We start from the raw sequence: 57,671 nt of genomic DNA on the forward strand, positions 1-57,671 counted from the left end.
TTCTTATTATTGCCCGTGCGTGGATCGGGTATCCATCTGAAATGATCGTGAAGGGATGTGGGCATATTCTTTTTTACAAAGAAAAAAACTTGAAAGCCTTTTTGACAACCGCAACCCTTAAACTTATCACCTCTTTATCAACATTTTGTTGGCAACACCTCCCGTTTTTAACGTTTCTTATGCGTCAGCCCTGGGCGTTGGACGAACTATTTTGCCATATTTTCAGAAAACTCTATATTTGCACATCCGTTCACGAATATTACTCCAATGAGAATCACAAAGTAAAACCGATGGTCATGTGCCATCATACAATCCGCAGCCCGCGGTAGTTTTTGGTCACCGATTTTTCAATGCTTTTACTTTGCTATCATGAGTATCCTCATCCGTTCACTCGCATATATCCATCCCGACAGGGAAACCCTTTTCGAAAATATAAACCTTGCCATAGCTAAGGGCGAAAAAGCCGCGCTTGTAGGTTTTAACGGCGCCGGGAAATCAACGCTATTACAATTGCTTGCCGGACAATTGCTTGCCACGGGCGGAATGCTTTCACTTTCCGAACCTTTTTGGTATGTTCCGCAGCAAATGGGTAATACCGGGCAAACCATTGCCGAAGCTTTACAGGTTGGCAAAAAGCTCACCGCCTTTCGGGCCATCCTGAACGGCGATGCCCACCAGAATCATTTCATTGATTTGCAGGACGATTGGGAAATTGAAGAAAACGTACTGGCAAGCCTGGCGCACTGGCAACTGCACTATCTTGACCCGCAGCACCGCATGAGCACACTTAGCGGCGGGGAAAAGGCCAAAGTGATGTTGGCAGGTATTACATTGCATCAGCCGGGCATTATTTTGTTGGACGAGCCCAGCAATCATCTTGATACACAAAGCAGGGAGCAACTTTACCATCTAATACAAACCAGTAAGGCCACTATCCTTGCAATAAGCCATGACCGCACCTTGCTAAATTTATTGCCCGAGATTATTGAATTAAGTGCCGTTGGCCTGGAGCGCTTTGGCGGTAACTATGATTTTTATGAAAGCCAAAAACGGCAGGACATTGATGCCCTGCAGGCCCGCGTTCATGAACAAACTAAAATCCTTAAACAGGCCAAAGCAAAAGCCCGGGAACTAACAGAACAACGGCAGCAACAGGAAACCCGCGGCAAAGCACAGGGCAATAGCGGCTCGTTGCCCCGAATCCTGGCCGGTCGGCGCAAAGCCCAGGCGCAACAAAGCAGTGCCCGGATAAGCAGTGTTCAGGATGAAAAGATAAGCCAGGTTGCTGCAAAGCTCAGCGAACAAAGATCCAGCCTGCAAACATATCAGCCTCCTTCTATCATGCTCAAAAGCTCTGGCCTGCACACCGGCAAAATACTGATTGATGCCCGGGAAATCAGTTTCGGGTACGGCGAAATCCCCTTGTGGCGGCCCTTAACATTCCAGGTCCGCTCGGGCGACCGCGTGCAGGTTACCGGGGCCAATGGTTCCGGAAAAACCACCCTGCTCAAAATGTTAATGGGGCAATTACAACCAACCGCAGGACAAATTAGCTGCGCCGCTTTTAGCTACTCATATCTTGACCAGGAGTATACCCTGATTGATGAAAAATTAAATGTTTTTGAACAGGCGCAACAATGCAATAGCCGCTTGTTACCTGAGCACGAACTGCGGTCGTTGTTAGTTTACGCCCGGTTTCCTGCCGAAAGCTGGAACCTGAAATGTGCAGCCTTAAGCGGCGGCGAGAAACTGAAACTGGCGCTTTGTTGCCTGTCACTCCGCCATACTGCCCCCGATATACTCATCCTGGATGAACCCACCAATAACCTCGACCTGCAAAGCCTGGAAATGTTGACCAGAACGGTAAAAGATTTTGGTGGGACGCTGATCCTGATATCGCACGATGCCAGGTTTGCCGAAGAAACAGGCTACAACTGTATTATTCGGCTGACCTGATCTTCTCGCGGTGTTGTTTACCCCACTTGATCATCTCGAGGATAATGTCGCCAAAGCTCCGGCAATAGTCCGTCACGGTATATTCCACCAGTACGGGGGTATTTGGCGTTACCGTACGTTTAAGCAACTGGTTAGCCTCCATTTCTTTAAGTTCGCGGGATAACATCCGCGTTGTAATACCTGGTATACTCCGCTCAATATCGCGGAAACGCTTATTGCCGTTGCAAAGCGAATTAATGATGGGCAGCTTCCATTTGCCGCCAATTACATAAATTGTGTCCTGTAAAGCCCTTACTTCCTCTTGTTGGTTACGCGGTGTGGATAAAACTTCAGCCGCTTTTTCTGCTACTCCCATACTGGTATACTCTGTGATACTGGTAACAAAGTTATACCATTTTCGACATAAATTTGTATCATGAAAACTTTAAAAGAAAAAATAGCCGTTATAACCGGCGGTAACAGCGGTATAGGCTATGCCACCGCTAAGGAAATGAAAGCGCAGGGTGCCACAGTAATCATATCAGGACGAAGGCAGGAAGCCGTAAATCAGGCTGCAAACGAACTCGGCGTAACGGGTTTTATCGCTGATCAATCAAGTATAATACAGACTGAAGACCTGGCAAAAAAGATCGAAACACAATTTGGCAAAATCGATATCCTGTTCATCAACGCCGGCATTGCAGGTACCGCGTCCATCGAAAAAGCCACCGAAACACTTTTTGACAGCATTATCAATATTAATTTCAAAGGCGCGTATTTTACGCTCAGCAAATTTATACCGTTGTTAAACGATGGTGCATCGGTGGTGTTCCTTTCCTCCAATACGGCCAGCATGAATGGGGTGCATTCATCTATTTATTCTTCGGGCAAAGCCGCGCTCAATTCGGTCATGCGCATTGCCGCACTTGAACTGGCTCCCCGCGGCATCCGCGTAAACTCCGTTAGCCCGGGCCCTACTCAAACCGAGATACTCAACAAAATTGGACTGGATGAAACCATGCGGAAAAACCTGGATAACTGGATGATTGAACGCATTCCATTAAAGAAAATGGGCCAGCCCGAGGATGTGGCCAAAATGGTCGCCTATTTCTCGGGCGACGCAGCAAAGTTCATCACCGGGGCCGAGGTTGTTATGGATGGTGGCATGAGCCTGGCATGAGGCAACTATAATAACTGGCGGCCGGCTAAATTTAAAGCATCCGACAGTTTACCTTTATAACCAACAAACATAGCCCCAACAACGGGGCGCAACAAAAAAACGGTGCTTAAAAGCCTTTAAATAAAGCCACGCTCTTAGGCGTCACTTTGCCTATCCTTTTGTCTTTGCGCGATACCAATTCACAAAGCTGTATGGCGGCACTTTCAAAATCATCGTGGCTGTTACTGAGCAGCAACCAGGCTGTGTCAAATGACTCGCCCTCATCAAAAGAAAAATTGGTGATCGCCGGAATTTCCGCCTTCAAACTGGCGTGATCATCCCGTTTTGTGCATACCCAGATGCCGTTATGCTGCGGATTTTTTTCGGTCTCCCGGAAGATCAGTACGATCTTTCCGTCGAAATAGAGATAAAACATCCCCACAGCAGGCTTAACAATCACACCAGCGGGCAGATAATCCAGCAGGAAGTCAAAAGGCATCGTTTTCTTCATTGGGCAGTATTTTGTCCATTAAATATAATCAATTGGTTTTGCTTATCTTAGTGTATGAGCATTATGAAATTTATCAGCGATGCACCCGCAGAAAGGCAGGCCTTTTTGACCACACTGCATGAGGCAATCATAGCTAACGACCCAACAATTACCCCTGTCATCAAGCTGATGATGGGCAAAGAAATGATTTTATACGAGGAACGCGGCGTTATGAAATACGGGCTGGCCAGTGCAAAGGCTTACATGTCGTTACACTGCCTGCCCATGTACATGAACCCCGCGCTGTACCAGCAATTTGAAAAGCTGCTGCCGGATGCTAAATTCCAGAAGGGTTGCATCAATTTTAAAGATGAATCCGAAATGCCTGCCGCAGCCCTGGCCACACTGATCGCTGCATGTTCGGGTATAAGTATAGCAGATATGCTGGAAAAACGGAAAAGAAAATAGCCGGCCAATGAACTGTACTCGTCCCAAATTTGGGGGCTTGTTCGGGGCAGTTGCTTACGTTTTATCTGCCGCACCCATAAATGATTATAAACATGATCAATTAAAAGTGGGATTATTTCTCCAAAGAGACCTGATCAAAGCTAATGGTAGTAGGCGTTGCCATTGAGCCGGAAGAAACAGCCAGGCCTGCTAATAACGATTTTTTTATTTGGCCAGTTACTGAACCTATTTTTATCCAGTTTTTTCCATCAACTGAAGAGTAACCTGAGAATACATCGCCCTTTCGCTGTAAACGGAGCCAATAATATCCCGTGAGGCGACTGAAAGTAACTACAGGCTCCGCAAGCGATTGGCTTGATGTAACCGTTTTTGTTCCATTTCTTGCTAACTCCCGGAAAAGGAGACTGGTGTGCCAGCTTGGCGCCTCCGCCTGACCCGATGGCTCAGGTTTTACCACTAAAGCTATCTGCGGCGCATTAACCGTTAATCCTTCGCGGATAACCAGGCCAAAATTGGTAAACTGTGAACTAACCTGGGGAACGTACCGGCATGTGATGGCCCCATCGCCGTTTAAGGCCGTATAAATAAATTTAAACTGATTATTTAAGCTGTCAATACCCATTCCGCCTGCTGTTATGGTAAATTGCCGTCCATCAAAAACCGCGGCGCTTTTTTGTTCTCTGTTATCTCCAACATCTGCCTGTTCCCAATTTGCACGGAAACCCGTTGTAATGCTAACCGGATAAGCATCTGCGCCCCCGCCCCATTTATTAGCCGCAGAAACTATATAGTAATAGGTTTTCCCTTTTAATACTTTATTATCCTGGTATAACGGATTAGTGATATGGCTGGCTATAACAAAATAAGGTCCATTTCTGTTCCCTGCTCTTTTAACAGTATAATAATCCGCACCTACAGAAGCTACCCAGCTTACAGTATTGCCGTTTAACGAGGTTTTAGCTAACAGACCCGCCGGCGCTGCCGGAATGGTATTGACATCATATTTCCCGTTTACCGATGCCGTTCTGGAATAAAGCAGCGTTCCAAAACCCACATGGTCGGCACCTGGTAGCCCCTGCTGTTCCGGCCTCATCTTTTCGGCCGCCTGCCGGGTATAGGGCGCTGCTAAACCCATCCGGTTTACGTAATGATTATAGATCTGTTCGTACACCGCCCGCAGCTTCCCCCTGCCTTCTGATGATAGCTGCTGATGCAAGTATTTACCTGTTCTGTCCATTGCGGGTACGTAAGGCACATCCTGCCCAAGGTTATATCTGGCGGTATATTCAAATCCCTTTAGTAAACGGTTATCTGCATAAGCATATAAATTTAATCCCTGGTGCCACGCCATTTCCGCACAATCGCCTAAATGGGCTATGCCCAGTTGTGTATGACTTTGATCCCGGCCGCTTTCCTGGCATTGACCCGCGTCGTTAATAATATAATTAACCAGGCTTCCATCGCCTGGGCCGTCAATATAATAGTGTAAAACCCGTTCAAATATGGGGCGGTCATTGCAAAAAACACCTATTGCCATCATTGTTTTCATGGCTGCGGCATCCCAATTACCGTTGGCAAACGGAGCAAAATCTTTGATAGCCGGGTATATCACTTCATGAAAATGATTCTCTGTTTTTTCGATATCCGCTGCAGACCAACCCGAATGGGTATAGCGGAGTATCTCGGCAGCATTCACCATTTTAAATGGGCCAAGCCCGGCCATTAATACAGCATCGCGCCCGGTAATTGATTTTAATGTTGATGACCAGGAATTAACAATTGCTATAGCTTTATCGGCATAAGGTTGTTGACCGGTAAGCGCCCACATCAATGCATTTTGATAAGCAGCATTAGCATCTGCATCATAAACACCCTGCCCAATAGTCGGATTCCGGCCTACCATTTCCATAGGCCCCTGCATACGATAGGTATTTTGTGATTGCGGATAAGCCTGAAGAACCAGGAACCCGCTGTATATCGGTTCCTGCTTTTCTTTTATTGCTGTTTTCATCCGCTCTATATCCTGCGTGTTCTGCAATAATCCGGGATGTGTAAACGACTGCGCTTTTGCAAAATTAGCCAGGCACAATAATAAAAAGCAGCACAGGAGTAAACATATTCCTTTTATATAATTCATGATTTATTTATGGTATTGTAATTTATAAGATGTTCATTTTACATGACTGTAATAGCTAAAAACTTTTTGCCTTGTGCTTCGCGATATACCAATAAGGTTCATCGCCTGGTTACATAAAAAGTTTGTTCAACCGGTTCCGCAGATTGATACAAAGGTTCTGTTACGCTCCCCCATTGATAAGCTACTACTTTAATCTTTACGGGGTACTTACTTTTAATAGGGATAGGTGTAAATTTAATGGCGCTATTTTCCACATATGCCGGTCCCGAAATAATATAATAATCCACAGGTAATACCGAATCTGACATGGCATGTAAAGCAAGTTCTTTGGTACCATATTTAACATCTTGTATTTTTTGAAATGTTATTTTCTGGGGTTTACCAGTTGTTAATTTAGCGGGGATGGTCATCTTGCCAGGTTGTACCGCATGCCGATATTCGTCATCGCCTGCATTTTCTTCCTGTATCCAAAGATCACCTCCCATACCCGACCGGTCAAATTGTAATCTGAATGAAGAGGGGCCTGTTTGTATTACCGGACCAGTGATTACCCTAAAGCTAATGGGGCCTGCCGCATGCCCCAATTTTTGGCCACCACCAATAAGCTCCGGGGGCATTTTTGATAAAAAACCACCTTTTAGCTGGAATGAAACACCGCCTTGTTCTGGTTCAAACTTCAAGGCCGCAAAACCCAATTTAGCAACCGGCAATAACTGACCATCCTGTATAAAAGTAAGCATTTGCCTTTTGCGCCTTACACGGTCGCCTTCAAACCTCATGGCCGCTGTCGCCGTTTCCTGATCAAAAAACCAATATACATTAGCGCTATTACCCTCAAATGATTTATAAGGGGCAGGTAAAAACTCATCCTTTTCCATCCCGCCTGTACCTGTTAACCATCCGGATGATCTTTCAATCGGTTTTAAGGCCGACTGTCTTTGTTCGGGCAAACGGTACAGGCATGCTTTACGGATATACAATGCGATAAATCTTGCCAGGTGTGCTGACCAATCGAAATGCCCTCCGCCGGGATCTACAATTACACTAATCAGGTTACTGGCATCACGGGCACGCAAAGCTAATGCGGTTTGTTTTACCACCGGCCAGTAAAAGTCACGGTCACCAGGTTGGGTGGCTGGGTCGGGCACACGGTATTGCGGCCACTCGGTAGTTTCGCCCACGATGTAACAAAGCGGAATGTTTTTAAAATTCAGGGAATCAGGTAATGGAATAGTTTTTACGGGGATGCATGCTATAGTTCGTTCGGGCAAGGCATTTGCAAAGGTCCAGGCAAAATGCCCGTTAGCCGAGTGGCCCATGGGGATAACCGGGGCCGTTTTTAATTCCTGATAACCCGATTCCAGTGCCAGATCACCCATCATTTGCTGAAATACTTTTTCCATTCCGGGTTTCATATCAGCAGTTAAAGATTGATCTCCCCTTTGTGCAGGCCCAATCCAAATGATACCCAAACCTATCTCAGCAGCCGTGCGCCGGACGAACGGATCCTCCAGCCAGTTACGTTCCAGCAAATTAGCCAGGGATACAATTACACCTTTAACATGTTTACAATTTGGTGGTATCCATAAATAAGCTTTCCAGGTGCTAACCTTTACACTATACTGATATACGTGATCTTCGGGTTTATCCTGAGCTTTACAATTACTAACCAGAACCAGAACAGTCAGCAACAAAACAATGATCTTACGAGCCATAGAGTTTAATACTTTAAAATATTGATTTATAAACTCATTACTGATTGTATTATGGTGTCACCCTGAACCAATCAAAATCGGCATAACCTCCCATGCGTACATCAGGCTTGCTGATACAGAATAAGCCCATCTTGGCTCCTATCCATTTATCGGGTTGCGCATAAAACGGCTGTCCAATATCCTTAAAATTGATCCCATCCTCACTATAACTAAAACTACACCGGGCATCGGGCGAACTCACATGCACCCGTAAGTAAACTGCAGATTGGTTGATCCTTTCCTCAGCCAAAACCTCCTCCAAATTGCCATTTAATGCTCCCCTACAGATAACCCGGTTTACTTTAAATCCTTTTTCATCTTTAGAGACAGACAGGTACGAATAGTCATTTCCCATAATGAGCAAGCCTGCCTTCTTACCTTGCCATATCCCCCATTCCACTTTATAGTCTACTTTGGTGGTTGCAGTAAAATCAGGAGCCGGGAACTTTTGTAGCAGCAGGTTGGGAACAGGCCAAAGGTTAACCGCGTCCTGGTCTGTTGGATAAGCAAACAACCGTAAATAACCCGAGCCGGGAATCAGTGCGCTCCATTGAATTTTTGGGTTGGCATGCCATTGCCATTGTAAACCGGGCTTATCAGCGTTAAACTCGTCATTTCCAGCAGGTGTTGCTATCGGATAACGTTTACCCACATCGGGCTTTTTGAATACCGGTACCGGTTCTCCTTTTCCATCACCATCATCATCTTTTCCAATCACTGGCCAGTTGTTTACCCATTTAACAGGCTCCAGATGCAAAACTCTGCCATAAGGCCCTTTATCCTGAAAGTGAATAAACCAGGGCTCACCGGTTTGTGTCTCAACCAGCGCACCCTGGTGTGGGCCATTTACCGTGGTTCCACCCTGGTTCATCACTACCTTAGCTTCATAGGGACCATATATATTTTTCGATCGCAAGGCAAGCTGCCAGCCGGTAGCTACGCCGCCGGCCGGCGCCATTATGTAATAATACCCGTTGCGCTTATAAAATTTAGGACCCTCTATAGTATGGTTATCACCGTGGCCATCATAAACATGCTTACCGTCATCGGTAACGCCCGTCCCTGCCGCATTTAACTGAAAAACGGTCAGCAAACTATTAACCCCTGCACGGCTGCCCGCCCAGGCCACTGCGAGATAGCCTTTGCCATCATCATCCCAAAAAGGACAAGGGTCAATAACGCCCTTGCCCGGCAAAATCAACAAAGGTTTACTCCAGGCGCCCGCCGGATTTTTGGCTTTAATCATATAAATACCATAGTCCGGGTCGGGATAATAAATGTAAAACTCGCCCTTATGAAAACGGATACTGGGCGCCCAAACGCCTTTGCCATGCTGGGGTTTATCATAAACAATTTCAGGGATTTGTTTTTTTAGTGCGTAATTGATCAGCCTCCAGTTAACCATGTCTTTGGAACGCAAAATGGGCAAACCGGGCATACAATTAAAACTGGATGCTACCAGGTAATAATCGTTCCTAACACGTATTACATCGGGATCTGAATAATCTGCATAAAGAACGGGGTTCTTATACGTACCGTTTCCCTGATCTGATACCCATGTTTTTGAAAAGGGATCTATTTGTGCTATCGCATTATGGGTAACCGATATAACGCTCAATAGGGCAACAAAAAAAACCACTATCTTATTGTTCATAGCTTTATAACAAATTAGCCAAATATAGTTCAAAAGTAGGGCAAAGGAAAGATTCGCAAGGGAGGGGAATAGATCAAATAAGGGGGAGAAGAAACGAGCTTGGCTTAGAAACTGAGCAATTTTTTTTGATAATGCACCAAATCCTAAACCCGTAGGCTGATGGAGCTTATATCTTTTTCTTCAAGACGAATATCCACAGCCGCCTATGCCTGATAACATCGATTGATTCAAAGTATATTCTATATACCTTCTGATAATAAAGTGGACAAGCGCTTTGTAAGTGAATGACAAAATGCCTTCAGTAAATGCATGTTGCGTTTATTATAACAAATCGTATTCGTATAAAACAGTAAAAGCATCCTTCCACATAGAAAGATGCTTTTACTGTTTATAATGGTAATTACTTTAAAAAGAAATCCAATAAATCTTTTTGAACCTGCGGGGTATTTTCCTGCACTACCCAATGGCCTGAATCTTTAATTACCGACTCGTGTACATTTTCAGCTACCAATTTGGTATGCGTTGCCAGGAAGGGCGCCGCGAAATGGTCAGAGCCCATGGCCAGCACCGGCATAGTCAGCTTTGTTTTAGCAAACTCAATGTTATCCTTAGCATCCTGGTTAAAATAGCCAAACCAGTGGAAAGCACCTGTAGTTGCTCCGGGAACCGAATAAGCCCTGATAAACTCTGCTTTCTCGGCTTTTGTAAAGGCATCCTTTTGAAAACCCACAACCGGCCAAAAATCTGTAAAGAATAAACCAACTTTGCCCGAAACCAATTCGCCGGCGTGTGGCTGTGCAAAAAAGCCAAACCACCAGGCCTGCGCTTTTACCTGGCTCCATACCGGTTCAATGCCTGGCAATAAAGCATCCATTAAGGCCAGCTTTTTAACATCGGCAGGAAATTGCGCTGCATAAGCATAAGCTACCATCAAACCTATATCATGCCCGGCCAGGTTGATATGTTGGTAACCTAATTTTTTCATCAGTTCGTGCATATCAACTGCCATGTTCTTTTTGTCGTACCCGCCGGCTGTTTTGCCTGATTCGCCAACGCCGCGCATATCTGGTGCTATAACGGTGAAGTGTTTGGATAGCTCGGGCAGTAACCTGTTCCACATGTACCAGTTTTGACCAAAGCCGTGCACCAATAATAAAGGTTCACCCTTGCCGCCTATTACATAGTGTATTTTAACGCCGTTAACCGTAGCATACTGGTGTTTAAAATTAGACGGCGGGTTGGCCGGTGTAATGGCCGCTGATACGCTGCAGGCTACCGCTGTAAATACCAGAACCAGCACCAAGTGCTTAATTGTTGTTATTGCTTTCATGATTTCTATCGTTTTTAGTTGTTATGTATATTTATTTTTTTTTGTTATCGCGGATGTCTTTATAAGCATTGGGCAGGTTAAAATTGTAGTGGAGCCAATTAAACAGCACGTAGCCTTTATCGTATTCCTCCATTTTTACAGCATCTTTGGTTTGTTCAAGGGTAAGGCCTTTATCAACAGCGGCTTCTACCTCTTTCTTCAATTCTTCCACATAATCAATAGTGTATTTGACGCCGGCTTTATTGGTAATGCGGCCATGCCCCGGTATTACAATGGCATCGTCGGGTAAAAAATCATACACCTTTTTCAGGTTGGCTGCAGGCTCTAAAAAGAAGCCGTCAAACAGCCAGGGAATTGCGGGGCTTTCGGCAATGAATGGGTTACCCGCCCAAAATACCTTCTGATTAGGCATCCACACAAACAAATCGGCGGGCGATTGGGCGGTGCCTACATTTAGCAGTTCGACTATTTTACCCTTGCCCATATCCACCTTAAGGTTGCTGTTTTTAGGTATCACAATATCAGCCGGGCGAAACACGGTGTTTTCAATACCCCTATCTGCACCAAATAAGGTCACCATAAATTGCTTTATGCCATTGTAGTTTTTTGCCAGGTTTTCTTTCGCATATTCGTTTTGGATGATAAGAGTTGATGCCGGCAGCAGGTAGTTGCCAAAACAATGATCGCCATGATCGCTGGTATTAACCGCTAAAATAACAGGCTTATCGGTTACAGACCGGATCAGCTTCATTTCCTGGTCATACAAACGTTTGGTAAGCATTACTTCTATCAGCAATACTCCTTTTTCGCCCACAATAAAACCGCCCGTAGTGGCTTGGGGTATGCCTTTTGTGGTTTCTGTTTCGGCTGTGGTTGGGATAATGGCATAGATGTCGTCGTTAATTTTATGCAGCCCAAGGGTTACTTTATTGGCATCCCAAATAGGTATTGTTGGCGGCATTTGAGCGAATGCACCACCATGCAGGCAGGTTAGCGTTAGGCAAATGGCCAATAATTTTAAGATAAGTGTTTTCATTTTATTGTTTTTTTTAAGGATGTATGCAGGATTATTGATGTTTTATTTTTGATAACCGCCAAAGTATTTTACCGGCGACCAGGCGGGGATTACTTCTGGAATGGCTGGGTTTTGAGCCGCGTATTTACCGGCTGCATAAACAACTTTTCCGTTCACCACGGTCATTAAGGCGGTGATGTTTTTAACTTTTTCTGCGGATGCAGCAAAATAATCGTCGGATAGGATAACCATATCAGCATACATGCCTTTAACCAGTTTGCCCTTCACATTTTGCTCGCCCGAGCACCAGGCGCTGCCCGATGTATATAATTGTAGCGCGGTGAATTTATCCAGCACCTGGTCTTGTGGCCAAAACTGCATACCGCCGATGGTTTTACCGGTTAGCAGCCAATGTAGGGCCATCCAGGGGTTATAGGTAGATATCCGCGGCGCATCGGTGCCCATACCTACCGGGATGCCCATTGCCAACATCTTTTTTATGGGAGGCAATTGTGTTTTGGGCTGCCCGTACATTTTGGTATAAAGTTCGCCCTGGAAATACATCCGGAATTGAACTGCCACCCCGCCACCAAGGGCTTTTACACGGGCCAATTCAGGGTCGGTAATAGTTTCGGCATGGTCAAAAAACCAGCGGAGGCCGTTAAAAGGGGTATCTTTATTTACCTTTTCAAACACGTTAAGCATCCGGTCTATCGATTCGCCATAAGTAGCATGCAGACGGAAGGGCCAGCGATTTTTAACCAGCAGGCGTATAACAGGCTCCAGGTCGGTTTCCATATCCGGCGATAGTACAATACGCGGCTCCAGGAAATTCTCAAAATCGGCTCCCGTAGCTATCAGGTTTTCGCCGGCGCCTTCCATTGCGTAACCATTTGCCATCAGGATATGGTCATTTTTATTAGGGTGAGTCTGGGCTATCCATTTTTCATAATCGGCAAACTCTTTTCCCTTTTGCTGGGCAAATAAGTAATACGAGGTACGTACCGTTAACTTCCCGGCTTTGGCCAGCGCGAGCGAAGCCTGGTAGTCGGCATCATAATTTTGGGAGCCGCCTGCAGCGTCAACCACGCTGGTGATACCAAAACTGTTTATCTCGCGATAAAAGTGTTCCGAACTATTGATCCTTTCTTCAGGTGTTAAAGTACCTGTTAGGGCAAGCGTGCGGTATATGGCCATAGGCGTTTCTTTGGCATACAAAAGGCCGGTAGGTTTACCATCTTTGTCCAACTCTACCACGCTACCGGGGTAGCTGGTATTTTTATCATAACCAAGCACCTCTATACCTTTTTTATTCAGGAAAGCCTTACCGTACAGGTAGGTTATAAATACGGGCTTATCGGGCACGGCGGCGTTAATCTCATCAATAGTAGGTTGTCGTTTTTCGGCGAACTGAAATTCATTCCAGCCACCTACTACTTTTACCCATGCTCCCGGCGGGGTCCTGGCGGCTTGTTCTTTTAACATTTCCATGGCCCGTTTCAGGGTTTTTACACCATCCCAGCGTAATTCCATGTTAAAGTTAAGTCCTTCCCTAATGGCATGCATATGGCTATCGTTTAAGCCGGGAATAACCGTTTTGCCGCCCGCATTAACCAATTGGGTGTTGGCACCTTTGTAGGATTTAAAAATGGCTTGCGTGCTCCCTGTGGCCATAATAAGGCCGTTTTGCATGGCAATAGCCTGCTTAAATTCGCCGGGGGCGGCCATGGTGGCAACCTTGCCGTTGTAGATGATCAGATCGGCTTTTTGCTGTTGAGCTGATGCCGCGCTAACGGTTACTATCAGCAGCAGCGGAAACAGCCTTGTTAAAATTGAATTTAAATTTTTCATAGGTATGTAGGGTTAGATGTTTTGTAGCCATTTTAAAATAAAATCGGCATGCTGCTGCCAGCCCGGTTGGCCAAGTACAAAGTGATTACGGCCAGGAAATTCTTTGTAAGCCGTAACCGATGCGCTATCACTGTATTTTTTGTAATTGCTGTAGTTAAGCGATGCAGGGATAAAGTGGTCCGAACTACCGGATAGAAATAACAAAGGGGCATGCGGACGGGCAAAATCAACCTTAGCTGCGCTTGTGGTAGCATCACGCACCACCAGTTTCGATTCTGGCACCAGTAGTTTGTAGTAAGCTTCTTTTTGCTCTTCGTAGGGCATGCCGTTAGTAAAAGCATACTGCCATTCCGGAAACGACATGAGGTAGGTTTTAGCGGCATCGGTAAAGAAACCCAATGCCCCCCAGCCCGCTTTGTAAAAGGAAAGCTTAAAGGTAAAGACGCCCTGCGGCTGTAATGAATGGATGGCAATGCCCGCCACAGCCAGGTCTTTTTGCAACAATAACTGGGTTATCAGGCCGCCCATAGAGTGGCCTATCAGTATCGGTTTTTCTGGAAGGGATTGAACGATGCCTGCGTAGTAATCGGTTAACCCGGCCAAACGCAGACCAGCTACTTCGGCATCCGGATGCCTTTGACGCAAGGTACAGGCAGGTGCATCCTTATGTGGCCAGGCCGGTGCTAAGGTATTGTATCCCTGTTGCTCAAAATAGGTTTTCCACTCGTTCCAGCAATCGCTGCTTACAAACGCGCCGGTAATAAAAACAATGGTTTTAGGATTTGTCGTTTTCATATTGTGTAGTGTTCATATTCTTTTATGTCGATATGAACCACAATTGACAACTGGCACGCCATCAATACAAACACCTAAAAATCAGTTAGTTAAAATTTTATCAAAATAAATAATTGCTTTATATCGTAATCCGGTGACGTTTAGCAACGACATAAGGTAAGCCGGACGGTATTTTTTAGCACAACGATATGTCGTTGCCACCATATTGGGCAACGATATGTAAAGGCTCTGCATCGCTACAAGAGGTTGTTTTTATAGCTAAATGAACGTAAAACGGCCTATTATCATTAAAACCCGCCCCATAACATGCCTTGGCGTGCTTTATGTAATGGCGTTCCCTGCATGAGGACAACTTTAGCTACACTCCTATTCTTTATTTTGCACACAGCAACTTACGGGCAAACCAGTAACACGGCAGCCGATTCTATCCGCCTGGATATATTACTAAAAACCAGTCGTGCCGATTCCATTCGTAAGGATTATCTTTCTGCGTTAAAGCATTTAAACCAATATCTAAGCCTCAAAGATTCGGTGCTTGAAGTTACCAAACAGCGCCAGGTAGCCCAGCTTCAGCAACAATATCAAACGAAAAAAAAAGACCACGAGATAAAGCTGAAGGAAAACAACATCAGCCTGCTCACCAGCCAAAACCGGTTGATGACCAACAACCTGCGGCAGGCTAAATCTATCCGTAATATTATCATCGCAGTAGCTATGGTAGCGGCGCTGTTACTCACGCTCACCTATTTTCAATACCGGGTAAAAATGCGGACAAACCTGCGGCTGCAACTTCAGCAAAAAGCCATTAGCCAAAAAAATGAACTGCTGCAACAAACCGCGGGGCAAAAAGATACTTTGCTTGATGAAAAGGAACTACTGATAAAAGAAATTCATCACCGGGTGAAAAACAACCTGCAGGTGGTGATCAGCCTGCTAAACACCCAATCTGCTTATTTGAATGATCCACAGGCGTCGGCCGCCATCCGCCAAAGCCAGCACCGCATGCAATCCATATCACTCATCCATCAAAAACTGTATCAATCTGAAAGCCGCGCACTCATCAACATACAGGATTACACCCGCGAACTGGTGCAATATCTACAACAAAATTTCGAGACCGGTAGCCGCATCATTTTTAAACAACATATAGCCGATATTGAACTGGATGTGCTGCGGGCCGTACCTGTTGGACTGATATTGAACGAGGCGATAACCAACGCTATAAAATACGCCTTCCCTGCCGATAAGCATGGCTGTATAACCATTGAATTGAGTGGCGATGATAACGGCGACCTAAAACTTACAGTAACGGACGATGGAATAGGCCTGCCGCCCGAATTTGACATCGACCTGTGCAAATCATTAGGCATTAATTTAATAAAGGGTATGTGTAAGCAAATAAGCGGGCAACTGGCCATCCAGGGCAAAAAAGGACTCATGATAGCTATCGGATTCCCGATGGAACCTGTTTTCAGTGCCGGTGCGCCAAATGACGAAATATCGCCATTTGACACGTCAACACAAATCACAAATCGCGATCAAATCAACACAAATAACTAATAATCAGTATTATAAAATACAGGTACGTCAATTGCAGTTTAAAACCCGCGTAAGAAAAGAATATGATTTGTTGCAGAAGAATGTATGTGTATGTTAGGGTTTTAGCATTAGCCTTTTTTTTTATGACCTGCGGTTTTGGTGTTATCGCACAACCGCAAAACTTAACATCGTTAAAAAGCAGCCTGCAAAAAAGCAAGGCAGATACCGGCAGGGTAACCGTTTTGCTGCAAATTTGTGCTTACTATAATGGTATAGCCAAGCCCCTGCCGGCAGACCTTAATAGCGCCCTTGCTCATGGCGGCGCTGCCGAAAAGTTAAGCACCTCTCTTAATTACCCCAAAGGCCTTGGGAATACCTATATGGCTTTTGCTAAAACCTACCAGTTAAAAAAAGATAGCGCGGCATGCAACGGCTATGTTCGTAAAGCTATCGCGATATTTTTAAAAAACAACCTGTATCGTGAAGCGGCCGAAGCATACTTAAAAATGGAGGAATATTACCAGGCCTTTGGCGGTACAGATTTAAATGTACGTATAGCTTATTATGAACAGGCACTACCCTTTTTCCAACAATCGCCTGCAAAGGACAGGCAGGAAGCTACACTAAAGGTTTTGGGCGATTTTTACCAGGTACAAGGGAATTTTTCAAAAGCACTACAGTATTTGCTACAGGCGCTTAAGCTTATCCGGTATACAAATACCATAGACAAAGAAAGTTTATATGATTTACTGGGCAGTGTTTACTCCATGACCGGAAACCTAAATAATGCCCTGACCTATGGCTTATTAGCGATTAAAATGACAGAGCAAGGCAAGGACACCACTATGCAGGCTTGCGCGGTGTATAACCGGGTAGGGATCACCTATTACCATATGTTACAATTTGAACGTGCTAAACTATATTTTGAACAATCGCTCGCAATTGCTGTAAAAAACCGCGATGTATCAACCCAGCTAAACCAATATGTGAACATTGCCCAGGTGCTCACTTCGCAATACCGATTCAACGATTGCATAACACTGTTGCAAAAAGTAATCAGCAAATATCCCGCCGATGAGATATCCCGTCATATTGGTATAGATCTTATCCTGTTAAGGTGCTTTACAAAACTGAAAATGTTTAAAGAAGCTTTGGCRTATAGCCTGCGGGTGGAGGCGGCCAGCAAAAATATGGGTCAATATGACGGCTATCAGCTCACGGTTCAAATTGTTTTAACCGCTTATTACACAACAACTATGCAAATAGTACCGGCACGTAAACATTTAAACATTTTTAAAAAATCAGCAACCAAACAGCACAATCCTATAGCGATGTCTGTGGCTTACGATCATGAGGCCCGGCTCGATTCGGTCGAAAATAATTTTGCCGCCGCATATAAAAACTATAGGATAGCCGGCAAAATAAAGGATTCGGTGTGGAACGAAAATCAAAGCCGGCAAACAGCCCAGCTCCAAATCCAGTTTGAAACCGAAAAAAAAGACCAGGAACTAACAGCCAGGGAGGCACGCATCAGGCTGTTGAATAACCAGGCCAGGCTGCAAAAAATAAATCTTGACCAGGAAAAAACCACGCAAAAACTCATCATTGGCGGGGCCGTGTTATTAGCAATATTATTGGCGATAAGTTACTCGGGGTATCGCTCAAAACAACGGGTGAACCAGCAGTTACAAACACAGCGGCTGGAGATAGAACAAAAGAACGCTTCATTGCAGCTTCTGATCAGCGAAAAAGATAACCTGTTGCAGGAAAAGGAGTGGCTGATGAAAGAGATCCATCACCGGGTGAAGAACAACCTGCAGATAGTAATCAGCCTGTTAAGCACCCAATCCAGCTACCTGCAAAACGATATCGCCTATAATGCTATCCGCGAAAGCCAGCACCGGATGCAATCCATCTCATTGATACACCAGAAACTTTACCAATCAGATAACCTGGCGCTGGTAGATGTACATGCCTACATCAGCGATTTGGTTGACTACCTGCGCGACAGCTTTGATACCGGTACACGCATTGAATTTGAAATGGATATTGCATCGGCCGAATTGGATGTAACCCGTGCGGTACCCCTTGGGCTGATACTGAACGAGGCCATTACCAATGCCATTAAATACGCCTTTCCTAATAACCGTAGCGGTAAAATCACCATCAGTTTAGCTGTGGAGAACCAAAATTGCTTTGCGCTTAAAATCCACGATGACGGTGTGGGCTTCCCGGTTACCGTAGACATATCCAAAAGTAAATCATTGGGCATGAGCTTAATGCGGGGGCTTAGCAAACAATTAGGTGGCAGCCTTAAGGTTGAGAACGGGCAGGGAATAACTATTGAAGTTGATTTTGTTAACGAAACACTTTTAAAAGTGGTTTAACCAATTTGTTATGAGTAAAAAAATACTGATTGTAGAAGACGAGTTTATTGTAGCCAATGACCTTTCCATTATACTGGAAAACGCCGGTTACGATGTTTGCGGTATTGCCGATTCTGTAGAAGAAGCAAGAGCGATGGTGGCCAAATATCAGCCACAGCTGGTTTTACTTGATATTCATTTAAAAGGGCGGCTAACCGGGATAGACCTTGCCCTTGAATTAAGCGAAGAAAACATTGCCTTTGTTTACCTATCGGCAAACTCCAACCAGAAAATATTGGAAGAGGCCAAAGCCACCAACCCTTACGGCTTTATGGTGAAGCCCTTTAGGGAAAAGGATGTACTGGTGAGCCTGGAAATAGCCCAATACCTGCATGAGCAAAATATGGCGGCACGTAAAAATAACGAGATGCTGCTACAGGGAACATTGATGGATATTATTGGCGATACCTTAGCCTGGGACCAAAAGCTTTTTAAAATAGCTAAACAGTTGCAGCCGCATATCCCCTTTGATTACCTGGCCATAGGCCTCAAAAACCTGGATAGCCTGCCTTACAACGGGCGCGCTTTTTTGCGCCTTGGCTTCAACGAATACCAGGTTATAGGCTTTGATGAGCTGCTTACCATGACTGGCCTAAAAAAACAGGAACTGTTACGTATGCAGGAGCCAACTGCAGACGACTATCAATCGGCCATTTATAACGAGGCCGATTTTATAGCTATCTGCCGTCAAAACACTGAAAAGAACATGGCCGCACGCGCCTTTAAAATGACCGCCAACTTATCCGTATTTATCCCTGTGGCCGGGCATACCGGGTATACTATTTCCTTTTACAGCCATAAAGCCGATGCTTACCATAGTCGGCACCTGGCTTTAACTAAAAGGCTTCAAAAAGTTCTGGCACTTGCCATTGAGGGCATTTTAAATACCGCGTCGCCATCTGCAGCAATAGCGAAAGAACAGCCTGTTAGCTTACCGGGCAAACAATCAAAGCAGTCCGAAAAGCCGGGTTTTGATGGTATTATTGGCAGCAGCCATTTGTTGCTTACCGCTTTAGACCACCTAACCCTGGTAGCACCGATGGAAACATCGGTGCTAATATTAGGCGAAAGTGGTACGGGTAAGGAGCGTTTTGCCAAATCTATTCATGGTTTGTCGGCCCGTAAAAACAAGCCGATGGTGGTGGTTAATTGCGCGGCGTTGCCCACCCACCTCATCGAATCGGAATTATTCGGACACGAAAAAGGCGCGTTTACAGGTGCCACCGATAGAAGGATAGGCAAATTTGAACAGGCAAACGGAGGCACCATTTTCCTGGACGAGATTGGCGAATTGCCTCTTGAATCTCAATCGAAACTATTGAGGGTTTTGCAGGAAAAGGAAGTTGAGCGCCTGGGTGGCCGCGAAACTTTAAAGGTTGATGTAAGGGTTATTGCCGCCACCAACTGCAACCTGGAAAAAGAAGTTGCCGCAGGAAAGTTTAGGTTAGACCTGTACTACAGGCTGAACATCTTCCCAATTCTTTTACCATCACTGCGCGAGCGGAAGGAAGACCTGCCCGAACTGGCCGCCTTTTTTGTAAAAAAATATGGCGAGCGTGCCGGTAAACCGGGGATGTCGTTATCAGCCCAGGCATTGAATGATCTTGCTGCCTACCATTGGCCTGGCAACGTGCGCGAACTGGAGCACCTGATAGAGCGAAGCGTATTGCTTAACCGCGGCATGGTGATTGAACGAATTTCCATTGCAAACAAAGTTGGCGTTACCGAAAATGTTGCCGAACCAGCCAGGGTAAAATCAATCGATGATAATGAACGGGACTATATTTTATCGGTACTCAAAAAATGCCATGGTCGCATCTCGGGGCCAGGTGGCGCTGCTGAATTGCTTGATGTGCCATCAACCACACTCAATTCAAAAATGAAGCGTTTAGGTATCACCCGCAAACATGTATCCGACCTTTAATCGGGCCATTGCATGGCTTTGGCCAGGATGCCCGCCAATTCATGTATAAAAACAGTGCAGAACGTTAACGTTTGGCCGCCGGCAGCGCCGGCCGGTAATGTCGCGTACAGGCATTGGAATTTAGCCAACACAGCATGCCTGTCTGTAGCCTGCATGCCCAGCCAAATGGCATAAGCCAGCTTAATTTGCGGCAAGTTTGTTGCTTGGTTAACATTAACGGATAACAACGAAAAATCTGACCGGATGCTATATGCCACCAGGTATTCGTTTATTATTTCCCCTGTAAATATGCCCACCAAACATGCCTCCAGGTGGCACCGTAACACTGCCGACTCTTGTTTTTTAAATGATGGATTGTTTTTCATCGTGTTTAATTTATGCTTTTACAGGTTAGCGGTAATATGCCGTTGGTGATAAGCAGTCCCCGGCAACCTACTTGGGTATCAATGGTATGGATGTATTGATAGGTGCGCGTAAGCAAATCGTAACCGCAATCGATCAGGCTTATTCTTAAGTCCTGTACTGCAAAACTTTCGCCGTTTTGGATGCACTGGATCTTTTCTTTATTGACGGCCAGGAAATCATCGGTATAACCTTTTTGGTGAAGACTGATAACCCATTTGGTGAGGGTTCGGTTTAGTTTCTTTAGGGGCTGTTGTTTCATAACGAGGTTGGTTTTAAGGTAATGATATATAAATGACTCTACCCCGTTTTCAAACTTCGTTCCAATTGATTAAATACTTGATAACAAGCTACTTAAAAACATAAAACTATTAATAACTAACGCTATTTCGCAAATTTATTGAGCGGCAACGACATTTGGTGATTAGGCTTCTTACACGCCATAACAAGTTGATAGTATCAAGGCATAAAAACTTCGATTTCTGTCGTCGGTGAGCCTTTCTCTTTTTAACATGATAACAACGTTATATCGTAAAATGGCCGACCAATTTTCGAAATACAGCTAAGCGCATAAGGCAATTCAAATATCAAATTAATGATAATCAAATAGTTACACCAAAGGCATTGCTATTGATTAGTATTTGTTAAAATATTTAACACGCCCTACAATACCACACCTATGAAGAAGCTTGCTACCCTACTTGTCTTGTTTACCTCCTGCGCATGTTTGGCGCAGGAGGCCCCGTTTAAATCGCTTAGGTACGATGAAAATTATACCCCGTTGGCAAAAGATACATCCGGCAATTGGTACCATCAACTTAAGTTTAACCCCGTAACTAAAGATAAAGCCACTTATTTTAGTTTTGGCGGCGAGGTGCGTTACCAGTATTTCCGTTTTAAAAACCAGAACTGGGGCGAAGCACCTGCTGACAACAATGGTTTTATCCTTACCCGTTACCTTGGGCACGTTGATTTTCATGCAGGCAAGCACTTTAGGGCATTTGTGCAATTGCAAAGCAGCATGGCCAATGGCGAAGTGGAAACACCATCGCCGGTTGATCAAAACCTGCTTGACCTGCACCAGGCTTTTGTTGATTATGCCAACATCTTAAAAGGCGGCCAAAGCCTTACATTAAGGTTGGGCAGGCAGGAATTATCCTACGGCTCGCAACGTTTGGTTGCCGTGCGCGAAGCGCCTAACAACAGGCAGGCTTTTGATGCGGCAAAGCTGATGTATGGCAGTAAAAACCTGAAGCTTGACGTTTTTTATTCGAATTATGTACAGGCACGGCCAGATATTTTTGACGATGCCTTTAACAGCAACACGCGGTTTTGGGGAACCTATGCGGCCATTACCAAAGTACCTGTAATCCAAAACTTTGACCTTTATTATTTTGGCATACTTAAAAAAACAGCGGTATTTGATGATGGTAAAGGCCGCGAAAGCAGGCATTCTGTGGGCGCCCGGATATGGGCGAACACCCCCACCTGGCAATATGATATGGAGGGGCTTTACCAGTTTGGCAAATTTGCCGGCAGCGACATTTACGCCTGGACATTATCATCTAACATATCATATACCTTTAACAAGGTAAAGTTTGAGCCGCAAATAGGCTTAAAAGCCGAAGCCATTAGCGGCGATAAAAACTACGGCGATGGCAGGCTGAATACATTTAACCCTTTGTTTCCCAAAGGTGCTTATTTTGGATTAGCCGCCCTGATAGGGCCATATAACTTGCTGGACGCTCACCCTTACATTTCCCTTGCGCTTACCAAAAAGCTAACCCTATCCGAAGATTACGATATGTTTTGGCGATTGAACCGCAACGATGGTTTGTATGCTGTAAACGGCAAGCTCATTTATTCGGGCAAAGCAGGTACATCCAAACAAATAGGCCACCAATTGGGCACCGAACTTGCCTATACACCCAATAAATACCTTTACTTTAGGGAAGAAGTTACCTGGTTTAGCGCCGGCGATTACTTAAAGCAAGCCGGACCGGGCAAAAATATCCTGATGTTTGGCAGCACTGTTACCTTAAAATTTTAAACAAAAGGCATTTAATTTCTATGGACACCGAAAAGCTAATAAGAAATACCACCCTGCTGCTGTGCTTTATAGCCGGCTTTTGCGATACGCTTACTTTTGTTGCCGCGGGCGAATTGTTTTCGGCACATGTTACCGGCAATTTTATAGTTTTTGCTTATGACATTATCAAACACGCTAATGCGTATGGCTGGCAAAAACTGCTTACCTTCCCGGTATTTGTATTGGCGGTTATGCTGGGCGGCTGGCTGGCAAAACGGTGGGCAAACATGTACTTGCTGTTAATTATGGAAGGTATTTTATTATTTGTGAGCGGCCTGCTTGCGATAGGACTTACAGGTGGGCAGGAAACCGGCTGGCAGGCGCAGCTGATAGCCCTTATTATTGTGGTGGCCATGGCATTCCAGAATACCTTTGGCAAACTGTACAACAAAGCCACTTACGGCTTAACTACAGTTATGACGGGCAATGTAACCCAGGCTTCGCTCGACTTTATTAAATATTTTACCAGCCCGGCAGATGCCGCTACGTGGATAAGTTTTAAAAAACAAGCCACGTTAATAACCGGCTTTTTGCTGGGATGCCTGGCCGGCGCGTTGATGGCTAAACATTTTGGTTTAATTGCGGTATTGTTGCCTGCCGCATTAATGCTGGTATGGCTGGCCGCAAATAAAATGTTTGGGAAAAATATTGCATTGGGCGCCTAAGCACCAAAATCCTTACGGATACCCAGCTTTTTCATTTTGGAGTTGAGCGTAGTGGGCGGAATATTTAACAGGCTGGCGGCACCGCCTTCGCCCCATATTTTGCCATTGCACTTTTTAAGTGCGGCCAAAATATGGGCACGCTCGCCCTCGCTCATGGTAGTCACGATGGTTTCGGGAAGTGGGGCTGCCAGCGGTTGCTCCAATTGGGTGGGCAACGCCATATTGCTGATCATGTCATCGCGGGTGAGCAATACGTTACGCTCTACCAGGTTCTCCAACTCGCGGATGTTGCCGGGCCAATGGTAATGCTTCATGTTCTCCAGTACCTGCGGAGAGATGCCTCTGACTATTTTACCTGTTTTGCGGGCGTAAATATTTAAAAAGTGGTTGGCAAGATCGGCAATATCCTCCTTACGTTCTCTGAGGGGCGGCATCACTATCGGGAATACGTTGATGCGGTAAAACAGATCGAGCCGGAAACGGCCCTCGGCAACCTCCTTATCCAGGTTGCGGTTAGTTGCCGCAATAATACGTACGTCTGTTTTGATGGTTACCCGCCCTCCTATCCGCTCTATTTCCCGCTCCTGCAGCACGCGCAATAGCTTCGATTGCGACTCGATGGGAAGCTCGCCTATCTCATCTAAAAAGATGGTACCGGTGTGGGCTTGTTCAAACCTGCCAATTTTTCTTTCATACGCCCCTGTAAAAGCGCCTTTCTCATGACCAAAAAGTTCCGAGTCGATGAGCGAAATTGGCAATGCCGCGCAATTAATGCGTACAAAGGGCTTGTCTTTACGTAATGATAGCGAATGGATACGCTCGGCTATCTTTTCCTTTCCGGTACCACTTTCCCCCAAGATAAGTACGGAAGAATCGGAGCGGGAAACCTGCACCACATGATCAAAAACGGTTAACAATAAATGACTATTGCCGATAATTCCCTTAAACGGATTAGGCTCACCAATATCGGTAAACGATTGCTTCACCGTGTAGTTTGGTAAACTATGGGCCAGCGGGCTATTTGCGGCGCGTAGCATTTTTTCCATAAAGCTGGTTAGCAAGTGCAGCAAGCGGTTGCAGTGCGCTAAATGGTCGGCCTGGTAAGCGTCGGGCCGGCGGCTGTAAAAATTAAAGCAGCATATTTTTCCATCGGCCAAAGTAACAGGTAATGACAAGTGCGACCGCAGGCTATAGGTATCGGCAAATAATTTTTTTAAGGATGGCTTACCCAGCAGCGCGTTCAACTCATTTTCATCATACCATGTAGCCATCTGGTCAACGGTATCATTGGCTTTTAGCCTGGCTAATTCATGTAGTTTACGGTTCGTAATCACCATCAGCTCAGGGCAGCCTATCAGTTGATATTCATCAAACCCGATTCTTGAAAAGCCTATTTCATAAAAGTTATCCTCTGCATCCTGCTTCATCCCAACAGATAAAAATTCAAACGGGATATATGGCTGTAGCGTTTTACCCATTTGCAACACCTTATGCTCCCAGCTTACTGTTGAGGCCAAAATCTCCGCGGCCTTTTTTTGCAGTACGGCGTTTTGCCGTAAACCGTCCTCCAACTGATTTTCATGACGGTAAACAGCAATATCCAAAGCTATCAATACATCCTTTTCCCGAAAGGGTTTTATCACGAAGCCATAGGGGTTAGTTACTTTAGCAGCCTCTAATACCTTTTGGTTTGAATTGGCAGAAATGTAGATAAAAGGGATATTCTTTTCGGCGAGGTGATGTGCAAGGTCTATCCCCGTTTGTTTTCCCTTTAGATAAATATCCAGGAGCACAAATTCGGGGTGATGTCCGTTAATCATTTCCAGCGCTTCGGCTGCACTATCGGCAATGCCGCAAACCGCATAACCGGCCGTTATAAGGATGTTGCTGAGTACATCGGCAATAATAAATTCGTCCTCAACAATAAGTATTCTTTTATTCATGCTGTGATATGAAACCGGTAGTTGTTGCTATAGCGCGGATGATAAGTCCGTTTGGGTATAAAGATATAAATACCCGTTCTGTAACATAAACAATTTTTAATCCTTTTTCCCCCTTGAGCAAAGTAAAGGGGCATCTAAAGTATGCATAGACTTAAGCAGCCTGCCCAATCAATCAAATAAAGTATAAAATTAATTGCGCACTGGGGTTAGTAAACCACCCCGGGCACTATTGCATCCGCAGCAACAACGACATTTAGTTGTTTGACAACGACATGTCGTTGTCAAACCGATCGGATATGCTGGTCGGGACAAAAATTAATTGTGACGGTAACCCCTGTACCTGTTTGTAGTTCAAACTTACCGCCCACCTGTTTGCTCAAGCCCTTCATCAGGTTGTAACCCATCGAATTCATTTTCTTTACGTCGAACCCGGCGGGGAGGCCGTGCCCGTTATCTGACACCCGGAGTATATAACAATTATCGGCAGTTTGTTTAAGCGCTATCCGGATGATGCCGTTTTGACTGGGTGGAAACGCGTATTTAATGGCATTGGTTATCGCTTCATTAAGTATTAAGCCCAGTGGTACGGCTACATTTATTTCCAATTCTATATCTTCAATTTCCTTTTCGAATTGAATTCCTGTGCCTAAGTCGAAGCTTTCGCGCAAATAGCCTATCATTTCGCCTATGTACTCACCCATATTTACCAATGTAAGGTTATCTGATTGATAAAGTTTTTGATGAATAAGGGCGATAGAGTGCATCCTGTGTTCGCTGTTACGAATGGCCATTAAGGCCTCCTTGTTATTAACAAATGCTGATTGACGTTGCAGCAGCCCCATTACTATCTGCAGGTTATTTTTTACCCGGTGATGAATCTCCTTCATCAACCATTCCTTTTCTTCCAGTAAGCCGTCTTTTTCGGAAAGCAACTGGTTTAGTGAAGCATTTTTCTGTGCTATCTCTTCTGATCGTTTTTGATTGCTGAGCCTGCTTTTGTATAAAAGGGCCAAAACGGCCAAAAGCAATACTATGCCCACAAAAGTTAAATTCACCATATTATTGGCCTGCTTTACCCTGTCAAACTGTAGTTGCCTATCTTTTTTTAGCAACGCAATTGCTTTTTCCTTTTGGCCGGTTTCATATTTGATCTGTAATTCTTCAATCTGTTTACTTTTTGATTCGCTAAACAGCGAATCCTTTGCACGCTGGTAATTGCCATAATGATTTAAAGCTGATTGATATTTGCCGGTAGCCGAGTCTATTTTAAAGCGCAAAAATTCGGCGTTTTTGTAATTATCTAATGCTGCTATTGAGCCCATGAGCTGTACATACACCCGTGCTTTATCATACTGTTTCTGCCCCAGGTAAAAGTAGCCAATATCGTATAAGGCCATGTTAATTACTTCATCGTTGCGGCGTGTAAGGTCAAGCCCCATTGGTATTTCCAGGAAATATTTTTCGGCTTTATCATACACCTTTAAAGCCTGGTAACAATAGGCTTTGTTTTGGGCCATGAAAGCCTTACCTACCGGCGTTTGCGGTGGATGGCGTGCTTCAAAAGATAAAGCCTCATTAAGCGCTTCATTAAATTTCCCAAGTTTTATTAGTCCCTTTACTATAAAACCACAGGTACGATAAATGTATTCTTCGGGTATAGCCTCGTTCTCGCGGACCGCAAGTGTTTTTTTATAGTATATAATGCTTTTTGCCGTCTGGCCTAAAGCATCATAGGTTAATGCAAGTTCGCCGTAATAGTTATCGGCGTCAAGCGTATCCTTATAAGATTCCATGTTGTTTACACCTGCCAGACTATAGCTCAGGGCTTTATTTAAATCGCCCTTGTACCTGTAAATATTAGCCATAAGCAAGTATATCTTATCAAGATTTTCCTTCCTGTTTTTAAAATCGGCAATTGTAGACAAACAAAATTTTATAGCCTCGTCATCATTGTCTGTAGCAGACATTACAGCCGCCATTTTGCTCCTGATGTAAAGTTCATCGTCATGCAAGTTATACTTACGCTCGGCCGCCAAAGCCTGGCGGTAACACTGCATGGCCAGGGGATATAACACAACCCGGGTGGCCGCGTAGCCATATTTCGTCCAGCCAAGTACTACCTTTTTAAACTGGCGCACCTGGGTATAATACTGTAAAGCCTGCGCAACGTAAAAATGTGCGTTAACGGTATCTTTCAGAAACATGTAGGCGCGAGCTACACTCTCGATATTTTCATATTTGCGATCATATTGACGAGCAGCCTCACTCAGGTCAACAGCCCGCATCAACACTTTTATGGCGCTGTCTATATCCTCTTTTTTTTGAATTACCATATATTTGTCGATATAGTACATACCCAACTTTTGCAGCAAGGTTATCCGGGCTGTGTCTGCGGTTTCTTTTTCAATTGCATGCTTAAGTTCACGCCCGTATGCCGAGTTTGTTGATTGGGCATATCCGCCGAAACCTGATAACGCGATAAGAAAAACAATTAGTAAATATTTTTTCATAAATAACCGGGACATCACAAGGTTGGCAAGACAGCTAATTTTGCTCACCCATGCAAAAGGTACACCAAGATAACCTAAATCGTGCGGTTTTTCTCTGCAAATTAACTTCGTGAAATTTGACGGGTACATGATGTGTGTGTGCTGCTGCCCAAACTCTCACCACCGAAATTCCTGGCCTCGTTCAATTGAACTTTATTTATTAAGGGAACCCAGGAACCTTTCCGGGTAACGCGTACCCGACGCGCTACCGACAGGCATTACCGCATCGATCTCCGCCAGGTCTTCGTTGCTCAATTGGACTTTTTCGGCCGCGATATTTTCTTCCAGGTATTTGGTCCGCTTGGTGCCAGGGATGGTAATGATATCCTGTCCCTGCGCCAGTACCCAGGCTAGCGCCAATTGGGTGGCCGTGCAGCCTTTTTCGGCTGCCAGTTTTTTGATTTGTTCAACCAGCTCTAAATTTTTATAGAAATTCTCACCCTGGTAACGCGGCATATTGGTGCGACTGTCTTTGATATCTTCGGGCTTTTGGAACTCCCCGCTTAAAAACCCACGGCTCAGCGGTGCATAAGCAACCAGGCCGATCCCTAATTCGCGGACAGTTGGCAGCACTTCCGCTTCAATATCACGGCTCTAGAGCGAATATTCGATCTGTAAGGCAGTAATGGGATGAACAGCGGCAGCTTTCCTTATACTTTCAGCCGATGCCTCCGACAGGCCAATATAGCGGATCAGGCCCTTTTGCACCAGTTCGGCCAATGCGCCGATGGTTTCTTCGATGGGTATCCTGGGGTCAACCCGCGCCGGGGTATACAGGTCGATGTAATCGGTTTGTAGGCGGCGCAGGCTGTAAAAGACGGCATTTTTTAAAAAGTCCGGGTGCCCGCTCACGGGTCCCGGCCCCATGGCTCCGGTTGGGCCGGGTGCTACCAGTTGGCCGGTCTTCACCGACAGGAATGCATGGCCGCGCTTGCCTTTAATAGCCTTGCCGATGAGTTCTTCATTATGGCCGACCGCATAATAGTCAGCGGTATCCAAAAAGTTATGGCCCAGTTCGAGTGCCCTTTCGATGGTGGCAATCGAGGTGGTATCATTGCTTTGGCCGTAGGCGCCCGACATGCCCATACAGCCCAAGCTGACTGCGGAAACCATCGGTCCGTTTTTTCCAAGTGTTCTGTTCATGGTTCGATATTTTATTTAGAACAAAGTTATGCAGTGCCGGAACGACGGTACTGGACAAAACCAATTCATTCCCTGACAAATCCTGAACCGGTTTTAATTGCCCTTTCCTTTTTAAGAAGGCGAAAGGCGGCGAGCAGGTAATAAAAGGCACCGAAAGCGGCATAACCGGCCAGGCTGGCGATTCCCTTGGTAGGGTCATGGGCCAGGAGGATAAAGGAGGTACCACCAATCATGGACTGGGCGCCGCTGATGATCATCGGCCATTGACCGCCTAAAAGCTTCCGCCTGCGTAAGCCTAATATCAACTGGATTAACCCTGTCCCGATAGCCCAGGCGCCAAAAACGATCAGGGCTTCGGGGACGCCTTTTTGCAAAGCAAAACCAACCGCTACTGTAGTGAGGCCGCTGATTACCGTGTTGGTATATTGTGGCATTTTAGAGTTGCTGCCTTTGTTGGCGCGGATATCCAGTAAGGTACCAACCACATCCCAGGCCGGGTAAATGATCAGCAAAATCATTGCGGCCATCGTTGGTGTTTTGGCAAAAAGAACAACGAGGATTACCCAGGCCACCGAAAACCCGGCGCGGATAAAATAAAGCTGGCGCAAGGCGCCGGCTAGTTTGGTTTCAGGATTTGTAGTCATGGTTTAATTTTTGTTTTTGTTGGCCCAAAGTTCTGCGGCTGCCGTCGCAGAACTTTTCACTTAAGTGAAAATACCGGCAGAAATTGACCGTACCATTACAATGTGCAATTTTCACTTAAGTTAAATTATTGGCGGTTTATTCAAGTTATATTTGAAACATCAAACCGGTTCCGATGAAACACAAGATGCCTGGATGGTATACGCCATTGAAGAAAAAATACCCAAGAGTGACCGAGGCTGAATGGCAATTGCTGTGTCAGCTGGCTTCTGTTAAGCCCATCCGAAAAGGGGATGCTTTTCTAAGGTCGGGTAAGGTGGCCCGCTATGCGGCCTTCGTCATCTCTGGCACGTTCAAGTTTTCTATCCAGGATGAAGATGGAAACGAAAAGATTATCAAGTTCGGCTTTCCTGACGACTTCCTGGCCAATTGTGAAAGCTATAACAAGCGTGCGCCGTCGGCTGTGAGTATCACCGCGCTGGAAGATGCCATGGTGCTTAAAATAAATATCAAAAAATTACAGCCGCTGTATGACCTGCACCTTAACCTGCTGCATGTGAACCTGGAATTATACCGGGAAATATCCGAACAACAATCTGAACACCAGTACATATTATCCTTAAAAAGCCCGCTGAGACGTTACCGTTATCTACTGGAACGGAGGCCGTTGATCATTCAAAAGATAACCCTGACCAATATTGCCCGTTACCTGTATATCAGCAGGGAAGCACTAAGCCGGGCCAGGCTATCGTTATCCAAATAGGGACCGATTTTTGTGACTGAGATCACCAACTGTTTTTTTGTTCCCGGTTAATTTTGGGCATGAAGCAAAGTATGATCTTATTGCACGGCCTGTTCGGCGGCTTGAGTAACTGGACGGAAGTGGTGCGGAATTTTGAAGACCGGTTCGACGTACATGTACCGGAACTGCCACTGTACGAAAAACATAAAGGCGATACGGTGGAATACCTGGTGGATTTCTTGGCAGAGGTGGTCAACTCAAATCAACTGGAAAAGGTGACCCTCGTCGGAAATTCGCTTGGCGGTCATATCGCCATCCACTATACACACCGGCATCCTGAAAAGGTGTCAAAATTGATATTGACCGGCAGCTCCGGGCTTTATGAGAACACACAAGTGGGCAGTTATTTAAAACGGGGCGATGCCATCTATATCCGGAAGCGGGTGGCCGCGACATTTTACGATCCGATGATGGCTACAGATGCATTGGTGGCTGAGGTGATGCGGGTCACGACGGATGCCTATAAATGTTTATGCACGATCAAAGCCGCTAAATCTACCCAACGAAATCAAGTACTCGACAGCCTTCCGCAGATCCAAATCCCTGTATTGCTAATTTGGGGCACGGATGACCACATCACCCCTCCGGCTGTCGCCTATCAATTCCGGGATAACCTCTCCCAGGCCAAGCTAATCATGCTGACTGCTTGCGGACACGCACCGATGATGGAAAGGCCTGCGGAATTTAATGGTGCATTGGCAGAATTTCTTAATTTGCAAGCGATTTAGATGATGGATAAAAAAGAACTCTTAGCGGAACACCTGCGGAATTTTGCCCAATTGAGCGATAAAGATATCAGCGACAGCCAGCCATACTGGAAAGCGCGGAAGATCAAAAAGGGGGATTTCTTTAATATGCAAAATATGGTTTGCAACGACCTGGGACTGGTCGTCAACGGTATTTTCCGGATCTATTATCGCGATCCGGAAACTAAAGGAGATCAAAACATCTTTTTTTTCTCAGAAAAACAGTTCGTTGTTTCCTTTAGGAGCTTTGTCTCGCGTAATCCTTGTTGGTATTTTATTGAGGCGATGGAGGACTCGGAAATTTTCTTTATCGCATACCAGGACCTGAACAGCCTTTATGAAAGCCATCCAAACTGGGGGAAATTCGGCAGGCTGCTGGCCGAATCGTTCTTTAATATTGCGCAAACACGGACCGAAGAACTTTTGTTTTTTTCGCCCGAGCAGCGATATACCCGGCTACTTGAAGCCCACCCGGCTATTGCCAGGCGCATACAGGCTTATCATATCTCATCTTACCTGGGTATCACCAACCCTTCGCTTAGCCGGATCAGGAAACGCATCGAAAGCAAAAGGGCCGAATAAAAGGTTTACCGCAACTCCTGAAGGAACTGTGCGACAGATCCGCCGGTCTCTTTTTTAAAAAGGCGGGAAAAGTAGTCCGGATCGTTAAAACCCAGGGCAAAAGCCAGGGTCTTGACAGAGGTGTGCTCCCCGTAATACAGGCGCCGCTTGGCTTCGAGGATCAGTCGGTGGGTGATAAAGGTTTTGGGTGAAAGGCCGGAATAATGTTTGACCAACTGGTAAAGTCCGTTGGTATTAACGGCGAGTGCTTCAGCGATGGTTTCGATGCTGGGCTGCTCGGTCAGTTGTTTTTCTATAAATAGCTTAAAATCGATGTATTTGGAAAGCTTGCCATCGGCCGGATTCTTGTCGGCTGCGAAGTAAGCCAGGTTGATCTCTGTCAGCAGACTGTTGAGGTGCGCCAGGATGAGCTCCGGCTCGGTATCCATCTCGCTTAAGAGGCTTCGCAGGACTGCGACGGTTGATCTTAGCCGGTTTACAGCCGCCGCGCTGAAGGCGATCTTTTGCCGGTTAAAGGGATTAATGAGGAATGGAAAGGTTCTGGGTAAAAGGTAGAGGCAATGCTCATCAAAGCCTATTTTATAATAGTCGCCGCCATGGCCTTCGCCCGGGAGCTGATGCATCTGGTGCGGCAGGATGAACAATAGCTCATCGCTTTGAATTTCGTAACGCTGCAGGTCGACGTTGTGCTGGGCGGAGCCTTCCAGCATCAACAGGAAAAAGTAGTGGGTCCTGCGCTGGGTAAAATTGTAACCTGCCGCGATAGCCGGGTCGAGGTGCCCAAAGTCCGGTGCGACCAGGCGAATAGAAAGCTTGCCGTTTTGTTTATAGGGATCAAGAAAAAACTCACCTTTCATCGTTTAAAAATAATAAAAATAAGGGGTTCCGCCCGGAGCCCCTTATTTTTATTAAACCTGTACAGTACTGCCGCCGTCAACGGAGATAGAGGTGCCGGTAATGAAACTGGAATCGTCCGAAGCCAGGAACAAGGCTGTTTTAGCGATCTCGTCCGGGCGTCCGGCCCTGCCCAGCGGCACGCCTTTGATATAACCGGCCTTTTGTTCATCGGACATGGATTGAAAAAATGGGGTATCGATAGGGCCGGGATGGATGACATTGACCCGTATCCCCCGACCTTTCAGGTCGGTCACCCAGCCTTTAGCAAATGCATCCAGTGTGGCTTTGCTGGCGGCATAAACACTCAGGTAGGGCAAGCCCATGTGGGCGGCAACGGTGCCGGTCATGATAATAGAACTATGGTCTTTCAATAATGGCAGCGCCTTTTGAACTGTAAAAAGCGTTCCTTTGGCATTCACATCGAATTGTTTGTCAAAATGTTCTTCGCTGATCTGCCCGATCGGGGCACCGTCTACCGCGCCGGCGCTGGCGTATAGCACATCGATCTGTCCTTTCTTGTTTTTAACCGTTTCAAACAGGCGATCCAGGTCAGAAAGATTCGCTGAATCGGCCAGTACGCCGGTCACGTTGCTGCCGATGGTTTTCACGGCCTCATCCAGTTCGGCCTGCCGGCGCCCGGTGATAAATACATAGGCGCCTTCTTCCACAAATAACCGGGCAGTAGCCAGGCCCATCCCTGAGGTTGCGCCGGTTATCACGGCTACTTTATCTTTTAACTTTTGCATGGTGTTTTCCTTAAAATGTTTTTGTCAAAATTGACTATACAAAGTTGCAGAGAAGAGCGCGGCTTAAAGATGAAGTAGCTTAGGAAATAAGGTTGAACCAGTTCAAGATTTCTTCCTGACTTTTTGATTGCGGATTTTGGAAAAAAACTCGGTGGTCATGTTTAAATAGGAGGCGATGACGTATTGGGGAAAGCGGTTGATCATCTGGGGGTATAGCTCCAGGAACTGTGCGTAACGCTCTTCGGCCGTGCCAATTATGGCAGAGATAAACTTTCGCTGCATAAACGCCACGCCTCTTTCGGCCATCATCCGGAAAAAGGTCTCAAACTTAGGTTGCGCCGCTTTCAGGCGATTTTCATCTTCATAGCTGATCTTGAGTACCTGGCAGTCTTCCATAGCCACGACGAACATACTGGCGGGTTGCTGGAACAGGTAGCTGTTATAATCAGAGATCCACCATTCATCGATGGCAAGCTGAACGGTGTGTTCTACGCCCTTCTCATCAACTACATAAGCACGGATGGCGCCTTCGATCACAAAATATTTATGCCGGTCAACGAAATTGGGCTGAATAATGAACTGTCTTTTTTTTAGTCTTTCGAATCGAAAAGCCGCGCGGCACATTTCTGTCTCCGCCTCCGTGAGCTGAACAAATTTATTAATGTACTTAATGATGGGGTCCTGGTCTGTCATGTCATTTTTCCTTTAACAAGCTACGGTCGGTTTTGTTGGCCCCGGGCGGTGTCCGTTCCGCCATCGTTAAAATGGATCCTTATTCCGCTATTCTGCATACGTCCGTTGGCCGGTACCGGGTTAAATTTGTCTCATTAAAACAACAATAGCAAATCAAAAAACATGTCAAAGATAATTTCTATAACAGGTGCGTCGCGCGGCTTCGGAAAAATATGGGCAGAAGCCTTTTTGAATCGGGTGACCAGGTAATCGTTACCTCAAGGAGCTTAAACGGATTAAATGAACTCAGGGAAAAATATGACAGCGCGGCACTGCCGTTGAAACAGGACATTACTGACCGGGCGGCCTGTTTCAACGCCGCCGCCAAAGCAAAAGCGCATTTCGGGCGGATCGATTTGGTCATCAACAACGCTGGACCTATGTATTCCGCACGGCGGAAGAATTAGCTGAACAGGATGCATGCGGTATTATGGGTTCCCGGTATCCTGTTCAAGCATTGATTATAGACAACATGCTGCAAGTTGAGCTATAAAAACAGCGTATCATTCATTTGTTAATTGTTTTTTACCCCAGTTGTGTAAATGAGTGATAAACGGCATCAATTCCCGGCCGGTATCGCTCAATGAATATTCTACCTTAGGCGGCACCTCGTGATACATTTTCCGGATGATCAGGTTATCTTCTTCCAGTTCTCTTAAAGTCTGGGTGAGCATCTTGGTAGTGATATCAGGCAATGTGCGACTCAGTTCTCCATAACGCAATACGGATTGTAAGCCCAGATGCCAAAGGATCCGGCCTTTATATTTTCCACCTATGCGCTTAAATGCATATTCAACGCCGCACCTTTGAATACATTCGGGAATTTCCGCCTTTTTCTTCACTTTAATTTTTATATAAATATCTGATAATCAACAATAGAAACTTTTTGGTATGTAGCATACAAATAAGTACATACTTGCCAAAAGTATATAAACTATTTAATATTGCATCATCAAATTGACAAAAATGGAAGCAGCACCAATGGATAAAGTAATGGTAATGAAGGCAGTAAGGCAGCACGAGTTTGGCTGCCCTGAAGTACTGCGTTATGAAGAGGCACCAATTCCGGAGATCAGGCCAGGTGAAGTTCGTATTCGCGTTCATGCGGCAGGGCTCAACCCGCCCGACTGGTATTTGCGCGATGGATTTAAACTTCTGCCGCCCGAGTGGCAGCCGAAGCTGCCTTTCCCTATCATCCTGGGTACAGACGTTTCAGGAGTTATAGAGGCGGTTGCTAATGACGTTACCGATTTCTCCGTAGGAGACGAAGTTTACTGCATGGTTCGTTTTCCGGGTGAGGTTTTGGGTAATAGCAAGGCTTATGCCGAGTATGTGACCGCCCCCGCATCGGAAGTTGCACTTAAGCCAGCAGGTATTGATCATGTGCATGCCGCCGCGGCCCCCATGTCATTACTAACCGCATGGCAGTTTATGATAGCACAAGGGCACGAGATCCCGAACCCGCTTCAGTCCAATCAGCACGAGCCTGTTCCGCTGGAAGGTAAAAGGGTACTTGTTAATGGCGCTGCGGGCGGCGTAGGTCACTTTGCCGTACAGCTGGCCAAATGGAAAGGGGCGTACGTCATCGCGGTAGCATCGGGTAAACATGAAACCTTCCTCCTTGATTTAGGCGCGGACGAATTTATCGACTATACAAAAGTCATTCCTGAGGAAGTGGTTCGTGAGGTTGATCTTGTCGTTGACTCGATTGGAGGGCCGCCAACCGGCCGTTTTTTACGCACCCTGAAACGCGGCGGCGCATTGTTTCCGATCTTTGGGCTTGGCGCATCGGGCCGCGAGGATGCAGAAAAGCTTGGTATCATATTTTCCACAACACAGGTCCGCTCGAGCGGTGCCCAGTTGGCAGAGGTTGGAAAGCTACTTGATAATGGAACGATACGCGTGGCAATAGATAGTACTTTTGCGCTTACCAATGCTCGAAAGGCCCATGAACGCGCCGAACAAGGGAGTATACAGGGTAAGATCGTGCTTATTGTGGACTGAAGACGAAGCTGTCTGAATATAATTGATGCAAGATCCACGTCCTTTATAACAAAAGAGTCTATCTCAATTTAAGGCTTGCCCAAATCACTCATACCGCTATAATTTATAATAAAGTGGGAATCATGAATAATAAAGAATTAGACGACAGAATAGCCCTCAAAGAACTTGTTGACAGCGTATCAATTCTGGGCGACAAAAAAGATTTTAGTGCGCAGGCGGCGCTATTTTCGGAAGATGCTGTTTCAGAAACTTTTGCGGCAGGTACATCGATCCTGAAATTACGGGGGCGAAAAGAAATGGCAGAAGCGTTTAGCAATTTTCTTAAAGACTTTCAAACTGTTTACCATTTTAACGGGCAGCAGGTAGTGACCATAGACGGTGATAAGGCTACCGGAACATGTTATTGCCTGATTATATTAATCGGCAGCGATAACGGCAAAAAAATAAAGACCACCATCGGTGCTGTTTACCTGGACAATTACGTACGCCTGGAAAATCGCTGGCTTATCGCCAAGCGGACAGGGAATTTTGATTGGCAGGACAACCATGAGAATCAGCTAAGTCTTTACAAACGCTAATGCCCAAGTGTTTTAATATTTAAAACAGCCTCTGATAGATCGGGCGAAGTAACCGTCAATTTAATATCGCCTGAATTATGAGTGCTTTTAATTATAATTAATGCGCGCCCATGCCAGGCTCTATGTGTATTTCCAACATAGGAGTCTGTGTCTTTCATATCGGCATTGGCTACACCGGCAATTATTCCGGGGCCGTCAATTTTGAAAAGCAGACGGTTTACAGCATTTGGCTGAAGTACGCCGTCCTTGTCGGTTATCTGTATGGCAACATATGACAAGTCCTGTCCATTGGCGATTATCTCTTTCCGATCAGCAATTAGTTTGATTTTGGCAGCGTCACCGGAAGTTTGCAAAACGGTTGATTCAACTTCTTTATCGTTCTCCACGCCTACTGCTTTAAGCCGGCCAGCAGCATAAGGCACCGTAAATTCAGCTTTATTTTCCTGTTCTTCAGTCGTTGGTTTTTCTCCAATGGGTTTGTCGTTGAGGTACAGGCGTACCTTGGGGTACTTTGAATAAATCTCTACCTTAATGGACTTTCCAACATACTCCGGCCAGGTCCAGCTTTCCCAGGTTGGCCATACAGACCACCAGGTTGTTTTAATCTCCAGGGGACCGGGTTCGGGCTCATGAACAGCCATGTAGAGCTTTTCGGTATTATTATATAACAGGCTACGATAGTGCGAGATCGGCTTTCTCCACCCAATCAAATCAATATCGCCACAATAAGCACCGTGCCAGGGGAAAAAATCATGTTCCCAATGTTCACCGGGCACGTCACCAGAATAATACCAACGGCCTATTCCCGATTCTCCAAGATAGTCCATCGCTGTCCAAACAAAATCTCCAAGAACATAATTGTTGTTTTCTACCAGCTTCCAATTGGTAAAGGCATCCTTGGGGTACGATTCTGTTTGAACGATCATCCGTGAAGGCACGCGTTTATGATCGGCAGGAGCGTTCCACAAATGATAATTATACCCGGCGATATCATGGGCCGCCATAAGGGAATCAAGCGTTGCCCACTCTTTACCATTTTCTACTATGGCCGATGTAACCGGGCGAACGGTATCTATTTTTTTTATGGCGGCAGCAAGCATTTTGGCCGTCTCTACTGATCCCGGGCTACCCCTCTCCACTATTTCGTTACCGATGCTCCACATAACAATTGAAGGGTGATTACGATCCCGCAAAACCATGGCATCTAAGTCGCGTTTCCACCACTGGGTGAAATATTGCGCATAGTCCTGTTTATTTTTGCCTGTTTTCCAGCAGTCAAACGATTCATCAACAACCAATAGGCCTAACCTGTCGCAGGCATTTAAAAAAGCTTCGGAAGGTGGATTATGTGAAGTTCTTACCGCGTTAAATCCGGCTGCTTTTAGCAACTCAACCTTGCGCTCCTCTGCACGGTCAAAAGCGGCAGCGCCCAGGCAGCCATTATCATGGTGCACACATCCGCCATTGAGTTTTACTGTTTTGCCATTAAGCTGAAACCCATTGTCGGGCGTAAATTTTATGGAACGTATGCCAAAACTTGTTTCCGTTTTGTCAACTAATTTCTTAATCCGTATGATACTTATTTGAGCGTTGTATAAACGTGGTGTTTCAGGCGTCCATTGCATGGGAACTGCTACAGTGATCCTTTGGGTAACTTCTTTCTCACTATTGGCAGCCAGTTCAACCTTTATTTGATTATTTCCTACATTTTTAGCATTTGCATCCGTTAACCAGGTGCTCAAAATAATACTTTGAGGCAAATCAATTTCGTTTTTTACCAATGTTTTAATTTGAACAGTTGCTTTTTTGGAAGACACATCGGGGGTTGTAATTGCAACTCCCCACTCTGCTATATGCACAGCGTCGGTAACATTCAACCAAACATGGCGATAAATGCCCGAACCACTGTACCATCTACTGTTTACTTGCTGCGAATTGTCTACCCGCACTGCTATTACATTTTCTTTATTAAAATCCAAATAAGGCGAAAGGTCATAACTAAAGGATGAATACCCATAAGGGTAAATGCCAAGCGATTTTCCATTAATAAAAACTTCAGAATTCATATAAACTCCTTCAAAGTAAATAGATACTTTTTTGCCTTTCCATTCAACGGGAGCTTTGAAGGCTTTACGGTACCAGCCAATCCCTGCCGGAAAATATCCACCGGCTCCCCCGGTTGGGTTTTTAGGACTTATTTTACCTTCAATACTCCAATCGTGCGGTAAATCAAGGCTCCGCCAACTCATATCATTAAAATCCCTTGATTTTGCCGATGCTGTATCGCCTTGGAAAAACTTCCAATTATAGTCAAATAGTTGTTTTCGTTCGGTTTTCTCGGAATTTTGAGCCTGGCACGCGATGCTGCCTGCCAAAAACAGAAAGGCCATAACTATTGCTTTAACATGATGTGAATACAACTTCATACTAATCTTTATTTTTTTTGATGAAATACTATTTAACCTTATTGGACTTTAATAACAACTTCAGCTCCTTTAAGGGTTTCAGAAGAAGCTTTTAGCCGGATCTCCCCGGTCTGTTTATTTGATTGAACCAGCACCAAACAATATCCATTGAACGCCATCCGCTGGCTGGCTTTATCCGGTTCATGGCTGCTGGGGTTACCGTTGCCTGTGCCAATGATTCGTCCCGGGCCTTCAATTGAAAACTTTACCAGGTTAGCCGCTGTAGGTACCACCCTTCCTTTGGCGTCCTTAAGTACCACCTGGACAACAGCGACGTCGGTACCGTCGGCTTTAAGTGTGCTGCAATCGCTCTTCAGGGCCAACTGTGCCGGGGCAGTTGTTGTTTCAACAATGTCACTGGTTACCAACTTTCCGCCTTTATATCCCCTGGCTTCAAGTTTACCGGGTTTATATATAAGATTCCATATCAGTTTGGTATAAGGAGTTGTTTTTTGCCTACCTATGCTTTTGCCGTTGAGCAACAGCTCAACTTCGTCGCAGTTGGTGTAACAATGCACTTTTATGCTGTCTCCATCTTTGCCGGGCCAGTTCCAATGGGGAAAAATATGAACTATGGGTTCATTTGTCCAGGCCGCTTTGTACGCGTAGTACCCATCTTTGGGGAAGCCGCATATATCCATAAATCCGAAATGTGATGTAACGCATGGCCATTGGTATGGCGTAGGTTCACCGCGGTAGTCAAAACCTGTCCACACAAACAAGCCTCCCAGATAGGGATATTTAACAATGTCCGCCCAGTCTTCACCAGGCAGCGGCCCCCAGTTGGGCTGCCATAACCCAAGGTTGGAGACAAAACCTTTTCCCCAATCGTTCTGATACTCGCCACGGGTTGAAATGAAACTTGTGGACTCTGTACAAAACTCAACCCGGTTGGGATATTTTTCATGGTCTTTTACATACGCCAGTCCCTTGTCGCCATAGTTATATCCCACAACATCCAGCACATCGGCATACCCCCCTTCGTTCCGCCCATGATTCATGGCTGCAGTCACCGGACGGGTAGGGTCAATTTTATGAGTAATGTCAACCAGTGTTCTTAGTATCCTAGCCCCGGTTACTGTACCTTGAATCCATTCCTCATTTTCCATACTCCACATAAATATCGACGGGTGGTTTCGATCCCTATATAACATGGATTTCAAATCCGCTATCCCTTCTTCAGAGCTGGACAACATGCGGTTTTCGTCCAACACAAGTAACCCCATCCTGTCGCACATATCAAGCAGTTCCGGCGTGGGCGGATGATGGGAACAACGATAAGCATTGCTGCCCATTTCTTTGAGCAACTTTAATTTGTATTCGTTTATTTTATCAGGAAGTGCCACCCCAATCCCGGCAAAATCCTGGTGGTTGCAAGTGCCCTTCACCGGGTAAAGCTTCCCGTTTAAAAACACCCCTTTCCGGTTTATTTCGATTGTCCTTACCCCAAAAGTGGTTTCGTAATTGTCGATGACAATCCCGTTTTCAGAAACTTCGGTCAGCATCTTGTAAAGGCTTGGTGTTTCGGGCGACCAAAGCAAGGGCTTTTGAATAACTCCTTTTTGTGAAAGTTCAGCTGTGCTAAACGGCTCAATTATCTGCGATGAAGTTTTTGTATCAAGCACCACTCCTTTATTATCTACAATTTTAGAGACGAGCGTAATCTTTTTAACTACGCCATATTCGTTTTTAATATTGGTTTTTACGTTTACATCAGCTTCATCGGGCCAGGCTAAAGATGTAGTAACATAGGTGCCAAACCGGTCAACATGGAGCTTGTCGGTTTTATTGAGCCAAACATGCCGGTAAATTCCACACCCTTCGTACCACCACCCTTCATATTCGGTAGCGTCAACCTTTACAAGAATAACATTCTTACCTTCGTTACCGTAACGCAAAACATCCGTCAAATCATAGTTGGAAGGTGTGTAACCGCTTTGGTGGTTGCCTATGAGCTGACCATTGACCCAAACGGTACTGTTCCTGAAAACCCCGTCAAATTCTATAGATATTTTTTTTTCTTTATCGGCTTCAGGTATTTCAAATTCCTTTCTATAAAAACCTATCCCACCGGGCAAATATCCGCTGACAGCGGGCGAACTCCCGATTGATTTATCATTAACAAAAGTTCCCTCCACACACCAATCGTGCGGAAGGTTTACTTCTTTCCAGTCTTCGGGTTTAAATGTGGCTGCTTTGTCAACATCAGTATAAGCAACAATGGCTTCTTTATTTGTTTCAACTTTTACATTGATATCTGTTAAACCACCATACCCGGCAGCTTTAACCGCCCTTTTGATAGCGATATCGCCTTTGTGAAACTGCCAGTTGAAGTCAAAATTATCCCTTGTCCTTTCAGACCCGGCATTTGACCTGTCCTGCGCTGTTACATTTAAAGCTAATAAAGCTGCAAACAAGAGCGCTATTCCCCGCAGTAGCATATTAAACAGCTGATTATTAATTTGATTAGGTGTATTCATCATTTAAATGGATAACCGGCTCCTCAAATGCCGGATAATAACATTAGGGCTGGCTTGTAATCACATCAACTTCGGCATATCCTGTATTATCGTTGCCTTCTGTATTTTTCAAGGCCCTCAATTTAATATAGCGTGCTTTTACAGCCGCAAAGTTTTTAATTTGTATCAGCGGGTTGTTTTTGATATTGGGGAACTCTCCTTCATCAACCAGTTTCCATTCTTTATTGTCGGCCGAAACATAAAATTGATAGGTGGTTATTATACCGGGGCTCCACAAACCAGGATCGGGCAAATACCTGAATCCAGACAGGGTTTCTTCTTTCCCCAGGTCGATCACCAAATCAACCGGCATTTTTACATCCTTACCCTGGTGCCACACGGTAGCAGGATCTCCATCTAAAATTGCGTTAGCCTTTTCGTCGCTTACTCCTAAAACTTTCCAATCCGTACGGGGCAGGTCAAAGTTCTCCTCCACTTCGGGGCTGCTTTTGCCCGTGGTTGGGTCGCCGGCAATTGCCTTTACGTCCAATTTTCCATCTGTTTGAAATGGCCCGGTATATTTTTTTGAACCTGTGGTGGGCGCACTTCCATCCAATGTGTAGTAAACTACCGATTCTTTGTCTGCCGGGATTATAATGATTTTACCGGATTGGTCCCTGATTATAGCAGGTGCAGTCAAAATCTGCGGCGCATCATAAACACCTATATTGGAAATAACAATACAACTTTTTGAGGCCGTAATATTTAACCGAACCTTTGTTGCCTTCACGCTCGGGAAAGTAAGGATACGCTTGTACCCAATGGTTGTTGCGTTGGCTACTTCTTTCCAGTTACCATTAACAAAGGCTTCAACAGTGAATGCCTTCACCCTTTGGCCCAACCGGATATACTCGTGCACCAAAAAACGATTGAATGTAGTTGGCTTGCCCAAATCGATAGTGAGCGATGCTGTTTTTATATTATCATCCGTGGCCCAATAAGTGTCGTTATCACTATCAACAGCTTTGCCTGCACCAAAAGCTTTATCGTTGCCACGAACATTGGAAGCAGTTGTTTTCTTTATTTTAGCCAGGTCTACCGCAAAGGCTTCCTTAACCGCTTTGCCAAATTCCGAGGCTGCTTTTTCATCTCTTTCATTGATCAAGCCATTGGGCATGATAGGGAAATTAAGCAGGAAAGTAGCATTACGGCCAATGGAGTGGTAGTAAGTATCCATCAGCTGGGGCAGCGTTTTTACCTTAGTATCTTCACCTGGGTGATAAAACCACTCTGGCCGGATGGATGTATTTACTTCGGCCGCCACCCACCTATTACCGTTCTCCAAACCGTAATGCAGCATATTATAGGGCACATCACCGGTCGCATTAAGCAGGCTCCAATTGGTTTCGCCTACATAACCTGATTCCGTTCCCACCCAACGAAGATCACCTCTTTCCCCGCCATCGTTCCAGATTACGCAATTTGGCTGTAGTTTATGGATAAGGGCATAGGTTTTCTTCCAGTCATAGTAGGTTTTACGGTCAATGGTACGGGTTTCATTAGCACCACCGTAATAACCAGAGCCTCCGTTAGCGCCATCAAACCACACTTCGAAAATAGGCCCATAATTAGTCAGCAGTTCAGTGAGCTGGTTCCTGAAATAGGTAATATATTCCGGCTTGCCATAATCTGGATTGTTTCTGTCCCAGGGCGACAAATAAATGCCCAGTTTCAAACCATATTCTTTACAGGCCGCGGCCATTTCCTTCACTACATCGCCTTTGCCATTTTTCCATGGCGAATTTTTAACTGAATACGCTGTATATTTTGATGGCCAAAGGCAAAAACCGCAGTGATGCTTTGCGGTAATGATGATTCCTTTCATACCCGCTTCCTTGCAGGTACGTGCCCACTGGCGGCAATCCAGTTCCTTTGGATTAAACAAATTCACATCTTCGTTACCAAATCCCCAGGATTGATCTGTATAGGTGTTCAATGAAAAGTGCACAAATGCATAAGATTCCATTTGTTGCACACGCAGTTGGTTACTGGTTGGTACCGGGCCAAATGGTTTGGGGGCGCTGATTTGAGCACTGCAAAATACTGCTGAGCATAAAGAAAAAACGACTCCCAGGAAAAAATATCTGTTCATAAGTTCATATTTATTACATGTTTACTTCAATCTTTTGCTTCAACTGGTGTTGGTTGCGAAAGATCACTATTTCGGTATTTTTCCCGGTAACCGTGCCCCGGGCTTCCAGCAGATCTTTAAGGTTGTTAACCTGCCTGCGATTAAAAGTCAGTATGACGTCATTCGCCTGAAGAAATGCCGATGCAGCCGATCCATGGGCAACAGAGAGCACCAACACACCTCTGATCTGATCCATGCCGGTGGCAGATTGCTCGCCGGCTGTACCCAGGTTTTTGACCCTGGCACCCATGAAATCTATGACATCATCTTTGCTTATACTATTAGTGGTTACAACTGCCGGGAAGACTGGCTTTTTGGCAATGGCCTTCAGCCGCGCGGAAACCACACCGAAATTATCCATCGCGAAATTTTTGAAACCTGCTGATAACGCGGCTGCGCTGTTGTTCAGGTGAAAATCACCTTTTTCGGGATTGGTAAAAACCGGATGGCTATATACAGAATGGCCATCCGTGCCGCGGGATCTGGCTTCTTTCAGCGACACGGAATCGGGAAAAATGTTATAATCAACTTCCTTCCCCCAGGCGGAAATACCGATAGGCAAGTATCCTGTTCCGACGATATTATGACGAAACACATCGCCGCTGTTTTTAAACCATACATGAGGATGAAAAGTATTATTGACCATGATATTGTTTTCAATAACACGGCTTACGCCTTCCCGCAATTTAATTCCCCCATTTAAGCACAGATTATTGTAGATAAGGTAGTTGCTGGATCCGTCATCCAGGTCAATATCCCAACCATGGTCACAGCGGAACCTGTTGTTACGAAGGATGATCGGTTTCACCACATCAAGGAGTGCTATGCCGGGGTTTTCGGCAACAATCGAATCAAGTTTTTTCTTATCGGCTTGCCAGTAACGGTCGCGTCCCCAGGAATTAAATGATCCATGGTCTCCGGTTTCCTTTACGGTATTGAACACGTCATTATACTCAATGATATGCCCTCCCCAGGTTCCTTCACTTACATTGATTCCTGCGCGGGGCACATCGTAAATGGTATTGTGGCTTACCGTGATGTCCTGGCACATAGATAGCTCTACCCCTGTTGATTGTTTTTCTCCGTAACCGAGGTTAAACATCAGGTTATCATAAACTTTACAGTCTTTTGGGTAATTGTTTGTTTTGGGTCCTGGTGTACGGTCTATTTCTGTCGGTGGTATGTACTCATTATATTCAAAACTGGGCGAACGCACCGCACCCGGGTCGCCGACAAAACAAATACCGCTTGCCCCGATTTCGGAAATCTGGCACCCCGACACTTCGCAGCCACGGTTGAATTTGCTAAAGAAGACCGCATTGCCGCCCAAATCATGCAGCACACAATTTTCGAGACGGCAACGTGCCGCACCTTCGTAAAACACTGCCGCACCCCGGTAAATCGTCCAGTCGCTGCGCAGCAACGGCTCCTTGTTTTGCATAAAAGTACGTGCTGTTTCTGTCAACGTCAGTCCGGAGATCGTAATATTTCTGACCGGCTTTTCTTCCGTCCCTCTGAATTCAAATAAATGGGCAACCTGGGGCGTTTCAAACTTTGCAGTTTTTAAATCAAGGCCTTTAGCTGGGAAATAATATAAGACTTTCGCTTTCTTGTTATAATACCATTCGTTGACCGTATCAAGCTCTTCAAAAACATTCTCTGTATACCGATATTTTTCATGCATACCCGAACGCCGGTTATTTTGCCAGCCCCCTTCCAATATAGGGTTACCACTGGTGTCCTTTCCCGTAATCATATAATGAAAATCGCCCCATTTGGCGCTGTGCAGGGCATGCACGTATCCACCCAAGGGCGACTTCCACCTTGCAGCCCGTTCTTTGCTGACGGCATCAACTGCAGTACCACCGAGAAACTGGGCCGAAGGATCATAGTTTGGGTAACGGGCCATATGTTGTAATTTACCGTTCACAAACAATTCATCAAAAACAAGATCATGATCAATCTTAGCCTGCCAGATACCGTTTTTGTATGGCGTCCAGTTTAAGCCACTTAACTTAGCACCACCGCTTATGATAACCTTCTGGCGGTCAACAGTCGTCAACACCAGGGGTTCGTTATTCTTCCTTGAGTCGGCAGAGCTGAATACCACAGGTTTACTCAAATAATAGGTACCCTCATAAAGTTTGATAAAAACAGTTCCTGAAATTTTCCGCGCCGTGATCATTGCACGGTTTATAGAAGCAAATGGCTTGCTTTTAGTACCCGGATTGCTGTCATTTCCGCTGAGGGAGACATATAAATTTGTTTGCGCGTTGCTGCCGGCCGGCCATAAAAACCCAGCAAATAAAACCGCTGTTATAATTAAATTCTTCACTTTTTGCATTTAACGCTATTTAATAGTTACCCGTTTGGTGACGTTGCCCAATCATAACCTCAATCGATTGCAGGATATATTCAATTATCATTTTTGGTTATTCAATATACCAGGAACAAAATCTATTTTATTTCTATAAACTCAGGCTCGTACGGGGCAATAGTAAAATTGCCGGTATAACTTTTATTAAAAAGAATACTCTGCGATTTCCCATTCATTGGTATTTCTTTTGGTTCTCCCGTCACGTTCAGGTACAAAAAATGGTTCTTATCAATTTGCCTTGCCATAACGCCCGCGGGTACTTGTGGCCCCTTTTTAATACCCAGTTCATCTATCAGTTTATCAAGCAATGGGCCTAATACCTCGCCGCCTGCGGGCAAGCCTACATAAATTGCCCTGCCTTTGCCGTATTTGTTAGCAGTAATAATCGGGTAATCTTTATCCAGGCTGGTTATACTTCCGAGGATTTCGGCACCTTTGGATTCAATAACATCATATCGGCTTGATTCTGTTCCGATAGTTTTCCCTATGTAATTTAGTTCAATTTTTTTGCCTCTCAACGATGTGCGCGATACTTCGTTCATCGGCTCTGTTTCTTCATAACCGGCTACCCGTATTCCAAACACATCGCTTAAACGGCCCGGATGGGTGGATGCAAATACTTTCCCGGTTTCGTCAACCACGGCAGAATTACTTGTCATCACAACAGTGCCGCCATTTTTTACAAAATCCTTTATTTTATTGGCAGTGGTTTCATCCATCACAGTTACACCGGGCACAAAAAGTAATTTATACTTTAATGAACTCTTGCTGATCTCCAAAATGTGGGAATCCATATTGCGGTAATGAAACAAATTCCAGCAGCTCTGTAACTGTTGGTCCTGCACCTCGGGAAACGAGCTGCTGGCTATCTGACTTGGAAAGGAGAATGCCAAGCCAACTTCCGGGTTGAGCTTGTAGGGAAAGTATTTTTCGATCTTTTTAAACTCGGTGGCTATCTTTTTGTATTCATCATATTTACGATTGGGCACGCCATCCCAATCAAGCATCCCTTCCAAATATTGCTCTTCGCCCGACCACATACTTTGCCAGGTCCATCCGCAAACCACTTGATTGCCGTACATCAACGTGGCATAGGCAGATTTCCTGATCGAATTGGGAACGGCTGTCATTGTAGTAAATTCACTGCACCAGAAGGGGTTTGTACTTTCAAACTGAATACGGGAAATTCCGAACAAGGCATTCATCACCCCCCAATTGGTAGTTAAAGAATTCCCCGGATAAAAGCCAGCGCCTCCCCTGGACATCTTGCCTGAATAAGCAATCTGCGAATAGTCAAAATACTTCAACGCACTGTAATACCAGGCATTGGTATTAGTTAGCGCATTGGGTGCATTGGCATTAACCTTGTCGAGTACCTTGAATAAAATCTGGTTAACTTCGTCTGATATAAAACGTCTGAAATCCAATATTTTCTCCGGGGAGCCATTTTTTTCACCGGTTACGGGTAGCCCTACTTCATCAAAATCGTTAATCTTTCTTGACCAGCGTTGGGTAGCCCATGCTTTGTTAAAATTATCTATGGTAGCATACTTCTTCGTTAGCCAAACCACAAACCTTTTTCTTACTGTTTCTGAGTATGAAATAGGGCCATCACCAGATTCATTATCAACGCCAAAAGCTAATAGGGCCGGATGTTTAGCATAGTGTTTTGTAAGTGTATCTGCATAACGCACAGCGTATTTTTGATACATCGGATCGCCTACATCATCCATGTAGCGATGGTTGGGATATTGCGCATTGCCCGCTGGACTGGTAACATCAATTGAGCGGTACTTATGGTGCAACCAAACAGGCGCCGGACGAATAGCGATATCAAGAATCACCTTAATCCCGGCTTTATTCATCATGTCCATCACAAAATCAAACCATTTAAAATCAAACTTACCTTCAGAAGGTTCATAACTGTCCCAGGCCAGGTGCCCCATCCTAACTGCCTTGAATCCGGCGGCCTTCATCAACTCAATATCTTTTTTTATTTTTTCCTGGTCTTTATCATCATGTGGATGATAATTGGTGCCCACGTATAATTCCTGAGCTTTAACCGACAAGGTAGCAAGCAACAGCGTCGAAATTACCAAAAGCTGTTTGATTTGTATCTTCATTTATTTAACTGATATTTTTACTGTTTTTTGAAATATTACGTGATGAATTACCTAACTGCTGAATAAATCCCGTTGTTATTTATTTGGCAGGGCTTAGCAAATCCAGACAGGAAGAAGCATGGCAGTTAGTAATTGGTTCTCCACTTAATTCATTATAAGGAATTGATAATTGGTGGGTCAAATTTAGCTTAAAGGATGCCCCTAATGTTTGATTTAAAGGGACTTTCTTTTATACAAAACCGACATTTGTTTATTAATTGAAAGTTGTTTCTGAGTTATGACGGTAGCCAGATTGATGTTTATTTAACGGATATTTTTACTGTTTTTAAAACATTGCGTGATGAATTACCTAATTGAAGAACAAATTCGCCGGCTTCAACTTTCCATGCTTTTTTTGTTTCGTCATAAAAGGCCAAATCGCTAACCTTTACATCAAGCTCAACTGCTTTCATTTCGCCTGGCTGCAGAAAAACTTTTTCGAAAGCCTTTAATTCTTTTTCGGGACGCAAAACAGAACTGGCAGGATCGCTTACATACAATTGCACAACCTCGGCACCGTAACGGCTACCTGTGTTTTTAACCGCTAATTTTGCATGGATGATATCATTCTTTTCATAGATCTTCTTGTCCGTCGAAAAATTACTGAGTGCAAAACCGGTATAAGAAAGCCCGTATCCAAAAGGAAACTGGGGCTGGATTTTCTTGGTATCAAACCAGCGATATCCCACCAAAATATCCTCCTCGTAATTTACCTTCAAATCTTTTCCGGGAAAATTGCCCAATGCATGGGCCGGCGACTGATCAAGTGTTACCGGTAATGTAAAAGGTAATTTGCCGGATGGATTCACCTTGCCGCTTAATATATCTGTCACCGCATTGCCTCCCTCCATACCACCATACCACGACCATAAAATAGCAGGTACCCGGTTAACAATGCCCGCTAACTTTACTGGCGAACCGGCGATTATTACCATGGTTGTATTAGGATTTGCTTTTGCCACTTCCTGCATCAAAACTTCCTGCCCATAAGGCAAATCCATATTTTGTTTGTCAAAAGATTCCGTATCAAAATCATGGTTTAACCCTCCAAAAATGATAACCACGTCCGATTCCCTGGCAACCTTTACAGCCTCCTGAATCAATTTCCAATCAACATGATCTGAATTTCCCTGGCCCCTGTTGCTGCCTTCCTTGAAAGTAGATTGTTTTTCATATCCCTGGGCAAAATTTATTTTTACGCGGGTACCGAACTTTTGCTTGATTGCCTCTAAAGGAGTTATTTCGTATAACGCTTTTATTTCTGAGCTAAGCCCTGCCCCGCAATGTTTCCGGGTAGCATTATCACCAATTATAGCAATCGATTGTATTTTATTGAAATTGACAGGGAGAATATTGCCCTTGTTTTGAAGTAACACCGCGGCTTCCGCAGCAGAATTGTAGGTCGCCTTTTGATGCTCTGGTGTATTCATTTTTCCCTTTTCGCGGTTAGCTTCATCAAACATCCTGGTTTTGAACATTACACGCAGCACATTTGCTACTTTTTCATCCACTACCGATACCGGTACTTTTCCTTCTTCTATAGCTTTTATTAACGGATTAGCAAAATACCATTCGTTATAATCTTTTATATCGGTGCCCATTTCCAGGTCGAGCCCGCTTAAGGCGGCCTTTACCGTGCTATGTGCCGCGGCCCAATCGGTCATTAAAATACCTTTAAACCCAAATTCTTTTCGAAGGACCTGCCTGTTGAGATATTCGTTTTCCGAACACCAGTCGCCCCTGAATTTATTGTAAGCTGCCATGACAGTGTAAGCACCGCCCTCAGTGACTGCCGCTTTAAAACCCGGCAAATAAATTTCACGAAAAGCCCTTTCGCTTACTTGTACATCAACAGAATCGCGATGCGTTTCCTGGTTGTTGGCTACCCAGTGTTTTACGCTCACCGCAACATCCTTTGACTGCAGGGCTTTGATATAGGCAACAGCCATTCTCGAAATAAGAAAAGGATCTTCACTCATGTATTCGAAGTTACGGCCACCAAGTGGCGAACGGATAATGTTGATACCAGGGCCCAACAGCACATCTTTTTTTCGGAAACGGGCTTCCTCGCCCAATACCAGCCCCTGTTTTGCGGCCAGTTTAGGGTTCCAGGTTGCAGCAAGCGCTGTTCCCGGAGGAAAGCAGGTTGCCGAATCAGTCGTCCACCCCGAATAAGCCCAGTCGTCCCTGTTAATTTCGGCGCGTACGCCATGCGGTCCATCGCTCAGGGCCAGTTCGGGGATACCTAACCTCTTTATTCCTGATACATAAAACTTGGAATTGGCATGCAACAGGCTCACTTTTTCCTGCAAAGTCATCTGGCTGATGAGCGAACGGATTTTTTCTTCCTGCTTGCTATTATTCAGACTTTGCTGTGCATTTGCCGCTCCTGCTGCCAGCAGTATAAAAAAAAGCACACAGCATGTCCTTACAGCTATTTTTGGTTTCAATATCTTCATCGGTTAGCGTTTAATCAGGTTTACCAGGATAACATCATTTTCCCGGATATCAAATTCGCGGGAATACACGGCATTGGGTTTTATTACGATTTCCTGTTTTGTTACAGGAGAGCCATTTTCTACTTTTAACTTTTCAACCTGCTGCCTGTTTAACTGTCCGGGCCTGCCCATATCCAGATAGCTGGTATATGCATCGTTCACCCTATAACCTATTTTATAAACTTCCATCGTATATTTTCCGGCAGGCACATGCGATAGATTTATTTTTACTTTGCCTTTAGGTTTGGCTGGCAAATCCTTTATATAATACGCCTGGTTATTGACAGAATCCGGCAAAGTATAGCTATAATCCCACAATAAAACCTGAATATCTCCTTTGTCGTTTTTGCAAACCCATGAACGTTTGTCGGTATTGGCTAACTCGGTGCCTCCAAGTTTATTCATAAACTTATAGGAATAAAAGGCTGGCTTGTTTACGCCTTGAATGTTAAGTAGCCCAAAACCTCCATGAAAAGGTGTATACCGCGGGCCGGGTTCTTCAAACACATCGGTAAAAACCCAGTACGACATGGAGTTGGCCGCGTTGCCGACTTGTTTTAATTTTTCCAAAATATAAGCGGCTTCCTGATAACTATCGTGCACTGGGTCGGCCGGAGTATAGGATGAACTCCATTCTGTATAATGCAGTTCCAGGCCGGGTTTAGCTGATTGAGCAATTTGTTTACGGGAATTCAAAACGTCGCCGCTTACCGCCAGCGAATCTTTACTTAATACCGTGCCCGAATTGCCATATTCATCCAGAAAGCCTTGTTTTACACCATATGAATGGGTACTGACGAAGTCAATCGGCACGTTATTTTTGCTGCAATGATTTATCATTTCGGGAACCCAGGCTGCGCCTGCAGTACCTGGGCCACCTACTTTATATTCGGGGTTTACGCTTTTAACCGCCTTTGCAGAATAATCGTACAATTTAAAATAATCGTCTTGTGTCCCCGTCCAGAATCCGGGAGATAAGTTAGGCTCATTCCATACTTCAAAATACCAGGATTTTACTTCCTCAGCGCCATACCTTTCTGTAAAATGCTGAACAAGGTTGGTAATGAGTGCCTGCCATTTGTTATAATCTTTTGGCGGGGTAACATTGCCGCGCCACCAAAAAATTGTCTGGTTTCCGCTTGCCAGGGCATTAGGCATAAAACCCAGTTCCACAAAAGGCTTCATCCCAATTTTATGCAGAAAATCAAACAGCGCATCAACATACATATAATTATACTGAGGTTTTCCTTTTGAGTCTTCGGTATATACGGCCATATCATCGGTGAGTAACCCATGCATGCGGATATACCTAAAACCACATTGTTTTCTTACGTATTCCAGTTGTTGCTGCCAGTCGGCACGTAGCCCTTCATTTGCCCGGCCCGCGCCTACGCAGGCGTTAAACATGGTATTAAGCTTACCCGATGTTTTGTTTAAATCTACATTAATTGCTCTTTGGCCTTTCACATTAGCCAAAAAAGCGAATTGCGAAATCACCAATACCCAAATTATTTTTTTCATCTGTTTTGTAATTCTTATTAAAACTATTCTGTCCACACAAGCACACCTGCAGGCTTTAGTGTCTTCTCCCCTATTAAAACTTTTACATTATCCGGCAGATTTACCGTGTAATTTTCTGATGAGTAATTTAATGCCGTATAAAAACCATCGCGCCAATAAACAAATACGCCTGGTGGGTAATCCTCAGTTGTGGCACCGGCATCTTTATAAATTTGCCTCAATAAGTCCTTTTCTAATTTGGAGTCATCGGTCTCTACACCAATGTAGGTTACGTACCCTTTGCCTATCCGATGTTTCACAACAGCAGCTTTACCTTTATAGAACTGATTATTATAGGTGGCCAGTACCCCGGTAGTATCTTCCGGAACAAGCAAATCCGCCCAGGTATGCCATGGATAATGATTGGAACCCATCAGTATATCGCCTTTACCATACGATGAAAGCATATCGGTTTGGCTTATATGGGCACCGATCAGGTTTGAAATTGGCATTGCGGTTTCCCCCTCCCAAAAATGCCCCCTGCGGTCTTTGGTACCTGTACGGCAAGTAATAACCAGGTGGCCACCTTTGGCTACATAATCATTCCATTTTTTTACCAATGCCGAGTCAGCCATTTCATAAGCAGGAACTATTACTACCTTATACCTTGACAAATCTGCTGTTTCCTGAATTACATCAACAGGTGCACCCAATGACCTTACAGTTTTAAGGAATTTTACCGGGTAATCCCAGGTATTCCACTGCCCCGTTTGTTTTTGCCTGTCAATACTCCAGTAATTTTCCACATTCCACAGCAGTGCTGTTGACCGTGAAGCCAGCTTGGCGGGCATTTTTGAGCCTGGCGCAAATTGCCTCCGCAGTTCTGTTATTTCTTTCATGAACTGCATATAGTCTTTACCGCCCTGTGAGGGTGTTACGCCATCCGTTTTTATCACACCGGCATGATATTGCTCTGCACCATACAAGATTTGACGAAAGCGGTACGAGCAGGCGACCTTTCCACCAGCCGCAAAACTGTGGTACAACCATAGCCTAACGGTACCCGGTAACAACAGGGGATTGTAGCTTCCCCAATTAACGGGCCCCGGCTGAATTTCCAAAACCCCTGACACACCGCCCACAGATTTGTAATATTCTGAAGCAAAAAGAACAACATCGCTATTGCCTAAACGGAAACCAGACTCACCAATATTATCCGTACCCCCGTTTGGATATGCAGTATATGCTGCAAAATCCAGTTTTGTGGTACGGTTAGGATCTGAACCAGTGCAAACGGCAGTATAGTTGGTGGTAACAAATTGCGTCTTTGAAATGTAATTACGTAAAGTTCCAGCCTGTAAATCAAGAAATTCTGCCTGGGCGTCCGCTGAATATCTTTTAAAATCCAGTAAGGCATGAGGATTATTGCCCCACCAGCCTACCAGGCTCGTATTCGGGATGATTACCTGGTCAAAACTATTAAACCACTGGCTCCAGAAGGCTGCCCCCCAGGCGGTATTTAATGCATCAATGGTTTTATATTTATTTTTTAGCCAGGCCCTGAATGCGTCTTGCGATGACGGACTATAATCAGACACCGCACCCGGTTCATTATCTACCTGCCACCCCATTACATTTTTGTTCTGCCCGTATCGTTTAGCCATCTCCGCTACTATTCTTTGTACAAAGCCACGGAATTTCGGATTGACCATTGATTCCAGGCCACGCGTACCATTTTCCGCACGGATATAATGCCCGTCCATAACAAAAGTCTCCGGGTAGTTTAACCGCATCCACGTTGGCGTGGTTGCCGAAGGTGTGCATAGCAACACCTTGAGATGGTATTTTGTGCAAAGCCCCACCACCCTGTCAAGCCAGGTAAAATCAAACCGTCCTTCTTCGGGTTCCATTTTGAACCAGGCAAATTCAGCCAGGTGAACAAACTCAAAACCCATGTCTGATATCTTTTTAATATCCCTTTCCCATTGGGCTTCATTCCAATGTTCGGGGTAATAATAGATACCCGTTGTTACCAAATCTTTTTCGGGGAAAAACCGATTGGCTTCCTGTGCTTTTAACGCTGCCGAAGGGATTAATATCCCTAACATAATTGTTGTTATTAATTTTCTCATCTAAAGATTCCGGGCTTTTCTATAGAAGCTGCCGTATGCTATTTTACAATAAAATTTCTTTTAGTATTAACAATATTTCATCTGTTGTAGCCTCGGCTAAACATCGGTTCTGCTATCTTTAATATTTTAGTTAGCACCAGCATTAAGTGCGACAATTGTACGTTGATCTTTCACAGTATAATTTTGCCTGTCCAAAGCACCACCCGTGTCCCAGAAAAATGGCAGCATCCCGTTGGCTTTCGCTTGTTTAAAGATATAAGTTAGCCAATAATCTACTGCTTCGTTATGTGTTAACAAATCTAAAGGAATATGTTGGCCATTACTACGCCTATAGGCTCCGTACTCGCCCAGCACTACTGGAATTCCCTGGTCTGCGAATTTTGCCTTCATTTTACTAAACGTGGCATTTACGTCACTTTCTTCACCCCAGGTGGCATTGTGGTTGGGTTCAATTATAGAATGATGTCCTGCTCCCCAATAATAGAACATTTTGCCCCAGTCTGCATTGCCGTCCATCAGGCAAAACTGATACGGAGAGTAATAATGCACCTCCACCATCATCCGCGCCGCCACCTGGTCCTGGGGAAGGTTAGTCATCAGGTCGTTTGTTTTGTCGATATCAGTTGAAGGGCCCTGAACTACCAACACCCTGTAACTGTTCCTGCCGCCGGTGGATCGGACTGCATTAACAAAGGTTTGATGATAACTAGCCAATATTGCCGTTTTTTCCGCATCATCTGCATTCGGCTCATTGGCGCTGGCAAACATCAGGTGTTCATCAAAATCGCGCATAGTTGTTGCAATTTGCTCCCAAAGCGCTTTTTGCTTGGCATTAACAGACACTTTTTTAAGGGCAGTACAATTGTTTTCCAGCCATCCCTCGTCCCAATGTATGTTGAGTAAAACGTACATATCATTTTTCACACAATAGCCTATTACTTCCTTAACCCTGTTAAGCCATTTTATATCTATGCGCGCTTTGTCTTTATCAGCTAAATGCGTCAAATTCCAGGCGCATGGCAGGCGGATAGCGTTAAACCCCTGCCGTTTTACAAATTTTATATAATCCTCGGTAATAACAGGACTGCCCCAACCTGTTTCGCCGCCAGGGGCTTCAAAAGTATTGCCAATGTTCCACCCTAACTTAATTTTAGCGGCGAGCTGAACAGCATTGCTTTTCATCCCTGTTGAGTCGGGAGCCTTTGGCGAGTCGTTATAAGAAGGATAGAGGGCAGGTCGCGGGAAACTCGCATTCCTATTGTAAACATTCGCGCTTTTGAATGAAGAAAAAGACGCGAGCGTTATTATAGATATTAATATTTTAAAAGAATACTTTATTTTCATTTACTCCTAATCTTTACCTAAAAAATTCATCTGAACAGTATTCTGTTCAGATGAATTTTTTACCACCCACAATAGGTGAATTTAACGAAAGGTTTTATATCAATTGTTGGTATGCTTAAAACCCTGCGCCTTTTTTTAGCGAATCTAATGCGTTCTGGTCTCCTATATATGCGGGCTGGGGTATACCACCATTATTTGGACGGCGAAATACGCCCGCCCATAAAAACGGCAGCACGCCATGTGCTTTGGCTTGCTTGGTAAGATAAGCATAGTAATGCCAACCCGATCTTATTGCCAATATCGAATCAGCCGGGTATCCGGTTAATCTCTGAGCGTGATACTGTATGTCAAATTCGCCCATAACTACCGGGATACCTTTATCAACAAATTTTGTTTTGACGGCTTTAAATGCGTTATCCATATAAGCTTCTTCTGTTGACGCTACGCAATTGCGGTCCAGGAAGAGCGGGTTTGTTGTATGAAAGTCTTTTCCCCAGAAATATAATTCTTTTCCCCAGCTTGCGTCCATAGGTGTGGTACTACCGTAGCCCCCTAATATGCAAAATTGCGGCGGGCTATAATAGTGAAACTCTACCATCATTTTATTAGGGGTTGGGTCGGCAGGTAGTCTCGGTGTTTTATACACATTAGCCGGATCAAGGTAAGAAGCAAGCAAATCAAGCGACGTAGAAGGCGACTGAATAACTATCGCACGATAAGTATTTTTACCACCGGTACCACGCACTGCATCAATAAATGATTGATGATAACGCATTAAGGTAACGGTTGTCGGTATATCGTTCGCATTGGGTTCATTGGTACTGGCAAGTATCAAATGCTCGTCAAAATCCCGCATCGCTGTAGCTATCTGCTGCCAAATTGCCTTATGCTTGGCATTAACACTATCCTGTTTAGCACCTGTAACTGTGCAGTCAATATAACTATCGTGATGGGTATTGAGTATCACATACATATTGTCGTTCATGCAATATTGCACAACTTCTTTTACGCGGGCGAGCCAGAGTGGGTCTATTTGTGAAGTTTGGTCATTTATGATGTGGTTACTCCAGGTGCAAGGAATCCTTATACCATTCATACCTGTTGATTTTACCAGGTCAATCAGCTGCTGGGTAATTTTCGGGTTCCCCCATCCGGTTTCCCATCCGGGTGCATCCATAGTGTTATAAATATTCCATCCCATTGTTATTTTTGCAGCCAACTGCGAAGCGGTGCTACCCATGCCTGTTGCATCGGGTGCTTTGGCCGATGTATTATATGATGGATAAATTTGGGCATCCTGCGTTATGGTAATTCGCCTCATTTGACCATTAACCGAAGTTACATTTAACACCGTTGACCGGGTACTGCCGGATGAATTTGCTGCTGCAGTAATTTTAATGGTTACATCGCCGTTATTTCCCGATGCTCTGTCTAAATGCAACCATCCTAAACCGGCAGTATCAACACTCCAGGCAGCGTTGCTGGTAAATTTTAAGTCTACACTACCACCACCATCCGGTATAGCATCTGTTAAATTAGACAGCGT

43 protein-coding genes and 1 pseudogene (1 of these 44 running past the window's edge) are annotated in these 57,671 nt (G+C 45.0%); 15 read left to right on the forward strand and 29 right to left on the reverse strand.

From position 1 onward, the window contains the following. Nucleotides 1-329 (forward strand): hypothetical protein (locus AC1DV1_RS18735; RefSeq protein ID WP_477361982.1); only part of this gene is annotated, 329 nt, incomplete at its 5' end. A 40-nt stretch (nt 330-369) separates the two neighbouring features. Continuing rightward, a complete protein-coding gene (locus AC1DV1_RS18740) occupies nt 370-1,956 on the forward strand; it encodes an ABC-F family ATP-binding cassette domain-containing protein (protein ID WP_477361984.1) in 1,587 nt (528 codons plus the stop codon). On the opposite strand, the gene AC1DV1_RS18745 is transcribed toward AC1DV1_RS18740, so the two are convergent. Continuing rightward, entirely contained in the window at nt 1,940-2,311 is a 372-nt protein-coding gene (locus AC1DV1_RS18745) for a winged helix-turn-helix transcriptional regulator (RefSeq protein ID WP_477361986.1), read from the reverse strand. The genes AC1DV1_RS18740 and AC1DV1_RS18745 overlap by 17 nt on opposite strands. A 60-nt stretch (nt 2,312-2,371) precedes the next feature. On the opposite strand from AC1DV1_RS18745, the gene AC1DV1_RS18750 reads away from it, so the two are divergent. Further along, nucleotides 2,372-3,115: an SDR family oxidoreductase gene (locus tag AC1DV1_RS18750; RefSeq protein WP_477361988.1), complete on the forward strand. Its 744-nt coding sequence runs from the start codon at nt 2,372-2,374 to the stop codon at nt 3,113-3,115. Between the two features lie 106 nt (nt 3,116-3,221). On the opposite strand, the gene AC1DV1_RS18755 is transcribed toward AC1DV1_RS18750, so the two are convergent. After that, complete coding sequence (locus tag AC1DV1_RS18755) at nt 3,222-3,605, reverse strand: hypothetical protein (protein WP_477361990.1); 384 nt, start codon at nt 3,603-3,605, stop codon at nt 3,222-3,224. 63 nt (nt 3,606-3,668) lie between these two features. Between AC1DV1_RS18755 and AC1DV1_RS18760 the strand changes: the two genes are divergently transcribed. Next, the gene (locus AC1DV1_RS18760; protein ID WP_477361992.1) at nt 3,669-4,052 is read left to right on the forward strand and encodes a DUF1801 domain-containing protein; all 384 of its coding nucleotides are present in this window, start codon (nt 3,669-3,671) and stop codon (nt 4,050-4,052) included. A gap of 112 nt (nt 4,053-4,164) precedes the next feature. Here the strand turns inward: AC1DV1_RS18760 and AC1DV1_RS18765 are convergent, their stop codons facing one another. The 7 genes from AC1DV1_RS18765 to AC1DV1_RS18795 all read right to left on the reverse strand — a co-directional run bounded on the left by AC1DV1_RS18765 (nt 4,165) and on the right by AC1DV1_RS18795 (nt 14,588). Then, the gene (locus tag AC1DV1_RS18765; protein WP_477361994.1) at nt 4,165-6,189 is read right to left on the reverse strand and encodes an alginate lyase family protein; all 2,025 of its coding nucleotides are present in this window, start codon (nt 6,187-6,189) and stop codon (nt 4,165-4,167) included. Nucleotides 6,190-6,287: 98 nt separating this feature from the next. Next, the gene (locus tag AC1DV1_RS18770; protein ID WP_477361996.1) at nt 6,288-7,904 is read right to left on the reverse strand and encodes a hypothetical protein; all 1,617 of its coding nucleotides are present in this window, start codon (nt 7,902-7,904) and stop codon (nt 6,288-6,290) included. A gap of 49 nt (nt 7,905-7,953) precedes the next feature. Next, on the reverse strand, nt 7,954-9,597 hold the full coding sequence (locus AC1DV1_RS18775; RefSeq protein ID WP_477361998.1) for a glycoside hydrolase family 43 protein: 1,644 nt from the start codon (nt 9,595-9,597) through the stop codon (nt 7,954-7,956). 400 nt (nt 9,598-9,997) lie between these two features. Next, the gene (locus tag AC1DV1_RS18780; protein ID WP_477362000.1) at nt 9,998-10,927 is read right to left on the reverse strand and encodes an alpha/beta fold hydrolase; all 930 of its coding nucleotides are present in this window, start codon (nt 10,925-10,927) and stop codon (nt 9,998-10,000) included. A gap of 31 nt (nt 10,928-10,958) precedes the next feature. Beyond that, nucleotides 10,959-11,963, reverse strand: a complete 1,005-nt coding sequence (locus AC1DV1_RS18785) for an MBL fold metallo-hydrolase (RefSeq protein ID WP_477362002.1) — start codon at nt 11,961-11,963, stop codon at nt 10,959-10,961. A 42-nt stretch (nt 11,964-12,005) separates the two neighbouring features. Then, on the reverse strand, nt 12,006-13,793 hold the full coding sequence (locus AC1DV1_RS18790) for an amidohydrolase (protein ID WP_477362004.1): 1,788 nt from the start codon (nt 13,791-13,793) through the stop codon (nt 12,006-12,008). A gap of 12 nt (nt 13,794-13,805) precedes the next feature. Next, a complete protein-coding gene (locus tag AC1DV1_RS18795) occupies nt 13,806-14,588 on the reverse strand; it encodes an alpha/beta hydrolase (protein WP_477362006.1) in 783 nt (260 codons plus the stop codon). Nucleotides 14,589-14,930: 342 nt separating this feature from the next. On the opposite strand from AC1DV1_RS18795, the gene AC1DV1_RS18800 reads away from it, so the two are divergent. The 3 genes from AC1DV1_RS18800 to AC1DV1_RS18810 all read left to right on the forward strand — a co-directional run bounded on the left by AC1DV1_RS18800 (nt 14,931) and on the right by AC1DV1_RS18810 (nt 20,477). Next, a complete protein-coding gene (locus tag AC1DV1_RS18800; RefSeq protein ID WP_477362008.1) occupies nt 14,931-16,148 on the forward strand; it encodes a sensor histidine kinase in 1,218 nt (405 codons plus the stop codon). Nucleotides 16,149-16,270: 122 nt separating this feature from the next. Further along, nucleotides 16,271-18,514, forward strand: coding sequence for a tetratricopeptide repeat-containing sensor histidine kinase (locus AC1DV1_RS18805; protein WP_477362010.1), 2,244 nt, complete (start codon nt 16,271-16,273; stop codon nt 18,512-18,514). 10 nt (nt 18,515-18,524) lie between these two features. After that, complete coding sequence (locus tag AC1DV1_RS18810) at nt 18,525-20,477, forward strand: sigma 54-interacting transcriptional regulator (protein ID WP_477362012.1); 1,953 nt, start codon at nt 18,525-18,527, stop codon at nt 20,475-20,477. Here AC1DV1_RS18810 and AC1DV1_RS18815 read toward each other — a convergent pair. Together AC1DV1_RS18815 and AC1DV1_RS18820 are read right to left on the reverse strand one after the other, a co-directional pair. Next, on the reverse strand, nt 20,474-20,842 hold the full coding sequence (locus AC1DV1_RS18815; protein WP_477362014.1) for a hypothetical protein: 369 nt from the start codon (nt 20,840-20,842) through the stop codon (nt 20,474-20,476). The two genes, AC1DV1_RS18810 and AC1DV1_RS18815, sit on opposite strands and share 4 nt — an antisense overlap. A gap of 5 nt (nt 20,843-20,847) precedes the next feature. Beyond that, a complete protein-coding gene (locus AC1DV1_RS18820; RefSeq protein ID WP_477362016.1) occupies nt 20,848-21,141 on the reverse strand; it encodes a hypothetical protein in 294 nt (97 codons plus the stop codon). A 417-nt stretch (nt 21,142-21,558) separates the two neighbouring features. On the opposite strand from AC1DV1_RS18820, the gene AC1DV1_RS18825 reads away from it, so the two are divergent. Together AC1DV1_RS18825 and AC1DV1_RS18830 are read left to right on the forward strand one after the other, a co-directional pair. Next, nucleotides 21,559-22,929, forward strand: coding sequence for an alginate export family protein (locus AC1DV1_RS18825; RefSeq protein WP_477362018.1), 1,371 nt, complete (start codon nt 21,559-21,561; stop codon nt 22,927-22,929). Nucleotides 22,930-22,949: 20 nt separating this feature from the next. Further along, complete coding sequence (locus AC1DV1_RS18830) at nt 22,950-23,633, forward strand: YoaK family protein (protein ID WP_477362020.1); 684 nt, start codon at nt 22,950-22,952, stop codon at nt 23,631-23,633. On the opposite strand, the gene AC1DV1_RS18835 is transcribed toward AC1DV1_RS18830, so the two are convergent. From AC1DV1_RS18835 to AC1DV1_RS18850, 4 genes and pseudogenes are all read right to left on the reverse strand, one after another. Continuing rightward, entirely contained in the window at nt 23,630-25,576 is a 1,947-nt protein-coding gene (locus tag AC1DV1_RS18835) for a sigma 54-interacting transcriptional regulator (protein ID WP_477362022.1), read from the reverse strand. The two genes, AC1DV1_RS18830 and AC1DV1_RS18835, sit on opposite strands and share 4 nt — an antisense overlap. Before the next feature lie 281 nt (nt 25,577-25,857). After that, nucleotides 25,858-28,086: a tetratricopeptide repeat-containing sensor histidine kinase gene (locus AC1DV1_RS18840; RefSeq protein WP_477362024.1), complete on the reverse strand. Its 2,229-nt coding sequence runs from the start codon at nt 28,084-28,086 to the stop codon at nt 25,858-25,860. 192 nt (nt 28,087-28,278) lie between these two features. Next, nucleotides 28,279-29,268, reverse strand: a pseudogene (locus tag AC1DV1_RS18845) (aldo/keto reductase). A gap of 65 nt (nt 29,269-29,333) precedes the next feature. Further along, nucleotides 29,334-29,912 carry a hypothetical protein gene (locus AC1DV1_RS18850; protein WP_477362026.1) on the reverse strand — a complete coding sequence of 193 codons (579 nt, stop codon included), beginning with the start codon at nt 29,910-29,912 and terminating at the stop codon, nt 29,334-29,336. 173 nt (nt 29,913-30,085) lie between these two features. Between AC1DV1_RS18850 and AC1DV1_RS18855 the strand changes: the two genes are divergently transcribed. The 3 genes from AC1DV1_RS18855 to AC1DV1_RS18865 are packed head-to-tail and all read left to right on the forward strand — an operon-like array spanning nt 30,086 to nt 32,040. Beyond that, nucleotides 30,086-30,673, forward strand: a complete 588-nt coding sequence (locus AC1DV1_RS18855) for a Crp/Fnr family transcriptional regulator (protein WP_477362028.1) — start codon at nt 30,086-30,088, stop codon at nt 30,671-30,673. 59 nt (nt 30,674-30,732) lie between these two features. After that, entirely contained in the window at nt 30,733-31,440 is a 708-nt protein-coding gene (locus AC1DV1_RS18860; protein ID WP_477362030.1) for an alpha/beta fold hydrolase, read from the forward strand. Then, nucleotides 31,441-32,040, forward strand: coding sequence for a Crp/Fnr family transcriptional regulator (locus tag AC1DV1_RS18865; protein ID WP_477362032.1), 600 nt, complete (start codon nt 31,441-31,443; stop codon nt 32,038-32,040). A gap of 5 nt (nt 32,041-32,045) precedes the next feature. Here AC1DV1_RS18865 and AC1DV1_RS18870 read toward each other — a convergent pair whose 3' ends face one another. From AC1DV1_RS18870 to AC1DV1_RS18880, 3 genes are all read right to left on the reverse strand, one after another. Next, a complete protein-coding gene (locus tag AC1DV1_RS18870; protein ID WP_477362034.1) occupies nt 32,046-32,897 on the reverse strand; it encodes an AraC family transcriptional regulator in 852 nt (283 codons plus the stop codon). Between the two features lie 51 nt (nt 32,898-32,948). Beyond that, nucleotides 32,949-33,683, reverse strand: coding sequence for an SDR family NAD(P)-dependent oxidoreductase (locus AC1DV1_RS18875; protein WP_477362036.1), 735 nt, complete (start codon nt 33,681-33,683; stop codon nt 32,949-32,951). Between the two features lie 102 nt (nt 33,684-33,785). Continuing rightward, nucleotides 33,786-34,376, reverse strand: coding sequence for a Crp/Fnr family transcriptional regulator (locus tag AC1DV1_RS18880; protein ID WP_477362038.1), 591 nt, complete (start codon nt 34,374-34,376; stop codon nt 33,786-33,788). Between the two features lie 212 nt (nt 34,377-34,588). On the opposite strand from AC1DV1_RS18880, the gene AC1DV1_RS18885 reads away from it, so the two are divergent. Continuing rightward, complete coding sequence (locus AC1DV1_RS18885; RefSeq protein ID WP_477362040.1) at nt 34,589-34,822, forward strand: SDR family NAD(P)-dependent oxidoreductase; 234 nt, start codon at nt 34,589-34,591, stop codon at nt 34,820-34,822. A gap of 96 nt (nt 34,823-34,918) precedes the next feature. On the opposite strand, the gene AC1DV1_RS18890 is transcribed toward AC1DV1_RS18885, so the two are convergent. After that, nucleotides 34,919-35,257 carry a winged helix-turn-helix transcriptional regulator gene (locus AC1DV1_RS18890; RefSeq protein ID WP_477362042.1) on the reverse strand — a complete coding sequence of 113 codons (339 nt, stop codon included), beginning with the start codon at nt 35,255-35,257 and terminating at the stop codon, nt 34,919-34,921. Nucleotides 35,258-35,381: 124 nt separating this feature from the next. On the opposite strand from AC1DV1_RS18890, the gene AC1DV1_RS18895 reads away from it, so the two are divergent. Together AC1DV1_RS18895 and AC1DV1_RS18900 are read left to right on the forward strand one after the other, a co-directional pair. After that, nucleotides 35,382-36,419: an NADP-dependent oxidoreductase gene (locus tag AC1DV1_RS18895; RefSeq protein ID WP_477362044.1), complete on the forward strand. Its 1,038-nt coding sequence runs from the start codon at nt 35,382-35,384 to the stop codon at nt 36,417-36,419. 122 nt (nt 36,420-36,541) lie between these two features. After that, nucleotides 36,542-36,997, forward strand: a complete 456-nt coding sequence (locus AC1DV1_RS18900; RefSeq protein WP_477362046.1) for a nuclear transport factor 2 family protein — start codon at nt 36,542-36,544, stop codon at nt 36,995-36,997. On the opposite strand, the gene AC1DV1_RS18905 is transcribed toward AC1DV1_RS18900, so the two are convergent. From AC1DV1_RS18905 to AC1DV1_RS18950, 10 genes are all read right to left on the reverse strand, one after another. Further along, on the reverse strand, nt 36,994-39,423 hold the full coding sequence (locus tag AC1DV1_RS18905) for a glycoside hydrolase family 2 TIM barrel-domain containing protein (protein WP_477362048.1): 2,430 nt from the start codon (nt 39,421-39,423) through the stop codon (nt 36,994-36,996). The genes AC1DV1_RS18900 and AC1DV1_RS18905 overlap by 4 nt on opposite strands. Before the next feature lie 38 nt (nt 39,424-39,461). Next, nucleotides 39,462-41,945 carry a beta-galactosidase GalA gene (gene galA, locus AC1DV1_RS18910; protein ID WP_477362050.1) on the reverse strand — a complete coding sequence of 828 codons (2,484 nt, stop codon included), beginning with the start codon at nt 41,943-41,945 and terminating at the stop codon, nt 39,462-39,464. Between the two features lie 40 nt (nt 41,946-41,985). Then, nucleotides 41,986-44,073 (reverse strand): discoidin domain-containing protein, encoded by a 2,088-nt coding sequence (locus AC1DV1_RS18915; RefSeq protein WP_477362052.1) that lies wholly within the window; start codon nt 44,071-44,073, stop codon nt 41,986-41,988. Nucleotides 44,074-44,086: 13 nt separating this feature from the next. Then, nucleotides 44,087-46,456, reverse strand: a complete 2,370-nt coding sequence (locus AC1DV1_RS18920; RefSeq protein ID WP_477362053.1) for a right-handed parallel beta-helix repeat-containing protein — start codon at nt 46,454-46,456, stop codon at nt 44,087-44,089. 113 nt (nt 46,457-46,569) lie between these two features. Continuing rightward, on the reverse strand, nt 46,570-48,612 hold the full coding sequence (locus AC1DV1_RS18925) for a beta-galactosidase (RefSeq protein ID WP_477362055.1): 2,043 nt from the start codon (nt 48,610-48,612) through the stop codon (nt 46,570-46,572). Nucleotides 48,613-48,911: 299 nt separating this feature from the next. After that, the gene (locus AC1DV1_RS18930) at nt 48,912-51,110 is read right to left on the reverse strand and encodes a glycoside hydrolase family 3 C-terminal domain-containing protein (protein ID WP_477362058.1); all 2,199 of its coding nucleotides are present in this window, start codon (nt 51,108-51,110) and stop codon (nt 48,912-48,914) included. Between the two features lie 3 nt (nt 51,111-51,113). After that, complete coding sequence (locus AC1DV1_RS18935; protein ID WP_477362060.1) at nt 51,114-52,670, reverse strand: GH39 family glycosyl hydrolase; 1,557 nt, start codon at nt 52,668-52,670, stop codon at nt 51,114-51,116. 23 nt (nt 52,671-52,693) lie between these two features. Then, a complete protein-coding gene (locus tag AC1DV1_RS18940) occupies nt 52,694-54,757 on the reverse strand; it encodes a beta-galactosidase (protein WP_477362062.1) in 2,064 nt (687 codons plus the stop codon). Between the two features lie 150 nt (nt 54,758-54,907). Next, nucleotides 54,908-55,963 (reverse strand): glycoside hydrolase family 5 protein, encoded by a 1,056-nt coding sequence (locus tag AC1DV1_RS18945; protein ID WP_477362064.1) that lies wholly within the window; start codon nt 55,961-55,963, stop codon nt 54,908-54,910. A 277-nt stretch (nt 55,964-56,240) separates the two neighbouring features. Then, on the reverse strand, nt 56,241-57,671 hold the 3' portion of the coding sequence (locus tag AC1DV1_RS18950) for a cellulase family glycosylhydrolase (protein ID WP_477362066.1). It continues 105 nt past the right edge of the window; only the last 1,431 of its 1,536 coding nucleotides appear in the window; its start codon lies off the right edge, out of view; its stop codon occupies nt 56,241-56,243.

This window comes from Mucilaginibacter sp. P4_D1 (genome assembly GCF_056401935.1).

What these genes read in the sequence shown, in the direction of transcription:
- AC1DV1_RS18775 (WP_477361998.1), bottom strand. Translation starts at nt 9,597, where the DNA reads ATGAACAATAAGATAGTGGTTTTTTTTGTTGCCCTATTGAGCGTTATA.
- AC1DV1_RS18755 (WP_477361990.1), bottom strand. Translation starts at nt 3,605, where the DNA reads ATGAAGAAAACGATGCCTTTTGACTTCCTGCTGGATTATCTGCCCGCT.
- AC1DV1_RS18880 (WP_477362038.1), bottom strand. Translation starts at nt 34,376, where the DNA reads ATGACAGACCAGGACCCCATCATTAAGTACATTAATAAATTTGTTCAG.
- AC1DV1_RS18825 (WP_477362018.1), top strand. Translation starts at nt 21,559, where the DNA reads ATGAAGAAGCTTGCTACCCTACTTGTCTTGTTTACCTCCTGCGCATGT.
- AC1DV1_RS18860 (WP_477362030.1), top strand. Translation starts at nt 30,733, where the DNA reads ATGAAGCAAAGTATGATCTTATTGCACGGCCTGTTCGGCGGCTTGAGT.
- AC1DV1_RS18800 (WP_477362008.1), top strand. Translation starts at nt 14,931, where the DNA reads ATGAGGACAACTTTAGCTACACTCCTATTCTTTATTTTGCACACAGCA.
- AC1DV1_RS18785 (WP_477362002.1), bottom strand. Translation starts at nt 11,963, where the DNA reads ATGAAAACACTTATCTTAAAATTATTGGCCATTTGCCTAACGCTAACC.
- AC1DV1_RS18875 (WP_477362036.1), bottom strand. Translation starts at nt 33,683, where the DNA reads ATGCAAAAGTTAAAAGATAAAGTAGCCGTGATAACCGGCGCAACCTCA.
- AC1DV1_RS18795 (WP_477362006.1), bottom strand. Translation starts at nt 14,588, where the DNA reads ATGAAAACGACAAATCCTAAAACCATTGTTTTTATTACCGGCGCGTTT.
- AC1DV1_RS18745 (WP_477361986.1), bottom strand. Translation starts at nt 2,311, where the DNA reads ATGGGAGTAGCAGAAAAAGCGGCTGAAGTTTTATCCACACCGCGTAAC.
- AC1DV1_RS18940 (WP_477362062.1), bottom strand. Translation starts at nt 54,757, where the DNA reads ATGTTAGGGATATTAATCCCTTCGGCAGCGTTAAAAGCACAGGAAGCC.
- AC1DV1_RS18810 (WP_477362012.1), top strand. Translation starts at nt 18,525, where the DNA reads ATGAGTAAAAAAATACTGATTGTAGAAGACGAGTTTATTGTAGCCAAT.
- galA (WP_477362050.1), bottom strand. Translation starts at nt 41,945, where the DNA reads ATGATGAATACACCTAATCAAATTAATAATCAGCTGTTTAATATGCTA.
- AC1DV1_RS18885 (WP_477362040.1), top strand. Translation starts at nt 34,589, where the DNA reads ATGGGCAGAAGCCTTTTTGAATCGGGTGACCAGGTAATCGTTACCTCA.
- AC1DV1_RS18820 (WP_477362016.1), bottom strand. Translation starts at nt 21,141, where the DNA reads ATGAAACAACAGCCCCTAAAGAAACTAAACCGAACCCTCACCAAATGG.
- AC1DV1_RS18790 (WP_477362004.1), bottom strand. Translation starts at nt 13,793, where the DNA reads ATGAAAAATTTAAATTCAATTTTAACAAGGCTGTTTCCGCTGCTGCTG.
- AC1DV1_RS18830 (WP_477362020.1), top strand. Translation starts at nt 22,950, where the DNA reads ATGGACACCGAAAAGCTAATAAGAAATACCACCCTGCTGCTGTGCTTT.
- AC1DV1_RS18765 (WP_477361994.1), bottom strand. Translation starts at nt 6,189, where the DNA reads ATGAATTATATAAAAGGAATATGTTTACTCCTGTGCTGCTTTTTATTA.
- AC1DV1_RS18865 (WP_477362032.1), top strand. Translation starts at nt 31,441, where the DNA reads ATGATGGATAAAAAAGAACTCTTAGCGGAACACCTGCGGAATTTTGCC.
- AC1DV1_RS18920 (WP_477362053.1), bottom strand. Translation starts at nt 46,456, where the DNA reads ATGCAAAAAGTGAAGAATTTAATTATAACAGCGGTTTTATTTGCTGGG.
- AC1DV1_RS18915 (WP_477362052.1), bottom strand. Translation starts at nt 44,073, where the DNA reads ATGAACAGATATTTTTTCCTGGGAGTCGTTTTTTCTTTATGCTCAGCA.
- AC1DV1_RS18750 (WP_477361988.1), top strand. Translation starts at nt 2,372, where the DNA reads ATGAAAACTTTAAAAGAAAAAATAGCCGTTATAACCGGCGGTAACAGC.
- AC1DV1_RS18850 (WP_477362026.1), bottom strand. Translation starts at nt 29,912, where the DNA reads ATGACTACAAATCCTGAAACCAAACTAGCCGGCGCCTTGCGCCAGCTT.
- AC1DV1_RS18905 (WP_477362048.1), bottom strand. Translation starts at nt 39,423, where the DNA reads ATGAAGTTGTATTCACATCATGTTAAAGCAATAGTTATGGCCTTTCTG.
- AC1DV1_RS18925 (WP_477362055.1), bottom strand. Translation starts at nt 48,612, where the DNA reads ATGAAGATACAAATCAAACAGCTTTTGGTAATTTCGACGCTGTTGCTT.
- AC1DV1_RS18855 (WP_477362028.1), top strand. Translation starts at nt 30,086, where the DNA reads ATGAAACACAAGATGCCTGGATGGTATACGCCATTGAAGAAAAAATAC.
- AC1DV1_RS18900 (WP_477362046.1), top strand. Translation starts at nt 36,542, where the DNA reads ATGAATAATAAAGAATTAGACGACAGAATAGCCCTCAAAGAACTTGTT.
- AC1DV1_RS18815 (WP_477362014.1), bottom strand. Translation starts at nt 20,842, where the DNA reads ATGAAAAACAATCCATCATTTAAAAAACAAGAGTCGGCAGTGTTACGG.
- AC1DV1_RS18930 (WP_477362058.1), bottom strand. Translation starts at nt 51,110, where the DNA reads ATGAAGATATTGAAACCAAAAATAGCTGTAAGGACATGCTGTGTGCTT.
- AC1DV1_RS18935 (WP_477362060.1), bottom strand. Translation starts at nt 52,670, where the DNA reads ATGAAAAAAATAATTTGGGTATTGGTGATTTCGCAATTCGCTTTTTTG.
- AC1DV1_RS18840 (WP_477362024.1), bottom strand. Translation starts at nt 28,086, where the DNA reads ATGAAAAAATATTTACTAATTGTTTTTCTTATCGCGTTATCAGGTTTC.
- AC1DV1_RS18835 (WP_477362022.1), bottom strand. Translation starts at nt 25,576, where the DNA reads ATGAATAAAAGAATACTTATTGTTGAGGACGAATTTATTATTGCCGAT.
- AC1DV1_RS18760 (WP_477361992.1), top strand. Translation starts at nt 3,669, where the DNA reads ATGAAATTTATCAGCGATGCACCCGCAGAAAGGCAGGCCTTTTTGACC.
- AC1DV1_RS18895 (WP_477362044.1), top strand. Translation starts at nt 35,382, where the DNA reads ATGGAAGCAGCACCAATGGATAAAGTAATGGTAATGAAGGCAGTAAGG.
- AC1DV1_RS18870 (WP_477362034.1), bottom strand. Translation starts at nt 32,897, where the DNA reads ATGAAAGGTGAGTTTTTTCTTGATCCCTATAAACAAAACGGCAAGCTT.
- AC1DV1_RS18770 (WP_477361996.1), bottom strand. Translation starts at nt 7,904, where the DNA reads ATGGCTCGTAAGATCATTGTTTTGTTGCTGACTGTTCTGGTTCTGGTT.
- AC1DV1_RS18740 (WP_477361984.1), top strand. Translation starts at nt 370, where the DNA reads ATGAGTATCCTCATCCGTTCACTCGCATATATCCATCCCGACAGGGAA.
- AC1DV1_RS18945 (WP_477362064.1), bottom strand. Translation starts at nt 55,963, where the DNA reads ATGAAAAGCAATGCTGTTCAGCTCGCCGCTAAAATTAAGTTAGGGTGG.
- AC1DV1_RS18780 (WP_477362000.1), bottom strand. Translation starts at nt 10,927, where the DNA reads ATGAAAGCAATAACAACAATTAAGCACTTGGTGCTGGTTCTGGTATTT.